37 protein-coding genes and 7 pseudogenes are annotated in these 54,977 nt (G+C 39.9%); 19 read left to right on the top strand and 25 right to left on the bottom strand.

The genetic code is table 11. The features are described 5' to 3' along the window. Positions 1 to 671: 671 nt before the first annotated feature. Positions 672 to 1,841, bottom strand: coding sequence for a lipoprotein LipL36 (locus CLV95_RS14710; protein WP_002737117.1), 1,170 nt, complete (start codon positions 1,839 to 1,841; stop codon positions 672 to 674). Between the two features lie 1,563 nt (positions 1,842 to 3,404). Continuing rightward, positions 3,405 to 4,418, bottom strand: coding sequence for a DUF2804 domain-containing protein (locus CLV95_RS14705; RefSeq protein WP_002734066.1), 1,014 nt, complete (start codon positions 4,416 to 4,418; stop codon positions 3,405 to 3,407). 177 nt (positions 4,419 to 4,595) lie between these two features. Here CLV95_RS14705 and CLV95_RS14700 point away from each other — a divergent pair, with 177 nt between their 5' ends. Continuing rightward, on the top strand, positions 4,596 to 6,023 hold the full coding sequence (locus tag CLV95_RS14700) for an SBBP repeat beta-propeller lipoprotein, LipL53 family (RefSeq protein WP_002734222.1): 1,428 nt from the start codon (positions 4,596 to 4,598) through the stop codon (positions 6,021 to 6,023). Between the two features lie 244 nt (positions 6,024 to 6,267). On the opposite strand, the pseudogene CLV95_RS14695 reads toward CLV95_RS14700, so the two are convergent. Together CLV95_RS14695 and CLV95_RS14690 are read right to left on the bottom strand one after the other, a co-directional pair. Further along, a pseudogene (locus CLV95_RS14695) lies at positions 6,268 to 7,607 on the bottom strand (PQQ-binding-like beta-propeller repeat protein). 492 nt (positions 7,608 to 8,099) lie between these two features. Further along, positions 8,100 to 8,834 carry a motility protein A gene (locus CLV95_RS14690; protein WP_002722336.1) on the bottom strand — a complete coding sequence of 245 codons (735 nt, stop codon included), beginning with the start codon at positions 8,832 to 8,834 and terminating at the stop codon, positions 8,100 to 8,102. Positions 8,835 to 9,203: 369 nt separating this feature from the next. Here CLV95_RS14690 and CLV95_RS14685 point away from each other — a divergent pair, with 369 nt between their 5' ends. From CLV95_RS14685 to CLV95_RS19905, 3 genes are all read left to right on the top strand, one after another. Continuing rightward, positions 9,204 to 10,163 carry an MBL fold metallo-hydrolase gene (locus tag CLV95_RS14685; protein WP_002722346.1) on the top strand — a complete coding sequence of 320 codons (960 nt, stop codon included), beginning with the start codon at positions 9,204 to 9,206 and terminating at the stop codon, positions 10,161 to 10,163. Between the two features lie 80 nt (positions 10,164 to 10,243). Then, on the top strand, positions 10,244 to 11,260 hold the full coding sequence (locus tag CLV95_RS14680; RefSeq protein ID WP_032850738.1) for a cytochrome-c peroxidase: 1,017 nt from the start codon (positions 10,244 to 10,246) through the stop codon (positions 11,258 to 11,260). Positions 11,261 to 11,665: 405 nt separating this feature from the next. Continuing rightward, the gene (locus CLV95_RS19905) at positions 11,666 to 12,052 is read left to right on the top strand and encodes a hypothetical protein (RefSeq protein ID WP_002734220.1); all 387 of its coding nucleotides are present in this window, start codon (positions 11,666 to 11,668) and stop codon (positions 12,050 to 12,052) included. Positions 12,053 to 12,089: 37 nt separating this feature from the next. On the opposite strand, the pseudogene CLV95_RS14670 reads toward CLV95_RS19905, so the two are convergent. From CLV95_RS14670 to CLV95_RS14645, 6 genes and pseudogenes are all read right to left on the bottom strand, one after another. Beyond that, positions 12,090 to 12,443 (bottom strand): annotated as a pseudogene (locus tag CLV95_RS14670) (hypothetical protein); the annotation flags it as partial. A gap of 328 nt (positions 12,444 to 12,771) precedes the next feature. Further along, positions 12,772 to 13,119, bottom strand: coding sequence for a nucleotidyltransferase domain-containing protein (locus CLV95_RS14665; protein WP_002734011.1), 348 nt, complete (start codon positions 13,117 to 13,119; stop codon positions 12,772 to 12,774). Further along, a complete protein-coding gene (locus tag CLV95_RS14660; protein WP_002733966.1) occupies positions 13,116 to 13,499 on the bottom strand; it encodes a HEPN domain-containing protein in 384 nt (127 codons plus the stop codon). Before CLV95_RS14660 ends, CLV95_RS14665 begins: the two co-directional genes overlap by 4 nt. Before the next feature lie 5 nt (positions 13,500 to 13,504). Further along, positions 13,505 to 14,785 (bottom strand): citrate/2-methylcitrate synthase, encoded by a 1,281-nt coding sequence (locus CLV95_RS14655; RefSeq protein WP_002722348.1) that lies wholly within the window; start codon positions 14,783 to 14,785, stop codon positions 13,505 to 13,507. A gap of 393 nt (positions 14,786 to 15,178) precedes the next feature. Then, complete coding sequence (locus CLV95_RS14650) at positions 15,179 to 17,716, bottom strand: ABC transporter permease (protein WP_002737037.1); 2,538 nt, start codon at positions 17,714 to 17,716, stop codon at positions 15,179 to 15,181. Then, positions 17,713 to 18,495, bottom strand: a complete 783-nt coding sequence (locus CLV95_RS14645) for an ABC transporter ATP-binding protein (RefSeq protein WP_002734207.1) — start codon at positions 18,493 to 18,495, stop codon at positions 17,713 to 17,715. Before CLV95_RS14645 ends, CLV95_RS14650 begins: the two co-directional genes overlap by 4 nt. Positions 18,496 to 18,971: 476 nt before the next feature. On the opposite strand from CLV95_RS14645, the gene leuS reads away from it, so the two are divergent. Next, a complete protein-coding gene (leuS, locus tag CLV95_RS14640) occupies positions 18,972 to 21,563 on the top strand; it encodes a leucine--tRNA ligase (protein WP_002722366.1) in 2,592 nt (863 codons plus the stop codon). Between the two features lie 692 nt (positions 21,564 to 22,255). Continuing rightward, complete coding sequence (locus tag CLV95_RS14635) at positions 22,256 to 23,251, top strand: WG repeat-containing protein (RefSeq protein WP_002722370.1); 996 nt, start codon at positions 22,256 to 22,258, stop codon at positions 23,249 to 23,251. A 228-nt stretch (positions 23,252 to 23,479) separates the two neighbouring features. Here the strand turns inward: CLV95_RS14635 and CLV95_RS14630 are convergent, their stop codons facing one another. The 5 genes from CLV95_RS14630 to CLV95_RS14610 form a co-directional block, all read right to left on the bottom strand. Continuing rightward, positions 23,480 to 24,553 carry an LIC10486 family protein gene (locus CLV95_RS14630; protein ID WP_002737233.1) on the bottom strand — a complete coding sequence of 358 codons (1,074 nt, stop codon included), beginning with the start codon at positions 24,551 to 24,553 and terminating at the stop codon, positions 23,480 to 23,482. 11 nt (positions 24,554 to 24,564) lie between these two features. Further along, the gene (locus CLV95_RS14625; protein ID WP_002722361.1) at positions 24,565 to 25,290 is read right to left on the bottom strand and encodes a hypothetical protein; all 726 of its coding nucleotides are present in this window, start codon (positions 25,288 to 25,290) and stop codon (positions 24,565 to 24,567) included. A gap of 96 nt (positions 25,291 to 25,386) precedes the next feature. Next, positions 25,387 to 26,730 carry a threonine synthase gene (gene thrC, locus CLV95_RS14620; RefSeq protein WP_002733957.1) on the bottom strand — a complete coding sequence of 448 codons (1,344 nt, stop codon included), beginning with the start codon at positions 26,728 to 26,730 and terminating at the stop codon, positions 25,387 to 25,389. Positions 26,731 to 26,733: 3 nt separating this feature from the next. After that, positions 26,734 to 27,729 carry an SPFH domain-containing protein gene (locus CLV95_RS14615; protein ID WP_002734290.1) on the bottom strand — a complete coding sequence of 332 codons (996 nt, stop codon included), beginning with the start codon at positions 27,727 to 27,729 and terminating at the stop codon, positions 26,734 to 26,736. Positions 27,730 to 27,818: 89 nt separating this feature from the next. Next, positions 27,819 to 28,400 (bottom strand): LIMLP_15305 family protein, encoded by a 582-nt coding sequence (locus CLV95_RS14610; RefSeq protein ID WP_002722359.1) that lies wholly within the window; start codon positions 28,398 to 28,400, stop codon positions 27,819 to 27,821. A gap of 270 nt (positions 28,401 to 28,670) precedes the next feature. Between CLV95_RS14610 and CLV95_RS14605 the strand changes: the two genes are divergently transcribed. The 3 genes and pseudogenes from CLV95_RS14605 to lepB all read left to right on the top strand — a co-directional run bounded on the left by CLV95_RS14605 (position 28,671) and on the right by lepB (position 32,845). After that, a complete protein-coding gene (locus CLV95_RS14605) occupies positions 28,671 to 30,260 on the top strand; it encodes an LA_3751/LA_3752 family putative glycosyltransferase (RefSeq protein ID WP_002734304.1) in 1,590 nt (529 codons plus the stop codon). A gap of 111 nt (positions 30,261 to 30,371) precedes the next feature. Continuing rightward, a pseudogene (locus tag CLV95_RS14600) lies at positions 30,372 to 31,906 on the top strand (LA_3751/LA_3752 family putative glycosyltransferase). A gap of 285 nt (positions 31,907 to 32,191) precedes the next feature. Continuing rightward, a complete protein-coding gene (gene lepB / locus CLV95_RS14595; RefSeq protein WP_107695001.1) occupies positions 32,192 to 32,845 on the top strand; it encodes a signal peptidase I in 654 nt (217 codons plus the stop codon). A 749-nt stretch (positions 32,846 to 33,594) separates the two neighbouring features. On the opposite strand, the gene CLV95_RS14585 is transcribed toward lepB, so the two are convergent. Together CLV95_RS14585 and CLV95_RS14580 are read right to left on the bottom strand one after the other, a co-directional pair. Then, complete coding sequence (locus CLV95_RS14585; protein WP_011669504.1) at positions 33,595 to 34,188, bottom strand: TetR/AcrR family transcriptional regulator; 594 nt, start codon at positions 34,186 to 34,188, stop codon at positions 33,595 to 33,597. Between the two features lie 90 nt (positions 34,189 to 34,278). Beyond that, on the bottom strand, positions 34,279 to 34,956 hold the full coding sequence (locus tag CLV95_RS14580) for a hypothetical protein (protein ID WP_002734293.1): 678 nt from the start codon (positions 34,954 to 34,956) through the stop codon (positions 34,279 to 34,281). Between the two features lie 130 nt (positions 34,957 to 35,086). Here CLV95_RS14580 and CLV95_RS14575 point away from each other — a divergent pair, with 130 nt between their 5' ends. After that, complete coding sequence (locus CLV95_RS14575) at positions 35,087 to 35,761, top strand: OmpA/MotB family protein (RefSeq protein WP_002734041.1); 675 nt, start codon at positions 35,087 to 35,089, stop codon at positions 35,759 to 35,761. A 31-nt stretch (positions 35,762 to 35,792) separates the two neighbouring features. Here CLV95_RS14575 and CLV95_RS14570 read toward each other — a convergent pair whose 3' ends face one another. The 5 genes and pseudogenes from CLV95_RS14570 to CLV95_RS14550 all read right to left on the bottom strand — a co-directional run bounded on the left by CLV95_RS14570 (position 35,793) and on the right by CLV95_RS14550 (position 41,921). Then, a complete protein-coding gene (locus CLV95_RS14570; RefSeq protein WP_002737196.1) occupies positions 35,793 to 36,149 on the bottom strand; it encodes a DoxX family protein in 357 nt (118 codons plus the stop codon). A 377-nt stretch (positions 36,150 to 36,526) separates the two neighbouring features. Next, positions 36,527 to 36,919 (bottom strand): YfeK family protein, encoded by a 393-nt coding sequence (locus CLV95_RS14565; RefSeq protein WP_002730107.1) that lies wholly within the window; start codon positions 36,917 to 36,919, stop codon positions 36,527 to 36,529. A 184-nt stretch (positions 36,920 to 37,103) separates the two neighbouring features. Further along, positions 37,104 to 39,563, bottom strand: a complete 2,460-nt coding sequence (locus CLV95_RS14560) for a hypothetical protein (RefSeq protein WP_002737192.1) — start codon at positions 39,561 to 39,563, stop codon at positions 37,104 to 37,106. After that, positions 39,556 to 40,976: pseudogene (locus CLV95_RS14555) on the bottom strand (MDR/zinc-dependent alcohol dehydrogenase-like family protein). The gene CLV95_RS14560 and the pseudogene CLV95_RS14555 overlap by 8 nt, the downstream one beginning before the upstream one ends. Before the next feature lie 162 nt (positions 40,977 to 41,138). Beyond that, entirely contained in the window at positions 41,139 to 41,921 is a 783-nt protein-coding gene (locus CLV95_RS14550) for a class II glutamine amidotransferase (RefSeq protein ID WP_002730074.1), read from the bottom strand. 121 nt (positions 41,922 to 42,042) lie between these two features. On the opposite strand from CLV95_RS14550, the gene CLV95_RS14545 reads away from it, so the two are divergent. From CLV95_RS14545 to CLV95_RS14520, 6 genes and pseudogenes are all read left to right on the top strand, one after another. Next, positions 42,043 to 43,149: a glycosyltransferase gene (locus CLV95_RS14545; RefSeq protein WP_002734022.1), complete on the top strand. Its 1,107-nt coding sequence runs from the start codon at positions 42,043 to 42,045 to the stop codon at positions 43,147 to 43,149. Further along, on the top strand, positions 43,146 to 45,911 hold the full coding sequence (gene polA, locus CLV95_RS14540) for a DNA polymerase I (RefSeq protein WP_002733943.1): 2,766 nt from the start codon (positions 43,146 to 43,148) through the stop codon (positions 45,909 to 45,911). The genes CLV95_RS14545 and polA overlap by 4 nt, the downstream gene beginning before the upstream one ends. 629 nt (positions 45,912 to 46,540) lie before the next feature. After that, positions 46,541 to 47,338 (top strand): hypothetical protein, encoded by a 798-nt coding sequence (locus CLV95_RS14535; protein ID WP_002730096.1) that lies wholly within the window; start codon positions 46,541 to 46,543, stop codon positions 47,336 to 47,338. A 163-nt stretch (positions 47,339 to 47,501) separates the two neighbouring features. Further along, positions 47,502 to 47,685, top strand: a pseudogene (locus tag CLV95_RS19475) (hypothetical protein); the annotation flags it as partial. Between the two features lie 491 nt (positions 47,686 to 48,176). Then, a complete protein-coding gene (locus CLV95_RS14525) occupies positions 48,177 to 48,956 on the top strand; it encodes a GNAT family N-acetyltransferase (protein WP_002734036.1) in 780 nt (259 codons plus the stop codon). Positions 48,957 to 49,047: 91 nt separating this feature from the next. Continuing rightward, positions 49,048 to 50,133, top strand: a complete 1,086-nt coding sequence (locus tag CLV95_RS14520; RefSeq protein ID WP_017853470.1) for a hypothetical protein — start codon at positions 49,048 to 49,050, stop codon at positions 50,131 to 50,133. A 569-nt stretch (positions 50,134 to 50,702) separates the two neighbouring features. Here the strand turns inward: CLV95_RS14520 and CLV95_RS14515 are convergent. Beyond that, the gene (locus tag CLV95_RS14515) at positions 50,703 to 51,038 is read right to left on the bottom strand and encodes an LIC10421/LIC12816 family protein (RefSeq protein WP_002725979.1); all 336 of its coding nucleotides are present in this window, start codon (positions 51,036 to 51,038) and stop codon (positions 50,703 to 50,705) included. 1,144 nt (positions 51,039 to 52,182) lie between these two features. On the opposite strand from CLV95_RS14515, the gene CLV95_RS14505 reads away from it, so the two are divergent. Beyond that, positions 52,183 to 52,605: a VOC family protein gene (locus CLV95_RS14505; protein ID WP_016561309.1), complete on the top strand. Its 423-nt coding sequence runs from the start codon at positions 52,183 to 52,185 to the stop codon at positions 52,603 to 52,605. A gap of 370 nt (positions 52,606 to 52,975) precedes the next feature. On the opposite strand, the gene CLV95_RS14495 is transcribed toward CLV95_RS14505, so the two are convergent. Continuing rightward, entirely contained in the window at positions 52,976 to 54,010 is a 1,035-nt protein-coding gene (locus CLV95_RS14495; protein ID WP_107694999.1) for a helix-turn-helix transcriptional regulator, read from the bottom strand. A 110-nt stretch (positions 54,011 to 54,120) separates the two neighbouring features. Here CLV95_RS14495 and CLV95_RS14490 point away from each other — a divergent pair, with 110 nt between their 5' ends. Continuing rightward, entirely contained in the window at positions 54,121 to 54,336 is a 216-nt protein-coding gene (locus CLV95_RS14490; RefSeq protein ID WP_002730120.1) for a hypothetical protein, read from the top strand. Between the two features lie 251 nt (positions 54,337 to 54,587). Beyond that, a pseudogene (locus tag CLV95_RS14485) lies at positions 54,588 to 54,869 on the top strand (hypothetical protein); the annotation flags it as partial. A 19-nt stretch (positions 54,870 to 54,888) separates the two neighbouring features. Here CLV95_RS14485 and CLV95_RS19470 read toward each other — a convergent pair. After that, positions 54,889 to 54,977 (bottom strand): annotated as a pseudogene (locus CLV95_RS19470) (DUF1564 domain-containing protein); the annotation flags it as partial.

Genomic DNA, 54,977 nt, shown 5'->3' with positions numbered 1-54,977 from the left:
CTCTCCCCTCCACCCAAAATCAGGGTGGGGCGTAAGTTTCACAGAGGATTTGTAGTAATTCCGACAGATTTATCTTCAGATCCAAGTATTTGTGGGTAAGGTTATGGTAGAGAGCGATGCACCTGAGTTCTTCAGAGCGACCATAGAAACGATGTACCTGAGTTCAGGATTTGCGACATCGTGTTTCCCTATATTCAAAATGCGTAAAAAGCGAAGTCGCTAGAGTAATCTACATCAGAGAATTACAATATAATTGATTTAAATTTTTTAAAAAATATCACCTTGTAATTCCGTTCACTAAAATCTACCTCAAAAATACCTTACAGCACGTCCCAAAACTGCCTTTTGGAGAACCACGACAACTGTCATCGGTTCTCTGAATGTAGGAACTCCTACGTTTTATTATAGGTTTACTGAAGGATTATAACTGATTTCTTTTCAGGCTTTGGAACACACTCTAAGGCACCTTTGAAATAGGTTTTATCTAGAAATGAGTGAAACAAAATCCCTCTACCGAAATCGCTGAAGACGATTTCATATAAAATATGATAAAAATTTAAAATGATTGAAATTCGAAGAGAAAAATTTTCAAAAATCTATTTTTCAAAAAAAAGACCGCACAAAAAAAGTGCGGTCTTTTTCATTATCCCAAAGAAACTCCTAAAAAAGAATTAGATTTTAGGATAAATCGCAGGGCAAGTTCCGATATTCTTTACGTTTGTTTCAGTTCCGACAGTGGTTTTGTTACCTGCGGCTTCTTCATCAAAATCACCGTATTTACACTGTAAGGAGCTAAAAAGAACCTCTTTTACAGATTCTGCTTGAGCCGTAGTGATAATGTCACCCGTAGTAAAATTTCCTGTTGCTGCTCCAGCAAAGAATGTGAGAGCAGCTGGGTCATTATTATGGAGAGCCGCAGCAATACCTTGTGCTTCTGCACTTTCATTTGCTAAAATTGCCTTTGCACAAGCACGAGCAGCAACTGCAGCTGCAGTTGCACCTCCACCTCCATTCACAAGTTGATTATTAATCGCAGCAGCTGTTGTAAATGCAATCAAAGCCGCTCCCGATTTACCTGCAGTTGTCAATTCAGTAACATTGATCAAGCGACCTTTAGCAGCAGCATCGGCAGTCCATTTGAAGTTGGATGCAGTGACAGCAGCCGTTTTCTGTTTGAAAGCAAGATCAGTTGCCATATCGGTTGCCACCGATCCGGCAAGAGTGGTAGTATTGAGTTTAAATGAAGCAAGCAATAGAGTTTTTGCTTCTTCAGAGGAGCATGCGTAAACCGTTTTTCCGAAATAAGCCGGATTTGGGTCAACACTGATACTGGCACCACCAAAATTTAAAGGACTCAAATTCCAGCCAGTGCCTAAAGCCAGACAACTGTTTCCCGTTGAAGCTGCTATAGATTGTTGCACTTTAAGTGCTGTTACGGCATCAATTGTAGTTTGAAGGGAAGAACTAGTTTGATTCGCGCCTTTACAATTATCTCCAGCCGCATCCGCCTTATCCTTGGCAGCTTGGTATCCTGCTTTGACCGAAGTTACAACCGCCTCTACGTCGTTTATAATTGCAACAACGTTGTAAGCCCCACCACAAGCCGCTTTCGGTCTCGTAGTTCCAGTTGCAGTATAGGTAGGTTTTCCATCCCCTGCTCCTGCAGCACCAGAATGTGCGGCATCATTTTTAGTTATAGTCACACAATTTCCACTGGTTTGATCCACTAAATACAACAATGCTAACGTGATTGTGTCGTCATCGCTTTCACTTTTTTTACAAGCCGAAAGTGCAACCGTTAAAGCAGCCACTGCGGCAAATTTCATTACATTTTTCTTCATAAAGAAAAAACCTATTGTGATTTTTAAGTGATTATTTAATCACTATCTAAGTCATAATATTCTTTTTATAAGGGAATTTCGGTCAAATACTATACAGAAAAACAAAATTTTTGAGATCCTCTTTTTATAAAAAATTAAGGATAGTTTGATACTCTAATTTTTATAATTTTTAATTCAAAATATAACATGAGATCATTTTCATTCAGTATAAAATTATTATGGCTTTAATATTCTCATTTTTCGTTTCAGAGAATTGAAACTTTTTATTCTACATAAACCTACATTTATATCCAGGAAAGTTTCTATAAGTTATCTCAAAAATATATAAGAACTTGTCCCAAAACCTGAAAAAAGAAATCGGCTTCAAAAATTCGTAATAAAGCGAAAACGTAGGAGTTCCCACGAATCATGGCTCTTTGATAATTTACGGGCTTTCGAACAGATTTTATTGTTCGTGCACTCTTGTCGGAATTCTTACGATTCCAAGGTTTTGGGACAAGTTCTTAGAATGATTGGAATCGGCGTTTTAAGCAAAGATAAAGTATTTTTGAGATAGTTTCTAGAGAGTTAGGTGACCTTGCCTAGAAGACGTTCTCTACGTTACGACCCATACTGGGAGAACATAAAAGGTTTTAAAGAATAATTCCAGGCAACTCACTCCCCATGAATCGCGTCCCGGGAGCATTCTCATAGCAGTCACCTTTCAGACTCATACTTCGAATGAACTCATTTGTATTGAATACTTTTCTAAAATCGTCACTTGTATCTTGAACTCCTCTATCGGAATGGGATATCTTCTGTGAGAAATAGCTTTCTCAAAAGCCTTCCATAGATGTTTCGTTTCCAACGTAGAACCCAACTCCCAATCCAACCGATGATTTCTTGATTATAAGGTTTTTGATCACAAATGAATATACCCATTTCCCAGCAATCGGGCATATAGATGATGTTTGAAAGCCGAATTTGTTTCAATCAATCGTAATAACCACTTTTAAACACATTCAGAATATTGCATACTTTCTCTACTGAGAAAGGAATGTGTAATACGGGATTCTTTCTTCAAAAACCTTTTACTTTTCGCAATTCTTTTGCACAAGAGTATAAAAAACGTTCCGAAAACGGAACAGAACCCGACGTACGAAAAGAGTATCATGAAGATATGCTTATTTTTTGATAGATTAAATTTACACTTTGAAAAATACCGCAAATATACTACTCGAACGCATGAAAATAGCACCAAAACTTAACAGGCGATTTTGTAATGATTTAGAAGTCCTCACAAAATTACGCCGAATCCAGAGTTGTCGGCTTTTTTGAAGAAGATCAATATTCCAACTTTTGAAACAAACTTAGAACCCGTCTCAAAACCTTAGGAATGTAAGAGCTACTACAATTTTACACGACGGGAGAAAACCGCCAATGCGACGGTTTCTGTGGGAACTTTCACGTTTTTTAAAAACTTGCCGGATCGTTTAAAGATATTTTTCTTTAGGTTTTGAGACGGGTTCTTATTATGGTATTCTTTTCATGCGTCCAAGCAGGATTTGGATTTTTTTACGTTAGTTACCATCTTGCGATGTGATCTTCCGCCCAACCTTGGCCGTCCATAATTTTATATTCGTTTTTCCCGAGCCGTATGATTCCCTCGAACTTTCCTATCATCTGATGTACAGAAGACGCGAAAATTCCCACATTTGTCACGGCCTTCCTATGAAACCCCGGAATAAACCGCAAATCGATCGCTTGGGAATCTTTCGTATAAAGACGCCAAGGTTTCATCCAATTCTCACGATCCACTTCAAAAACAGCATCGGAAGGAATTTTATAAATTCTCCCATTGATTAAAATAGCGTTTTCGGTCGCACCGGTTTCGTCCGTCCACCCGGCTCCCAAATTCATTCCAATTCTATTTGCTGCGTTATTTGTCATCATAGAAGCCCAATTCCATTTTGTGGAATAAGGCCATATGCCTCTCCCGTAATCCATACAGGCAAAGGAAGATCCGAGTTCAAATTTGTATTCCATCGCTCCGTAACGAACACTTCCCTGCGCCCCGACTCCAAATAATTTTTCCGTGAATTGAAATCTTCTTTTGGACCAAGGAACGACCACATTTAGGGTTTCCCAGTTCTCCGGAACCGGAACCAAAATCTCCGCCTGAACCGGAATTTTATTTTTGAGCGAGACGTTCACCGAAAGACGATACCCTTCTTCTTCTCTAAAAAATTGTAAACGCGCGTTATTTCCTATATACGTCGCGTTGCTTATCACGAGTTGACCGAGACTGATTCCCGACCCGAAAGGAGTGAGGATCGTATCTTCCTCGAAATCTCCCGTTTTTCGATTCAGCCAATAAACAAAAACAACTCCCGCATAATCCACATCCGAAATCGTAAACGACACCAAGAAATTTTCGTCGTAAATGCACCAATAATTCCATTTTTTCTTTCTCAAATAATGCCCGCTTAAATTACATCTGTGCAGGGGCTTTTTAGACCAACCTACCGAGTTTAAATTGAGATTTCCGGATTTATCGCAAAGATTCGTTTCTTGTCTAATTTCAGTCTCTAAGTTCATTTTAAGAACACTCGTTTTAAGTTATCAGCACGGATATCACTCGAAAAGTCGACTTCTTTCTTCCATATTTGTTCTCATTCCTCGGATAGGATGAAACACCCTATTTTTCCAAGAATTTCTTTTCGTGGAATCTCCGATCTTTTTAGTCGAAAAATACGTTAGGAGGCACACCTTATCGTGATTCATTTTTATCTTTTTCTTTTTATATTCATTCAAGCTTGTTCCCCCATCGGAGGATTGCTCAACTTAAACGAATCCGATTCAAAAACGAACAATTACTGGTGGTTAGGACTTCTCCAAGGGAATAATCATCCTGCTCCCATTGAAAATTTAGCATCTTCGCATGAGGATGTCGCCGAAGAAAACGGCTTAAATGAAAACGACGACGCCTTATGGACTCTATTAGTCGGAGCGCCTAACGGGAATACTTCAGGTTCAGGACTCGCTATCGATACAAACGGATTTATCTACGTTGCCGGACACACGGACGTCGGTATTTACAATGAGAATCCTATCGGAACTAGAGATCTGATTCTCGCAAAATACAATTCTCGGAAACAAATCATTTGGTCCAAACAAGTAGGAGTTCAGGGTACAGATTTTCATGTCGTTGATGTCGGAGTGGATGCAAGAGGAAACGTTTATGTAATCACTACTAGACGTATCAATTTTGGAAATAACAATTTATCCGCATTTAAATTCGATACGAACGGAAACCAAATCTGGGGACGACAAACAAATCCCGGCGGACGAAACAATCACATCGTTAGACCCAAAAAAATTTTCGTAGATTCATCCGGAACGTCTTACATAGTCGGAACGTTAGACCCAACGAGAGATTTTGACGGTCTTAAAGCCGACGGGTTCCTGATTAAGATCGATGCCCAAGGAAACTGGGGCAATACTTCGCTTATATCCATTCCCGGCGCTAGGATATATTTTGAAGGAGTCACAGTCGCAGACAACACAGGAGATGTATTTGTAACCGGCACCGCAAATGCAAACTTAGAAACCAATACGACCCCGGGTACAGGAAACTTTGACCTTTTTGTTCTTAAATACGATAGAAACGGAAGAAGACAACTTTTCGCACAACTTGGTCAAGCATTGAGTAGAACCGAAGGTAACTCCATAACTTTGGATTCGTTTGGAAACGTTTTTGTCGGCGGAATGAGCAATGCAAATTTTGAACCAGGAGGCGAAGTTGTAGAAAGTGATCGCGGAATCCTAGTAAAGTATGATCCTTTTGGCGTTCGACAATGGGTCCGATACTTGGGCCCGGCTAACGGTCGTAGAACCACTTCCTTGAACTCAATTATAACGGATTCGGAGGGAAATATTTTTACAACTGGAACAAGCAATCATATGGTGGATGGAAGACAGAACGGAATCGGAATGGATTTACTCCTCACCAAACACGATTCTTTGGGACAGGAGGAATGGATCCGACAAATTGGTGGAATCGACGGAGCAAGCATAATAGGCAATGAAATCGAACAAGACCCCGAAGGAAACCTTTATTGTACGGGATTGACGGACTCTCCTTCAATCAACGAAGCCGTCCTCCAAGGGAATGGCGATCTGTTTCTTCTGAAGTTCAGATAACTTAGGGTAAGCGGTCTCAAAACGTAAGAACTCCGCGAACGTTTTAAGCATACAAACGTGTCGACACGATGTAATCCTTGAAAACTCCCCATTTTCTTAGAGAGTTTTGCCCGGGCCGTTTAAGAAAGATTCGAAGCGAGCTCTAGAACCCAGCGAAGGAAATCAGCACAATCATTCAATGAATTCGTAATCAAACGTCTTAGATGAAAGTGCAAAAATTTCATTCGCAAGATTCGAAATCGGCCTATGGAAAATTCTTTCTTAACGCTTCCTTCGAAACATTTCCGTCCCAATCCATTTGAATTAGAAGAGCGTCCACGTACTGAGCCGGTTTTTTCTTTGTATAAGAAAGAATGACATAACCTTTATCGTTTCTTAAAATCTTATTCGCCATATAAAGTCTCTGAGAATGTTTTTTTTCCCAGACTTTTTTTCCGTTAGAATCGAACTTAACGACAATCATCGGCCCTTCTCCATCGGAAAGTACACCGAAAAAGCCCTGATCCGGAGACTCTATGATCGGACCCATAAAATTATGACCGCCTAATCTTTGCTTGGTTTCCCAGATCGTCTCCCCTTTTGGAGAAAACTTCAAGAGCCAAACCGCTTGATTACTAGGCCCGGAAATTCCTCCGGACAAAAGTAAATTTCCGTCGGAGAGTCTGAGGATAGATACGGCCATATCTTCCACGTTAGGACTTCCAAACTTTTTTTCCAGAGTTGTGTTCCATCCGAATCGTATCGATGAACGACCAAGTCTCTTTGAAATTCTTTTCCGGACACGTTATCCGTGCTTACCGCAAAAACGATCCCTTCCTCGTATGCCACCGTAGCGCTCGGAGCAAATTCCAAATCCGGAATATACTTGGAATTTTTTACGGAACCGTCCTTACCGAAAAGTGTATATAAGAAACCTGTTTTATTCCCGGCGACAATGACAGTAGTATCACCTTGTTTTTCCGTAGTTTCCGCTTTGTAAGAAACCGAAACGAGTCCTCGGAACTTTTCATTGGAAAGTTCTTGAAGATGAAATATATGAGGGTCCTCAAATCCGCAAAAACCATCGCAAAATTCTTTCGCTTCGAGGATTTGATCGTTTATCAAACCTCCACGGTCGTCGTACTTCGAAAAAACAATTTTTCGATTATAAGTTCCGCTTCCAATCGATCCAGCGGTGACAAAACCTCCGTCCCGAGTTGCGAGAAGATTCTCTCCCCGGATGCTGTCATGGTTGTGAACGTTGACCGTATAACCTTCCATATCCACCGGTTTACTCGTAAAAAGATATCTCCACCAAACCGGATTTCCGGAAGAATCGATCTTTGCGGACCAAGCGGCACTGTACTTTTTTTGTTCGATTTTAGAGTTCGTATCTAGTCTCGAACAATCGTTTGAAGAACCTACAACGACGTAACTCCCATCCTTTAAAGAAACAACTCCCGAGGGAAGTTTTTCCGGACACTCGTTCGGTTTTAATCCGTTATATTGTTCCCCTCCGAAAAGGGTTTGCCAAAGAAAATTATTTTGTGCGAAAGCGGAAGTGACGCACATTAGAAAAGTTAAAAAAACGAACATTCGTCTCATCGTATGTTTTCCCTGTGAAAGAGGAGTGTCCGAGAGATTTTAAAATTGTAAAGGATTATTCACAGTGGGACGGAACTTCGTATTAAATTTTGAACTTGTCCTAAACCCCGAACGACCTGAAACGCGATCCATAGAGAGCGTTTCATTCCTCGAATAGCGGAGCGTAATGAGAGGCTCACAACGTAGTTGTGAAATCAACGCGATCCATAGTTGAGTTCAGAAAACGAGACATTTTAGTTTCTTTGAAACACCAATAGTGGTTAGGACTATGACCTTACTCTTTTTTCCCACACACGTAGAATTGATGTATATAAAGTCCACATTCCGATTCCACTAATATCTAAAAAATTCCTACATTCTGAAGTTTTGAGACAAGTTTTTTGTACAATAAAACGAGTTTGTATATTCTGGCACATCGGTAACACTATAGATCGGCGACATGGGTTTTTGAGATCAATTTTCGGAGAAGAATATAAGTAAATTCTAAAATTCTTAATCGATAAACGGAGTCATCCTTTCCATAAGAATTCTGCGATTGTCTCCGCTTTGAAGAGCGATAACTCCCCGAATAACCGCTTGCCTACGATCCGATTGTTCCTTAGACCAAGACCTGATTCGGTTGGCAAGAGGAAAAAAGAGAAGATTTGCAAATGTAATTCCATAAAAAGTGGCAATGAACGCGGTAGCAATTCCTTCTCCGAGCGCCCGCGTGCCTGCGCCCAAATTTTCCAATACTCCCACGAGGCCCATAACGGTTCCTATGATTCCCACCGTAGGAGAAAATCCTCCCGCAGTTTCTAAGATCTTGGCAGAGTTCGCTTCTTTGTCTTCCATAGCGAGAGCGGACTCAAAAAGAATTTCTTCCACTGCACGAGGATCGGTTCCATCCACAATCAGTTGGATTCCTCTTTGAAGAAACGGATCTTGGATCGATTTAAGATTATCTTCCAGGGAAAGTAGACCGTTTTTACGAGCTTGTTCCGCAAAATCCAAAAAGAGTTCGCCGAGAGGAGGTTTACGTCTTGGAAAAACCGCGGTCTGAAGATTCAAGACAAGATCTTTGATTTGTTCTAGGGAAAAACTTGCAAAGGTTGCGCCCGCCGTTCCCCCGATGATTAGTAGAAGAGCGGAGATTTTGAAGAAGGAAAGAAAATGCGCGCCTTCCAAAGAGATCGCAATCAAAACGGATAAAAAAGCGACAGAAAGACCAATGAAAGTGGGATTCATTTCCGCAAGAGTCCCTACGATCATCGGTTTTTACAAGAAAATTCTGTCTTATCAAAAAGAGCAACGAATCGTCACATCCGTCCTGGTAGGAAACCGCCAAACCGATACGTTTTCGAGCGTAAGCGAATTGTGAAATATGAACTTCTTGACTGAACGGAATCGATAATATCAATAAAGAAATCCTACGACCTATTTGGAAAAATATGTATCTCGAGTTTCTTACCGTCGCGCGAGACCCCTCAAAGGATGTGTGTATTCAATGATTCAGATCGAACGATCCTATCAAAGACAACTCGCTATAAAATGGGTCCCACATACAAATGAAAATCGGAACGTCTTCATTACAAATCCCTACCTAGGAGAATTCTGATGCCAACTTATGAGAAGGAAGTTTTTCCCGGTTTATATACGATTGACTGCGATTACATCTCGCCGGGAGTCGCGTGTGCTTATCTGGTAGTCGAGGGTAAAGAGGCGGCTTTTGTGGAAAACAACACGAACCACGCAGTCCCTATTTTGCTCGAAGAATTACGTAAAGTCGGGCGCAAACCCGAAGACGTAAAATACATCATCATCACTCATGTTCATCTGGATCACGCGGGAGGCACGGGATTATTGGCAAAATACTGCACGAACGCAACGATCCTAGCACATCCAAAAGCGGCGCCTCACCTCATTAACCCCGAAAGATTGATTCAAAGTTCGATTCAAGTTTACGGAGAAGAGAACTTTAAAAAGTTATACGGAGAAATTCTTCCCGTTCCCAAAGAAAGGGTGAAAAGCCCCGAAGACGGAGAAGAAATCAGATGGGGAAATAGAATATTCAAATTCTATTATACAAGAGGACATGCAAATCATCATTTTTGCATTCATGACTCTTTAAGCAATGGAATATTTACGGGTGATTCTTTCGGACTCGGATATAAGGACTTCGCCGTCGGAAAAGCTCCTATTCTATATCCTTCCACGACTCCCACCGATTTCAATTCGGAAGAGGCAATGGATACTGTGGATAAAATTCTTTCCACAGGGGCGGACAAAGCCTATCTTACTCACTTCGGAGTTTGGAAGGATTTGGAGTCCGGTGCACGCCAGATGAAACAGGGTTTACACGCAATGCAGAATATCCTTTCCTCCGGAGAGAGGTCCGGACTGGAAGGAAACGCTTTACTTGAATTTTGTACGGGGCGGGTAAGAGCTTATTTGGAAAGGGAGCTTTCGACTCAAGGGATTCTCTTAGGGAAAAAGGAGAAAATGCTTCTCGAATTCGATTCTAAGATCAACGCACAAGGTTTAGCCTTCCAAATCGAAAGGAAAAAACGAAGATAAAATTTGAAAAAGAATTGTAACCGAGTATATTTTTAAATAGAATCTTATTTTAGAATAATTCTAAAATAAGAGAGTCTGGTATGAAACAACTTACAGAGAAAATGTTCTGTTTAACGTTTCTAGGAGCTGTGTTAGTATATTGCGGGCCATCTGAAAAAACGAAAAAATTAATGGATGATTCCAACAAAATCTTTGGAACCATTCCGGATACAATGCCGGGTGGGGAAGCCGATACACCGGAATTGATTCAGCTGGGTGAAAAATTATATTTCGAAAAAAGGCTTTCCGCAAACAACACGCAGTCTTGCAATTCCTGTCATAATATCATCGGGAATGCAAGCGGAGTAGATAATCTTCCTACATCTCCGGGAGCGTTTGGAAAAAACGGAGTTAGAAATTCTCCGACTGTTTTTAATGCGGGTTTTCACTTGGCCCAATTTTGGGACGGTAGAGCAAAAGATCTGAAAGAACAAGCCAAGGGCCCGATTTTAAATCCTTTGGAAATGGCCATGCCTTCCGCTATAGAAGTGGAAAAGAAAATCGGTGAAATTCCGGAATACCAAGAACTTTTCGCAAAAGCTTATTCGGATTCCTCGACGAAAGAAAATCCTAAAACCGCTTCCGTTGAAATGAAAAAAATCACTTACGACAATATTGCAGGCGCGATCGCGGCTTTTGAAAGATCTTTGAAAACCCAAGACCGTTTTGACGATTTCCAAAGAGGAGATTATAAAGCCCTTTCCACGGAAGAGCAGGAAGGTCTGGAAAAATTTTTGACTACGGGTTGTACCACTTGTCACGTTGGTCCTCTTTTGGGTGGGAATTCTTTCCGTAAGTTAGGCCAGGTAAATCCATACGAAAATACTAACGACAAAGGTCGTCAAGATTTGACCAAAAACCCCACGGACGCTTTTGTCTTTAAGGTTCCTTCCCTTCGTAATGTGGCGATGACAGGACCCTACTTCCACGATGGAAAAACGACAACTCTGGAAGAAGCAGTCAAAAAGATGGCTTATCTTCAATTGGGTAAAGAACTTTCCGAATCCGATACAAAGTCAATCGCAACTTTCCTGAAGACGTTGACCAATAAGAACTAGTCTAATTAATTGGACTTACAGAATTGAAACCTATTCAGCCGGCAATTGTTTATGCGATTAGCCGGTCTTTTTTTATCCGAAAAAATTAAATCGTTTTCGAAAAATGCGGGGCTCCTTCACTTTCTCTAAGAATTTTTAGAATCGTTATAGAGTTCCTAAATTTACATCTTGTCCCAAAAGCTTAAAAGAAAATAGCTATGATTATTTGACAAGCTCGTAGCAGTTTCCGCATTGGACACTTTGGGAACACACTCCGAACGTTACTTTATCAAAAATGATAAGCCGCAAGAACATGGCCCGATAGCGGATAAGTTCTGATAAATCATGAATAGAAAAATTCGTGAATCGATTCTGAACGATCTACAATTGCAATTTTGTTCGTTTTATACCAGTAACGATTTTTAGTTGTTCTTTTTTATTGAATTTGATAGAAACAAATGTCGGATTAAAAAGCCGAAATCATTTCTTTTTTACAATTTTTTTATGAAACATGATATAACTTCGCTTTCTGAAAAAACATTTCAGAGTCTACAATTTCTTTGTGAATCTTCAGAATGCGAAATTTTTCTGAAAGAATGGATGTCTCGAATTTTCGATTTTGTTACTACTGAAAAATATGATTCCATAAAATTACCGTGGAAATTCGATCCAAGTCAGACCATAGAAATAAGAATCTACCATAATAAATCAGAAACTCCGATCGAATTATTTCAAAGATCGCAAGTCGGAAACGGATTCATCTACATAAGATCTATAGTCTTGAACGAGGAGATTACCGTTCAAGCGGAATGATTCAATATGATTCATTAGTTCAAACCACAACTCTTTGTTTGTTTTCTTGAAGCTGGATATAGTGATAAAGTTTCTTGAAATTAGGAACCGTGATTTTGTATAAATTTTCGTCGATCCAGATTATTAAGGAAGGAGTTGCCTTCGCGTAAAAGAATTCTTCCGTGTCTCGTTTCGAGCCGGCTACAGAGGGAGTCGATACCTTGAGAACTGCTTTCTCATTTTCAACTCCGAGATATTTGATGGAACGGAATTCGTTGGAGCCGTATGAATCCGACGCTTCACGAATCAAATTCTTGAATTCCGTTTCGCTAATTTCTTTAGGCGGGTCGCATCGGAAGAAAAACATTGAAAGAGAAAATAAGGCGAAATTCAAAAAGAGGTTTTTAAACATACCGGATTTCTGTCATACTCCTATAGCGTTTTTCTGGTTTTCGAAACCATCATTTTTCCAATAAAAAGAGGAGGTCTTGTTTTAACCTGACGAATCTGAAAATTTTATCCGTAAACATTCGAACAACGCACAGTGAAATATAAACGAATATAGAACTTGTCCCAAAACTTGAAAAGAAATCAGCACAATCATTTCATAAGCTCGTAATAGAGCGTGAGAATTCCCGCAGATCATGTTCCTTGGACAGTTTATCGGTTTTCAAATGGACCTATTGTTGGAACACTTTTGTAGGAGTTCCTACATCCGAAGTTTTGAGACAAGTTCATAATTAAAAAATCCGAATCATATCCTCAAAGACTGATTTCCAAAAACCGGGATATTTGCTTTGATCCCTGGCTTTTTCCCATTCTTGGGGTGTATATACGAATAGATTGAGTTCGACGGGAAGAGCGAGAAGTTCGGGAAACAATTCCGGTCTATTGAGAAAAGGGACTTTGGTATCCAGAATTAAAATTAAATCCACATCGCTGTAAGCGTGTTCTTCGTTTCTAGAAATGCTGCCGAAAAGAAATCCGTGAATCGCTCTCCCCTGAACTGAAGAACGGATCGTTTCGATCAACTCTTCCCGGCTCATGCCGCCGAACGGATCCCGTTTTGGGAAAACGATAACGCTCATGGGATTTTTTCGCGAACGATACGGATCAACGTTTCTGCAAATTCGATAGCTTCTTTTGCCTGGGATTCTTCGAAATATTCAAAAGGAGCGCCTTCCATAAAGGCGTCAGGGTAACGAGTAGGTATATAATATAAATCTAATTTTTGACCGATCGATTCAATCTCCCCGTTTTCGTTCAATTCTTTCGCAATCGTTTTTACCGAATGGGATTTTACGAGATCGGCTCCACGAAAGAATGCCAACGCTTTGAGAGATTTTTCCCCCACTTGCTGACAGACAAAACAGGTTTGAGCGAAAAAACCCGAATGCAAAGATGCCTTGGCCCATTCCAAATCTCTTTCGGCCTGAGCGAGCCAATCTTTCCATCTCGGATTTTGCATCGTAGCTATCTTTCTGAAAGAGGAACGTATTTCCTACCCATTTCTCCGGTATAAATCTGCTTTGGACGAGCCTTGCTATAGTTTCCGGAAACTCTTTGCTCTCTCCAATGCGCCAGCCAACCCGGAAGTTTTCCAATCACCTGCATCGCGGTGAATAATTCTTTCGGAATTCCAAGAGAATGGAAAATTACAGCGCTGTAAAATTCGAGATTCGGATATAATTTTTGATTGATGTAATATTCATCATTTTGCATATACTCTTCGATTTTGAGAGCCACTTCTGCAATCGGACCTACCGGGTTTTTTTTGTAGAAATCATGGAATAATTGACTCGCGATGATGGCTCTTTTACTTTTCGCCTCGTAAGCTTTGTGCCCAAATCCGTTCGAAAACAATCTTTCCGAGTCCCCTTTGAATTTTTCAAAGTATTCCGGAACCGACTTTCTGGATCGAAGAATATCTTCAATTAAACCCACAGCCGCAACCTGACGACCACCTTCCCTCGAACCCCAAAGAGCGTTGATCGCAGAAGAAATGGAAGCGAATAAGTTAGCTTGTGTAGAACCGATCACCTGCACCGTCGTATTGGAAACGTTTTGCTCATGATCCGCATAAAGAATCCAAAGTTGGTTCAAAATCCGATCGATGTCCTCCGTAGGAACATAATCTTTGGACGGAATCGAAAACAACATGTAAAGAAAGTTCGTACAATAAGGATGTTTATCCAAAGGATACACGAAAGGTTGGCCGACGATCTTCTTGTAAGAAAAGGCGGCAATCGTTCTGATCTTAGCAAGAAGTCTCGCGGAATGATCGATCCCTTTATCCAAAGATTCCTCGTATTCTTCCGGATAATAACTAGAAAGAGAAGTCACCATCACGGAAAGAACCGCAAGAGGATGTCCCTTGCCCGGAAATCCGTCGAAAAGATTAATCATATCTTCGTGAATCAAAGAATGTTTGGAAAGTTTTAAAGAAAAGTCTTTAAGCTGTTGTTCGGTGGGAAGTTTACCATAGATCAAAAGATAACTGGTTTCCACAAATGTAGAACGTTGAACGAGGTCGGCGACGTCGTAACCGCGGTATTGAAGTTCCCCCGAATCCGGATCTCTTCTGGAAATTCGACTAACCGCGTATGCGGTGTTAAAAAAACCGGGATCGTACGAAATGAGTCCGGTTTTTTGATGAAGTCCGCGCATATCGATCCCTTTTTTACCGTCGGTTCCGGAAATCAACGGAAATTGGTAGGACTTTTCCCCAACTTTGATTTCAATGAATTCACTCATACCGATAGAGAACTTTAAAGAATCCTATGCGTCAATTCTTCTAATTTTGCTAAAACCAATTTTATTCCATTCCATCCGGATAAACTTCCGCTTGAATTTCCCGATTGCAATTTCCAAAAACGTTCTTTACCTAAAGTGAGTTCGGCATAACAAATGCGAAAGCGATTATTACGCTGCGATTCTTAGAAAGCAGCGCTTTAGTTCGAAAAATTCAGTTGAAACGTTTTTTACGAAAGCGTTTCAACTATAAAATTTGCGAGCGATTCGCCCAAACTTTCTTACAGCGCGTCCCAAAACCCCAGTTTACTTTGTCAGAAAGATCAAGTTGTAAGATTCTGTCCCAGTTTTGGGACAGAATCTTATATCGAATTCACGTTAGTTATAGGTTGAATTTCAAACCGTCTTCATAAAAGTAATGGGGGGTTTTTTCCATTCCCCTCTTAGATTTATATAATAAACCGAAGTAGTTGCGAAAATTGTAAACATATAGGCAATTACGTATTCAAAAAAAGGATATGAAGGTTGTATCTCTAAAATCTGTCGACTGATCAATGTATTTGCAATCCAAGCCAACAGCAAGGCCAATAAAAATGAAAACGTTCCCAGGAGAAGCCCTTCCCACAAAAAAACCTTTTTCAAAAAACCGGAAGTCCCGCCGATGATCCGTAACAAAGTCGTCTCTTCAATTCTCTCTTTACGGCTTGAATTCAGAGCGGTTAAAACAAGCAACAAAGAGGCGCCTAAAATCAACCAGGTCATCAATCGAATCGTAAAAGATATTTTTTCCAGAATTCCTAAAAAAGCTCGTATCGCTTTATCCGTATCAATGATCGTTAAATTCGGATATTTCGAAATCAGGCTCTTTTGAAGGTTATATCTTTTTTCCTCGGATTCGATTCTCAAAGAACTCAAATAGTAACTCGGGGCTTTTTCCAAAATTCCTTTCGAGAACAACACCACAAAATTCGGCCGCATATCCGCCCAATTCACAGTTCTGAAATTCCGGATCACACCCGTAACTTCAACTCCACCGATTAGAAAGGTCAAACTGTCTCCCAAGTTTACTCTCAGATGTTCGGAGAATTCCTTTTCGATCGAAATTTGATCCTCTTCTCCTTTTCTCCAAAAATCTCCGTCTATAATTTTTTCCGTGGGATACGGATCGTTTCGATAGGAGAGAAAATATTCCCTGGTCCTTGCGGTGGATCTCCAATCCCTCTTAAAAGCGGATATTTCGGTTTCGTCTTTTTTAATGACTTCCCCGTTGATCTTGGACAACCTCGCCCCGATCACGGGCGCCACGATTACTTTTTCAGCATCGAATTCTTTTACGACTTCTTCAAAATGTTCCTTTTGTTCTGCCCGAATATCCAACACAAAAAGATTCGGTCTTCTTTCCTTGTCTTTGGCTCCGCTGTATTCCAAAAGGCTTTCACTTATGATCAAAGACAAAATAAGAATAAAAAGAGAACTCGTCAAACCGATGACAGAAAGCGAAAGAGAGGTGCCCGGCCTGTCGAACCTTCCGACAACAAACACCACGAACGGAGAAAAACTCCCTCGGTTCCTAAATCTCGAAATAAATATTATAATTATGGAATATACTAAAAATACGATTAACGGCAAGGCGAATAAGACGGAACAGAGAATCAAACCTTTTAAGGGGCTTTCGGTTTCCCACCATGCCAATACAAAAAACGAAAAAAACAAAATCAGATAACCTGCGATCCGAGTGACTCTAAACCGAGGGATTCGATTTGTTTCTTCCTGGAATTCCTGCTTGATAGCGAGAATCGGTTTTAGGGTTCGAATTTCGACTAACGATTCAATGGAAGAGAAAAACGGGATTAAGATTCCGATAAAAAGCCCCCACAGTAAGGAGGAAAATCCTATAGTCGGATGAAAACTCAACATATCCTCTCCCGCAAGATCGGGAATCCATTCCAACAATACGTTTCCAAACAGGATTCCCAAAACAGAACCGATCAACGAAAAGAAGAATAATTCCCCTAAGACGATCCAACTTACGGTTCCCGGACTCGCTCCCAAACATTTTAAGACCGCAAGCGCTCCCGACTTTTCCCGAATTCCCGCGCGACTAACGAGTAAAATAGAGATCCCTCCCAGAAAGAACGCGGATAAACCGAGAAGACTGAAGAAATCCAACGTATTCGCCAAAAATTTCCTGGAACCCGAATTCGTTTCCGTTGAATCGTAAAGAGTTAAGTCTTTTTGAATATACTTCTTAAAATTCGTTTCCTTATATTTTCCAGCGATCAAAGGATCCCGGAGTTTAATCGGAATCAAATAACTGATTCTCGAACCTCTTTGTTCCAATCCGGTCGATGCAAGCGAAGCCCCGGATATGATCGAAGTGGGAGCCATGGAAAGAAAATTTCCTGCGAGTCCCGGTTCCTTGAGGATTTTTCCTTTTAAAATAAATTCCCTTTCTCCAAGTAAAACGTGGGATCCCGTTTTCAGCTTTAAATTCCGAATTAAACTTTCTTCTAGGAGAATTTCTCCTTCTTTAAGTTTGTGATATGCATCCGTGGGCTCCGTGACGATCTCACCGTAATAAGGGAAACCTCCCGACTTTGTTTTAATCAAAGACAAAGAAGTTTCGTCATTTTCCTGATTCCGAAGCATAGAAGCAAACTGCACAAGTTCCGCTGTTTCGGAGCCTTTTGGCAAAGTAAGAGACATAAATTCTTTTTGCTCCCGAGTCAAAGGGGAAGAAGATTGAACAAGTAAATCGGAGCCCATCAAATTACGCGCTTCCTTTAAAATGGAGCGACTTAACTCTTCCCGATAAGCGTGTATTGCGGTAACGGAGCCTGTTCCGATCGCAATCGCAAATACGATCTGCAACGCGGAACTTTTTCTGGATTGAAAGTCTCGCAATACGGATTGGATCAATAATTTGAATTTCATCGTTTTTTCCGGGAAATTTTTCTTTTTGTAGAGGAGGATTTTGATGCGATTTTTTTCTCCGCAGAGGAAATTTTCGAACCCCTTAAGGAATGGGCTTTCTTTCCAAAAATTTCTTTGACGATTCGACCATCACTCATTTCTAATATACGATCCGCGAGTTCTGCAACGGAACGATCGTGGGTAACGACGATTAACGTGGAAGACGTCTTCTGATTCAGCTCCACAAGAAGATTCATCACTTTTTCGCCGTTTTTTTTATCCAGATTCGCGGTCGGCTCGTCCGCAAATAAAAGCTTGGGATTATGTATAAAAGATCTTGCAATCGCGATCCTTTGTTCTTCTCCTCCGGAAAGTTGTCCTGGAAAATTGAAAGCTCTTTCTCTCATAGAAACTTTTTCCAGCCAAGCCAAAGCCCGGTCTTTGATTTGAATTGAACTCAATTTTGAATTTAACACGAGAGGTAATGATACGTTTTCCAACGCATTGAGAGATTTTATCAACTGAAAATTTTGAAAGATGAATCCTATTTTTTCTCCTCTTAACTTTGCAAGCTCGTCTTCATCTTTTTTGAGGAGAGGCACACCGTCCAAAATGATCTCTCCATCGTCAGGACGATCCAAACCGGCCGAAATTGCAAGCAACGTGGATTTTCCGGAACCGGAAGGTCCGATAATCGCGATGAATTCCCCCTCTTCGATACAAAAGGAGACATCTTTTAATACTTCGAGTTTTTTTCCGGAAATCAAATAAGACTTATTGACATTTTTTACCTGTAACAAACGAATCCCCTTTAAATCGGATTGAAAAAAAGAAATAAATTTCCAACCAATTTACTATCATAGATTGGAACTCTACTTTTAAAAAAGTATTCCATGTAAAACAAAAGATCCAAATTTTTTTAAAAAAAATTCCATCTATTTCCGATCGACGTCGGCTAATTTTTTTTGACTCTAAACTACCTAGTTTTTATAACGTAATCTCCAATCCACCGGAAGGAATGTTGTTGGGTCGCGTTTCTTTACGGATTTATTGGCACTCTGTAAATAAAATAGATCAGTATGGACATATCTGGGAGCAAAATGTATTTACTCGAAGAAAAACAAACACAACTGAAAGGGGATCAAACCTTGACTTGCGCAGGATGCAGATCAAAAGTCACGCAACTCTACCAATATGATCTTTGTAAATCCTGTTTGAGCAAAACTTTTCAAAGATTGATCAAGGTAATCGACTCAGTAAGAAAGTAAAAACCGAAATGCAATATCCGTTTCAAGAAGTAGAATCTTTTTGGCAAAAATTCTGGGAAGAAAATAAAAGCTTTCAAACAAACATTCGGTCTTCTAAACCCAAATTCTACTGCCTGGACATGTTTCCTTACCCTTCCGGAGCAGGACTTCATGTGGGTCATCCGGAAGGCTACACGGCAACCGACATTCTTTCCCGATTCAAAAGAATGAAAGGTTTCGAAGTTCTACATCCTATGGGTTGGGATGCTTTCGGACTTCCTGCAGAACGTTATGCAATGCAAACTGGGATCCATCCGGCAATTACCACAAAAAACAATATCGATAATTTTCGTCGTCAGATACAGATGATCGGTCTTTCTTACGACTGGTCCCGGGAATTATCCACGACGGATCCGGATTATTATAAATTCACTCAGTGGATTTTTATCCAACTCTACCAATCCTGGTTCAATCCCGAACTTAAAAAAGCGGAATCCATCGAGACTCTCATTCAAAGATTTTCAAATAAGGGTTCTGCAGAATTAGATTACAAACCGTTTAGTGCACAAGAATGGAAACAATTCTCCCTTGTTGAAAAAGAGAAAATCCTTTCCGATTTCAGATTGGTGTATCAAGCCGAAATTCCCGTAAATTGGTGCGAGGCTTTGGGAACCGTTCTCGCAAACGAAGAAGTGGAAGAATGGATCGACAAGGGTTACGAAGTCGTCCGTAAACCGATGCGTCAGTATATGATGAGGATCACCGCCTACGCGGATCGGCTTTTGGAAGACCTCGAACTCGTTCAATGGCCTTCTTCCACTTTAGAGATGCAGAAGAACTGGATCGGCAAAAGTGAAGGCCTTGAAATCACATTTCCATTTAAAAAACCGCTGAAAAGCGGTTCAGATGGAATCCGAATTTTTACCACAAGGCCCGATACGATCTTCGGAGTGACTTATATGGTCGTAGCTCCCGAACATCCGATCGTTTCCGAAATCACAACTCCCGAGCAAAAGCAAAAAGTGGAAGAATATCAAAAGGTTTCTTCCCTAAAAAGCGATCTGGATCGTATGGAACTCACCAAGGAAAAAACCGGGGTCTTTACGGGATCGTATGTTCTCAATCCCGCCAATCCTTCGAAAGAAATTCCGATTTGGATCAGCGACTACGTATTGTACGGATACGGAACAGGGGCGATCATGGCAGTTCCTGCGCATGATCAACGCGATTACGAGTTCGCTAAAACGTTCGGATTAGAAATTCTTCCCGTCATCGAAGGTGAGATCACAGATGTAGCCTTTGATTCTAAAACTTCGATTTGTATCCACTCGTCTTCTTCCGAAGTTTCCATCGACGGACTCGATTACTCTTCCGCTTCATCCAAAATCATCTCTTGGGCGGAATCCAAAAGAATCGGAAAGAAAAAAACCCAGTTTAAACTTAGAGACTGGCTCTTTGCAAGACAAAGATATTGGGGAGAACCTATTCCCCTAGTTCATTATCCGTCCGGAATCACAAAACCGATTCCCGAATCGGAACTCCCGTTAGAACTTCCTAATTTAGAAGAGTTTAAACCTTCCGGCACGGGAGAATCCCCTCTTGCTCTAGCCAAAGAATGGTTGCAGTACAAAGATCCGGAAACGGGGGAAATCGGAACAAGAGAAACGAACACGATGCCCCAATGGGCGGGTTCGTGTTGGTATTACCTACGTTATATCGATCCGAAAAACGGAAAACTTTTTTGCGATCCGGATTTGGAAAAGAAATGGATGCCCGTCGATCTTTACGTAGGTGGCTCCGAACACGCGGTATTACATCTTCTTTATTCAAGATTCTGGCATAAATTTTTATACGATATCGGAGTGGTCTCGACTCAGGAACCGTTTGCCAAACTGATTCACCAAGGTTTGATTCTCGGAGAGGACAAACGCAAGATGTCCAAGTCTCTCGGCAACGTAATCAACCCGGACGACGTCATCCGAAAATACGGAGCGGATAGTCTCAGACTTTTTGAAATGTTTATGGGTCCGCTCGAAATGGTAAAACCCTGGAGTACGAGAGGTGTGGAAGGTGTATTCCGTTTTTTGAATAGAGTTTGGAGGCTTTTTCATACGGGAGAAGGAGAATCATTTCGTTTGGACGAAATCGAACCGACTACCGAAGAACTCAAAATTCTTCACAAGACGATTCAAAAAGTCGGGGAAGACATTCCGAACTTTTCCTTCAACACCGCGATTTCGCAATTGATGATTTTCGTGAACGAGTTCACTCCTTCGGATAGAAGGCCGAAAGAAGTTTTAAAAACTTTCATCCTTCTTTTGGCTCCGTTTGCCCCACATATAGCGGAAGAACTCTGGAAACGTTCCGGCAACAACAAATCCCTTTCGACCGAAAAATTTCCGGAAGCCGATCCGCAATATCTCGTCGAATCGGAGATTTTAATCGTAGTTCAAGTCAACGGCAAATTAAGAGACGAATTCAAAGCTCCGAAAGACGTTTCCGAAGCGGATGCGATTTCCATTGCTAAAAACCTGGATAAAATCAAAGGGATTTTAGACGGTAAAACGATCCGGAAAGAAATCTACGTCCCGGGGAAGTTAATCAACTTAGTGATCGGTTAAAGTAATAACGATAAATCCATGAATGTTAAGATTGCTGAATTTTCATTAGAAACTATCTCAAAAATACTTTATCTTTGCTTAAAACTCTGATTCCAATCATTCTAAGATATTTTTGAGATAACTTCTAGAGTTATTGAAAAATTCCATAGTTCCGATTAACAAAACTGCTTCAATCGACCGTTTTCATGAAACAGAAGCGGATGGGAATTAATTTTTTAACAACTCTATTATAATAAGTTTTGCTTTTACTCACAACGCTTCCCAAAACTTAATTCTGTTTTATCAGAAAGATCAAACTGGTAACTCAAGCCGTCTCGTTCCCTATCATAACGTTACCTACAAATACTTGGATCTGAAGATAAATCTGTCGGAATTCCGACAAATCCACCGTAAAACTTACACCCCACCCGCGTTTTGGGTGGAGGGGAGAGGCGGTGGGAAGACTCGGGAGGTTTTCTTTACCACAAAATCATACTTCTTGCAAGTAAAAAGCCTCATTCTTGTCGGAACACTTGAAAAATGTGCGTTTTGGATCCTTACGATTCCAAAAGCCTTCTTAATTTGTGGGTAACGTTATGGCTCCCTATGGTCGCTTGACGGGATTTATATAGTCGCCAGAGTGGGCAAAATCTGAGTTCCGGCACAACAAATTCAAAGACCCCAATTTTGAGCTCAATATAAAAAGAGACGTCATGAATTCGAAAAAATTATACATTTTAAGTTTTGTTAAAGAAGGTCGGCCTTACAAAGGTGCCGTTAATTCCAAAGGTGAAGTCATAATCCCGCCAAATTTTAAACAAATCGATTATGAAAACGATCAAACGGAACTGATCCCTGCGGGAATTCCAAAGCCTAATGCCGAACATGCTATGGACTTAGATTGGGGTTATATCAACCAAATCGGAGAATGGAAAATCAAACCACAGTTCGACAAACTCACAAATTTTTATAATGAATGGGCCTTTGCCAAATCAAAGAAAGGGCAAAAATGGGGAAAAATCGATAAAACCGGAGCATGGATAGAAAATCCGACGTATCAGGAAATCGGCTTGTTTTCCGACGGCTTGGTTTGGGCAAAAAAAGATACCGGTCAGTACGTTTTTCTGGATGAGACTGGAAAAATTAAATTTACATTGGACGGTTTTGATCAACTAAGTCTTTCCTTTTCGGAAAAATTTCTCGGTTTCGAAAAACAAGGTAAATGGGGATTTATCGATACAAACGGCGCGGTAGTTTTAGAACCAAAATGGGAATATGTCGGGCGTTTTAGTAAAGGTCTTGCGCCGGTCTATAAAACCTCTGCATGGCAATATATCGATACGACAGGTCAGGCAAAACTTCCCGAACCTTTAGAAGAAGCAATGGAGTTTGACATCTCAGGTTATGCCGCGGCAAAGAAAGGCCGATGGGGGGTTATTGATATGTTGGGCAATTGGACAATCAAACCGCAGTCCCAGGTTTTGTTGGCGCCAGAGAACAATGTCATCACTACAAAGCTCAAGGGAGAATGGTGTACATTGAATATGCAGGGTGAAGTGATTGAGAAAATTCCTGTAACTAAAAAAATGGAAGGGATAACTCCATTTGACGAAAACGACGTTGCCGTGACCTTTTATGGAGATTATGCTCAACTTCTAAATCGGCAATACGACGTAATTTTTGATAGTAAAAAATATAAAGCGAAATAAATATCAGACTTCAAACAAACAGTATCCAATATTTATTTAATATTAGAATATAATATTTGTAGAACTTCCAAGAACTCAATCCCGCACCTCAAAGCTGGAATATCCGTTGTTCCGATTGACTAAAACGAATAAGTGCGCCTACAATTCAACTTTGTCGCATATCTAAATTGCTGAACGCGACAATTTAGGTTTCGCAGAGAAGTTGCATCCCTAAATTAATTCAAAAAATTATTTCATAATTAAAAAAACAAGTAATCCGACAGCGATCACCACACCTGCGACAATGATGATTCCCAAAGGACCGGCTCCGGAAGAAGATTCCACTCTAGTCGAGGAAGTCGAACTTGCAGTTTTGCTTTTTACTTTTGCAAGTCGAACGGGACGCTCTTCGAACGCCTGTAACAGAACACCGGAAGGTCCTTTTGCAAAAATATGATATTCTCCTTTTCCGGTAGCAATCCCGATAAATTCTCCGACTACGTTTTTTACATTTCCATCTTCATCAATACCACCCAAGGTTCTTGCCATGGCTTTTTCATCCATTGTTCCGGTCGGTAATTGAAAGAAAAGTTTGTCTCCTTCCGTTAATTCATCGAAATCCACTCCACCAACCGGAGCAAGGACCGTTTTGGAAAGGATAACTCTCCCGAAAGGTTTACGAAACTGTTCGATCTGTCTTTGTACCGGAGTTTTTTCCTGACTTTCAGGGACTTGGCCGATGGAAGGTTCCTCCACAGGGCGACCGACCGAAGGAAGAATTCCGGAGAATACGTTCTTTACTCTGAATTTCAAGCTGGACAAATCTTCCACATCGGCCTGAATCCGAACAATATTCACTTTTAATGATGTTTTAATCTGATTCTCTAAGATGTTCACTAAACTGGAAGCATCGTTTTTTTCCCAATTCGCATAAGAAGATTCTAATACCGCTTTCGTCAGTTTGGAATATACGATCCTTCCGATACTGTCGGAAAGTCCGGGATCAAAAGGTTCCGACTTTGCGGCTTCGACCATATCCAACGCAAACGCCGTAGAATCTTCGAAACTTCGGATCTTACGGATCAACGAAGAGTTGGAAAACAGGGAAAAAATTTCGATAACTTCGCTCCTATATTTGCTGACTAACGCGACCACCGCACCGCTTCTGTTCTCTATATCGATCCTAATTTTCAAAAGGAAAGCGTCCCTGATTTTTCCCTGAATCAATTCCACTGCTTGTTCTTCCGTCAGTACAGACTCGAGCGCGAGATTCATAAGATTCGCTTGTTCCTGCAATTTATTGACTTGATTACTCGGTTCCATTCATCCTCATTCTATGCGTCGGAAGTGACATTTTTTTCTCTGGCGAACTTCAGCCTTCCAGGAATATAATCCTCTTTGAGCGGAATTTCGACTCTTGCAACAGTTTGTGAAACCCCTTTCTTACTGTAAATCGTAAACAAATGCCTGTCAAACCCACTCTGTGCAACCAGAATTTCCACCATCGTGATCCCAAGCCCCGCCCCTTCCGTGGAATCTCCAAACTTCATAAAAAACTCGAAAAGATTGTCAAAGTCTCTCGAAATTCGGAATTTCTCTCGTACTCTTTTCTCCTCTTGATCCGTGAGTCGAAAATTATTTAAAACCTTCAAAATGACCCTATGCTCGTTGAAATGAAAGGTAACTTTAATCTTAAGACCCTGTTCCTTCATTTTTTCCCTATAAAACGGAAATCTTTTGTCGCTTAAACTGCTATGAAAGGACTCCATTCCTCGAGCATAATCCTCCGGAGATTCTATATCCAATTTTGATTCTTTAAATAAGATTCGTTTGATTGCCGCTTTCGTTGCATTGACAATCAATTCCTTGGAAGAAGTATAAAGAAGTTCGGTAAGATCGAGACGATTATATCGAGCAAGTATTCTCTGGATTATATATTTCAACTTTTTCTCACCATTTAGAGTGAGAACATGCGTAATTAGGGAAATAGGGATTTCTTTTGAAATTGCAGAATCGACTTTCATTTGAAAATCGGTTGAAACATCGTCAAGATCCTCCATGAATTAAAAATTTGACGAAAAACTTCCTATTTTTGGCAAAAAAAAGAATTTTAAAATAGTTTTAAAAAATATCCGGATTTATGCAAAAACTTACTCCTAGAACAACAATTTCCGGATTAAGTCGATGACTTTTGTCGCATTCGGTTCGATTCGATGAATGGAATTCACGACCGTAGAATCTACTTGCGGAATTTTTCCGCCGTGGAACTGAAGTTTGAATTCGGTGAACTTCAATCCGTGAGCGGTCGAAATAACGACCACACTCTCCCCTTTAGCGATCGTTCCTTTTTGGATCAGCTTTTCCAAAGTCGCCAGAGCCACTCCCGTATGAGGATCATTGTATAAACCGAATAAGTCCGCCTTTGCCGCCGCATTCGCCAATTCCGACTCATTAGCCTGTTCCACGACTCCATTGAACTTCTTGAGAGTTTTAATCGCCTTTTGGATGGAAACCGGATTTCCGATTTGAATCGCGGACGCAAGCGTAGTCTTAGCGACAACCGGTTCGAAACTTTCAAAATTCTTTAAGTAAGAAAGATATAACGGATTCGCATGTTCCGCTTGGGCTAAAGCGATCCTAGGAAGTTTATCGACAAGCCCCAAAGAAAACATCATCTCAAATCCAGCTCCAAGCGCGGATACGTTTCCAAGATTGCCTCCCGGAATCACGATCCAATCCGGAACCTTCCATTCCAACTGTTGCACAATTTCAACGGAAATCGTTTTTTGTCCTTCGATCCGTAAAGAATTCATCGAGTTTGCAAGATAAATTCCCGCTTCCCTCGTCACTTCTTTGACGATTTGCATACATCCGTCAAAATCTGTGTCGAGTACGATTACCTTGGCTCCGTTCGATACCGGTTGGACCAACTGCGCTTGCGATACCTTTCCCGCAGGCAAAAATATAATCGCTGGTATTCCCGCCTTTGCCGCGTAAGACGCAAGCGCGGCGGAAGTATCTCCGGAACTTGCACAAGCCACAGCATGAATCGGAACGCCGGACGTGATCATATGTTTTACTTGGGATAATAAAACGGTCATTCCGAGATCTTTGAACGAACCCGTGTGCGAAATCCCGCATTGTTTTACGTAAAAATTTCCGAGCCCGAGACTTTCAGTCAATCGATCGGAAGTAAAAAGATGAGTGAGCCCTTCCCCGGAGGTTACGATATTCTTATCTTCGATATGAGGAAGAACCCATTCTCTTTTATTCCAAATTCCAGAAGAATTCGGAAACTTTACGGAACGAAATCTGGAATCGAATCGATCTTTCCACTCTTTTCCCGATACGGTTCTCAACGCCTCCAAGTCATGTGATACTTGGAGAAGACTTCCGCATTTTTTACATTCGTAGACGATCTCGTTCAGATCGTACCGAGTTTTGCAAGAGTCGTTAATACATTCAAATTCCGCTTTGTACCGGGTAAGAGTGGAGATCATATTTTAGATAGAATTCAAAATGTCCTTTTTTTTGGTATCAAATTCTTCTTGTGTGATCAGTCCCCCGTCGAGAAGTGATTTCAACTTCGCAATCCTTGCCGCCGCATCATCTCCCGCAGGCTTTGCACCACCACCTTGATTTTGGCCCATCATATTGGCCATCATTCCCGCCATGTTCATTCCCATTCCGAGCCCCATCCCCGCGCTCATCCCTTCTCCGGCAGAACCGCCCGGATTACTCGCTGCAGCCTCGCCGATATCCAACATTCTTTTTTGCTGATACATATTCCCCATCGTATCGATTTCGAACTTATCAGTGAGAACTTTTTGGATTTTTTGAAAGTTAGGATCGTTCTGATCGAAATTGATCGACTGAATGAAAAAGTCCACGACCTCTAACCCGTATTTTTGAAAATCAGGTTGAGTTTTGGTTTTACCTGCGGCGGAAGTTTCTTCCAAATGCTGGGAAATTTGAGTAATAGGAACCCCGTTTTTTAATACGACTTCAGATATAAAATCGCTGAGCCTTGTCACGACCATCGGCTTGAGAAGTTTATCAACCCCGTCATGATCGAATCTGTGCTGGGTTCCGACTACCGTGTTTACGAAAGATTTGGAGTCGATCACTTTTATATTATAATTTCCGAATGCTCTAAGTCCCAAAGTGATATGATACTTCGGATCTTCGATTTGAATCGGAGCCGGAGTTCCCCAAGTCATATTGATCACGGACTTGTTTACATAGACGATTTCGGCCGTAAACGGAGTTTGTCCACCAAACGGTAAGTTTACGAGTTTTTCCAAAATCGGAATGTTTCCGGTTTTCAAAGTATGCGTCCCGGGACCAAATACATCCAAGGCCTTTCCTTCCTTAAAAAAAACCGCTTCCTGACTTTCGTTTACTACCAGTTGACCGAAATGACTGATATCATTTCTTGGAAATTTCCAGACGATTTCTCCGGGTTGTCCTTCGTATTTGATTACATCAATCAATGCCATGATTTATTCCTTTATCGTTATTAAGAATGCCGTGTGTTAGAACACGATCCTCTCAACTCTTTCAACGAGATACGACCCATCCGTAAATCTCAGAGTTTCAAAAACAATTCTTTTCTAGATCGAAATGCATTTTCCAATCCGTCCAAAGCGGAACGGACGTCACCGATCACATTTCGAACTTCCTGCACGGAAGAATCCGCGGTTATCTTGAGATTCCGGATTTTGGATTCGATTTCTTCCACTTCTTTAAATAAGGAAAAGTCAAATTCTGCGAGTTTTTCCAATTCTTCCACAGTCGCTTTAAAACCCGTTCCGAGCCCGGTCAGCCCGTATCCTGCAGAATGAATCGTATTGGTAAGTTTATCGATCAATAAAACCGCAATTTCACCGCTCCCGATCAACTCCAATTTTCTTGCAGTTACAAAAGTTTCTTCCAATCTTCTAATCGGTTCCTTAAGAAGGGAAACCTTAGAAGCAAGCTCTTTTCTCAACATAGAATCCGCATTCTGAAATTCGTGATCTTTGAGCGCGCTCGAATAAAGAGGAAGTTTTTCCATAAAACTCCGAATCTTTCCTCTTTCGGTTCGATAACGAGCGATCAAAGATTTTACCGGTGTTTGTGAAAGAAATTGACCCAGTATATTTTGGCCTGTGGCCGTTTCCTGCTGCATAACTTTCAGTTTTGCACGATTCTAAGATTGGATCAATGAAAAAACGGATCTTCGAAGAATTCCTCAAAACCTCACTTTATATCCGAAGTTTTTCGTACCGTTTCATAAAAACGCATTTCTTATCCCAACCGAAAGCGGATTGACCTAGAAAACAATTTCAAGAAACTGACTTCGGGCCCAAATAGGATCATTTCTTTTTGTGACGAACTATGGGAAACGACCGATTTAAAGTTCCGTTTTGATTTTTAGAATTTTGGATTTCACAAATCAATGATTTCGAAACTGAAAGCGCTTCGGTTTTTCCAAAACAAATATTTTGCCGTCGCAGCCGCGTTTTTATTTTCGAATTTTCTATATTTAACGATTCCTCCGAAATATCTTCTTTCCGCGGATCATTACGAAAAGTTTATCCTAGGAAAATCCATCTATCTAAGTGACTTTCGATCATTAGACGTCTTTTATCCGGGATTCGACTTCGATCCGGAACTTAAATTCAGTCTGCTCCAGATGTCGATCGTAAACGGTCACAAGATCATCGCCTTTCCAATTTCATTAGGAATCCTTTATGCGTTTGTTTTTCCTTTCGGAGGAGTCTACGGAATCTATTTCCTATCCGCGTTCTTGATCGGGCTCGTTTTATTTCTGATCGGAAAAGAATTCGAAATTCCGGCCTGGCAAATCTTTTTATTTTCTTTTTTGTCGCCTGTGGTGATAAACGGTTATCTGTTTATGGATGTCGGAGTCGGATTGTTTCTTTTTGTATCCGGAATCGTCCTATATCAAAGATCCAAAAAGAATCGATCTTTTCTTTCCGCCGCCCTCGGAGGGATGGTATTGTCCCTCAGTTATTGGTTTCGTCTTGAATATCTGATCTTTATAGGGCTTTATTGGATATGCGAAAGTTTTCTTCGTCTTCCATTTTCGAAGGAGAACGAATATCATAAACGATTCTTTTTAACCTCGACTGTTCTTATAATTTTATTCTTCGGGTATTGCGGATTCAACCAATCGTTTTTTCATTCTCCTTTGGGACCAAGATACAATGCGAACTATAGCCATTCGGGATTTTCGAATCTATTTAAGAATTTTATAAATCTCCTATTTTACGGAAATATTAAGTTAGGCGTCTTCGGGTATTCTCCGTTTTTATTCGTAGGACTTTTATTTTTTCTATCCACTCAGGCAAGGAACTGGGAAAATATCCCGGAAAAGGAAAAACCACTTCTGATCTCCTCCATCCTAGGGATCCTCACGGCCGCAATTGTGGCGCCCAACGACGGCGGAGCGGAATCCGGATCCCGTTATTTAACTCCGGGCCTCCCCGGACTATTCGTTCTTACATCAGGATTTTTTTCGTTTTTACGAACCAAAAAAATCCTTTGGAGAATTTCATTCTACATTCTTCTTGCGACCTCAATTCTTCCGACTTGGATATACTACAAAACGACAAAGGGCTTTGCAAAAAACACAAAAAAAGTTCAAGAGTTCATTCTCAAAGAACCCGAAGAAAATCTTTTAATTTTTCAGAACGGACTTATAGGAGGAATGGCAAGCGAAGGTTTATATTTTCAAGGAAGAGTTTTTCAAGCGACGGGAGTTCCGGAATTAGTCGCACTACTCGAAAAATTTTCCGCGTCCAAAAACCTAAGTTCGGTTTCTTTTGAATACTTCGCGTATTCGAAAGAATATACGAAAGGAATGGAAAATTTACAATACGATCAAAATACGAAAGAAGGAATGATCGGGCATTTAAACCGATTCGATTCCGAGGCGATTTCCGGAATTAAATCCATTAAAATCGTAGACAAAAAAACGTTCGGGAATATGGAAATTTTCTACGGAATGTATAGAGAAAAATAATCTACTTTAAAATGTTATAATTTTCTTGAATACAATTTCCATCACCTTTTCAAGGATGTCGCAAAAGTCGGTTTCGAATCGACATTATTCATCAAGGATCGAATCAAAACAATGACACAAAAAATCAAAGAACAATGGGCCGTATTGATTCTACTCTTTATCGTGCCAGTTTTTCATGTTTGGATCGGAACGGAAAACAGTTATATAGCGGATTCCGCGTTAAAAGCCATGCAAACCGACTCTTTGATCCAAAGCGGTTTTCGAACGGAAGAACTAAGATATCCCGCTCAAGAATTGGATCCTCATCATGAGGCGTTTTTTCTTCCAGGATTTGCAAAAGAAATTCGCGGAAAATTTATCGGCCAATATCCGATCGCATTTTCCTTTTTCTCTTCGTTATTTCGATTGGGGGGATAACTTGGAAATGGATGCCGATGTTATTGTCTTTTTTTACGATCCTTTCCCTTTATCTTCTTTCAAAAAGAAAACTCATAAGTCAAAGGACGGTTTTACTCGGTTACGGAGCCACGATTCTTTTCGCTTTAAGCTTGGATTTCAGCGAATACTCGATTTATTTTCTTTTCAACTCTCTCGGTTTTTCTTGGTGGCTCCTCTATCGGGAATCAAAAAAGTCCCGATATCTTTACTTCGCTTTAATCGCATGTTCGATTTCGATTTGGTTGCGACTGGAGTCGTTGCTTTTTTTAGGAAGTTTAGTACTTTCTGAAATTTTAATACTTGGAAGAAACGTAAGAAATTCAATAAAGAAATTGAATCCTTTTGCGGTTTTATTCGCGCTTTCTCCCATGTTTCTATTTTTTCTTTGGAACTTTCGGAATTATGGAAACATACTGGGGGTAAGATTTATTTTTAATTACGGGAACGACAATGTCGCATTTTTAGATAGAATTCTTCGTTTTTTTTCGATCACGTTCGTAAACTACGTAGACGGAATCCCGAAGTTCGGATTATTCTTTTGCTCTTCTTTCTTATTACTTCCGGTTTTATATTATGTTTTTTTTAAAAATAAAAGAAGCGAAAAAATCAACTTCCTACTCATAGTCATCGGTCTAAATACGGTTTTGGTCGGAATTCTATCGCCGAACGACGGCATCACGATCACAGGTAGATATCTGATACTCACCATCATTCCTCTGCTGATTCTTTGGGAGAACTGGAAACCACATGCTTCTAAAATATGGAAAGTTCTTTCTGTCACTCTAATCGTTTTTTCCCTTCTAATCTCGGGATTAATTTTAAAAATCCTACAACATTCGACGAAACAAGAAAGAATCTATAGGGATTTTTACGCTCGAAACGAAACTTCGCTTTGGATTTTTATGGATCCAATTCTTTGCGGCCAAGCAGGATCAGATCATCTTTCCAAGAGGATTCTATGTTTTAACTCCGAAACGAATCTTGATCGAATCTTAAAGAAACTCGAATCAGAACCTTCGGTTTCTTCATTGACAGTCTTTGAAATGAACGAAAAAGAATTCAGAAATTTTGAAAACAAAATACCGATGATTTTATCATCCGAATCGAGAACGATTCTAAAAGAAAAACTGAATCTAAAATTTCAGAAAGAAAAAAATCCTTCGACTTATAAGGGAGTCGTTGCGACTCGTTACGATAAACGCCCTTAATCCGGCGTTTAGAGCCCGCATGGCGGCCATAGAAAATCGTGACATTGGCTCAATTTTAAAATATATAATATAAGTATAATGTCCCATTAACTTGATATTATAATCGTATGTTAAATCGGGCGAACCCGAACTACGGGAAAAACTAAAATCGGACAAGTCTTCGTACAGATTCTCTAAAAATAACTTTACCGAATTTGTAGACCCTTAGGATCTTTTACGTTTGACGTAGATACAATTTTTCTAAGCGTATTTTTCGATTTGCCGTCCTAAAGAAGATTGTGGACAATGTCTTACGTTCTTATGAAAAGTTTTGGAACGAAGGAAAAAATGAGAAAATATTTACGCATTCTTTTTCCTGTATTTCTTTCTTTGTTCACGATTCTTTTGATACGGATCTTTTTATTTCAAATTTATTTCATTTCAGGTTATTCCATGGCCCCTTCTTATAAGGAAGGAGATTTAATCTTAGTCACAAAGTTAGGTTTTCCTGCCCGCATCGGGAATTGGGAAATTTCTTTCGTTGAGAGCGATGTGAATCGTTTCGACGTTCTCGTCTTAGACGGACTCGGGGAAGAATTGAGTCTAAAAAGAGTCGTAGGACTTCCGGGAGATTATTTTAGTTTTGAAAACGATAGAATCCTAATCAACGACGGACCTCTCCAAGAAACCTTTTTAAAGCCGGGCTTTAAAACCATCGCCCCTTCTCTTTCCATGATTCCGATGACCGCAGTCAAAGGAAACGTTCCAATCGGAGACACGGGTAGAATTCCTCCCGGCTATTTTTTAGTGTTAGGCGATAATCGAGAGAACTCGACAGATTCAAGGAATTACGGTCTGGTTCCGTTTCACAAACTGAGAGGGAAAGTTTGGTTTTTTTATAAACTCTCCAAATTTCGTTTTTTACTTTTGAACGGAGTTGCTGTTGAAAAGAAAAACTAATGTTGTTGAAAAATTATCATATTCATTTTTACGAATATATCTAAATAGAATGCTGTCAAAAGGAAAAGACTTACAGCGCGTCTCTAAATCCCGTCGAGCAAGACGGCTTGAGTTTTTTCGAGCGGCCCTTAAAGAGGGCACTTTAGTTTCTGCTTTATTAGAAAGATCAAGCTGGTAACTAAAGCGTCTCGCTTCTCCTATGTTTCTTGTGTCAAGCCCTTCCGCAATTTTATTACATAAGACCATATTGAGCTAATTTTCGATTCAATACTTCTTCAGGCATAGAATCGAAAAGCTCTCCAGTTCGAATCATTGTGTAATAACCCGTCGAGCGCCAATAGAAGCGAGACGCTGAGTTACCCGAGCGCCAATACAAGTGAGACGGCTTGAGTTACTTCCAGCCCCAGCTTTTTCCGCACTATCTCCCGCCCGGCACCCAGAAATATTGTCCGAATAACAAAACTACAAACACGGAACTTTTGTAAAACGAAAGAGAAGTTTCGTTTACGCAAAACCGACTTCGAATCGTAAAACGGCCCTTGAAATTTCCACAGGTGTTCTTTCTAACGAAATGAATCCCGGGAGCTTCTCGATTATCTTCGATTTCGGTTCAGAGTCCTTGGGTATGTACGAAAGCGGTAAATTCTTTAAGAAAACGTAATTTGCGGAATTGCCACATCCGATTACAAATCTACCCAGCGATTAAAACTGATTTCTCTTCAGGTTTTGGGACGTACCTTTACTAAACTCTAAAACTCTAAAATCAATCGAACTCTATCTTCCAAACCGGAGACTCGATCCAAATATAAGACCTCCACAGAACAAGCGAGAATTAAACTGTACAAAAGATCCACACAAAGGGAGAGTTTTTCTTCCTTTCTCCCAATTCTGTCGTTTCTTTCAAAAGCGGCTTCGAGTAGTTTTCTATATTGGTTACCATATCTTTCCGTGTATTCGTTCTGCAAATTGACGGGAGCTGAATAGATTAAGCTGAAAGGCAATCTTGTCTTATCGGGATAAATCTTTGCGGTCTCAGCGACTGCTTTAAAAATAGAAACCACTTCCACGTGAAGACCTTGATCCCGAATAACTCTTCTTCTGATCTCATTGAGAACGAGTAAATGTGTAGCAATTAAGGTCTTTCTAAATAGATTTTCTTTGGAATGAAAATGATGATAAATACTGGGTTGTTCTAATCCACATTCTTTACTGATTTCTCTCAGGGAAGTTCCATGAAAACCTGATCTAGAAAACGCGATCGCTGCTCCCTCTAAAATCCTTTCACGCGAGTTCTTGTAGTCTCTATTCAAGGGATATAGAGGACTTCCGTCTTTCCTGAACACTTTTCTAGGCAACCCCGGTTTTATGGATCCCTATCTATGGAACGATCCTAAAACTTCTTTCAAATATTTTAATATCCCATCACCCAAGTATCAAAATTCTTTTTTGAAAACCTCGAAGTAATTTCTGGTCTCGTTCGGAATGATAGAAGGATAGGGCCCAAATCCGGGATGATTCTGGTTCGGATTATATTGACCCTTGTTATCTTTTCTATTTTTATCGGATTGATAACTGATCAGAGTGCTAAATAAAAGTTCAAACTTTGCAACAGCTAAAGTAGAGTCTTCTAATGTGATTTCCACTAAGAAATGATTTCCGGAACTTGTGTAATCAAATTCGTAAAAAAAGACAGGGTCGGCATACGCGGAAAAAATCGGCGCAATTTTCTTATCTTTTTTATCACTTCTGTAAATTTGAATCAGGAAAGAATGAGCGGAATCATCATGCGCCAAACCGATTCCTAATTTATATTTTCGAATTCCTTCCTCTTGGATAAAAGGAAGATGAATTTTATAAATAACTGAGTTCCCTTTGAAAACGGCTCCGTTGAATTGATGTTTGTTTTCCAAGTTATATCCGGAGTCTCGCAGAGTTCTATTCACTTCCTCCAAATAAGCTTTGAGTTCTCTTTTCTCCTCAACGGGTTTTCCGGAGACAGAAGTTCCTGCGGGTGTTTTATTTTGAGGAGCAACGGACTTAGGAAGGTAAAAAATCGCTAAAAGAAGTATTAAGCAGAAAGATTTGAGTAATTTGGAATTTAGCCCGTTCATTTAATTCTCTTCTTACGTATTGTAGTCGAGCATATACTTGATGAAAAGATTTTTTTATTCATTCATCTATCCCTTTTGTTTTTTTACGTTTTGCCGACAAATAAAACAGATATCACTTCGGTAAAATCTCATGAAATTTAAAACTCTTTCTATTTTTGTTCTTTTGAATCTGGTCTACTGCGTTTCCAATTCGAAGTACGAGTCTCTTCTAAAATCTTATGAAGAATCAAAACTGGAAAACCAAAGAATTCTTGAGGAAAAAGTGAATCTTTCTCGTTCTTTGAACGAATTAAAACGGATCCAAGAAGAATCCGAATTGAGAATTCAGGAATACAGAGGACTGATCGCTACTTTTCGTTCTCTAATCGATGCGGGTAAACTCAAAATTAAGATCATAGACGGAAGAATGGTTGTGGTTCTTTCCTCGGATATTCTCTTCCCAGTAGGCTCTGCATTCCTGTCTTCCGCCGGAATCGCATCCATTCGGGAAGTAACCACCTTGCTTGCCTCTTTGGGAGGAAAACGTTTTCAAATAGAAGGGCATACGGACGATACTCCGACCGGCATCAAAGGTTATACGAATTGGGAATTGGCGTCCTCAAGAGCTCTTAATGTTCTTCATACGATGATTAAGGCCGGGATGCCCGAGGAGAGAATCAGCGCCGCAAGCATGGGAGCATCTAGACCGGCTCTCCCGAATACTTCCCCCGAAAATCGCTCCGCAAATCGAAGGATAGAAATCGTAATCGTTCCCGACCTAACCAATCTTCCCGGAATGGATGAATTGACAAAGTATTCGAATTGATTTTTTCGAATAATATTATAAAAATTGAATCTTAAACGAAAGTATAGGCCCAGTAAATCAATAAAAGCTGAAGTGGAAGTCTTAAAAGTAAAACCCACTTGGGAGGATCGGTTTTTCTACTGGATTGATAGTGGTATAAGTTTGCAGGAAATACTGCGATCAGAAGAAGAATCACTCCCCAAGCACCGAGTCGTTTTGTATCCGGAAAAAATAGCATGATTCCGAATCCAATTTCAATCACACCGCTAAAATAAACGACTAATTTAGGATAAGGAATATAAGGAGGCATGATTCTCAGATAAAATCTCGGTAATACAAAATGAAGTATTCCCGCAATAATATAAAGGGTCGCCATCGTATAAAGGCTGACGGTTTTCAGATCTGGCATAAACTTTTCCTTTTCAAAAATAAATCCAAGTCAAAATAGAATCTCGTTTAATAAATCAAAATATTCTCTTTTCTCTTTTTCGAAAGAGATTCCTTTGTTTTTGAACTTTAATCTGAAATCCCGATATCCGAAGAGAACTAATATGTTTCCGACGTAATTCTTCCTTTCTGAAAGCGTCCCTCTTATTTAGGGAACGATTCAAAATTAAATTCATAGGCACCCTCTTCCTTGGAATTTACCGGCCATCTTAGGAAAACTCGATAAAGTACAAGAAAAAAAATCTTTTCAGAAATTTTCTTTCGTTTTATGAATCTGCATCTTTGGATTTTATAGAAGCGCCCTTCTACGATTAGGAACTCTATAAGTGAAATAGATTCTTAATTCTTCTTTTTCCTGATCGACTTTGTGGAGGAATTTCTTTCTTTTAAGATCTCATTCCATTTTTCTTTCAACCAAACACCGGATTCCTTAGTCTTACCATCCGCAAATTTTACGAGATACGGTTTTCCGGATACACTGGATTTGGAACCAATATAATCTATAAATTCCTGGATAGTTTGAATTCTTCCCTCCACCGCTTTTAGCTTTTTTTCCATGTGTGCTCTGGCTTCCTTCGGATCATGTTCGACACCGTTTCGGACGAATTTACATTCACAGGTCTGGAATACGGCCATAAGAGAGTTTAAATCATTCCTAAAATCGGAACTTTCTTCCGCAGAGGTTGAAATAAAAAAGAGAAAAGCGAATACACACGTTAGTTTCCTTATCATTGTTAACATTCCTTTAAATGATTCGAATAGAGTCTTCGCTTTTCTAAGAAAAAGATTAGAAGGCATCTTAAAAATACTTTATCTTTACTTAAAACGCCGATTCCGATCACTCTCAGATATTTTTGAGATAGATTATAGCGGCTTCGAAATGGGAGCAAACATCGAATAAAAACAAATTAAAAAGTTAAATCGGATTTCCCCAAGTATCGATTTCATGATCCACTGCATAAAGCCCCGGCGGTAAAATCCTCCCGTTTTTGGATTGATCCGCCATTCCCAAAGCCACGGACGCAAGTTGCCCGATGATCGCATCCATCCCTTCCGTCGGAACTCCGTAAAACAAAAAATTGATCGGACTCAAGTCACTTAACAGAAAAAAGGTTTTTTCGATCTCTACACCATCTTTGGAAACAAAAAAACTCACCTTTCCACCCTGATCGATCCCGGATTGAGGATCCAAAATTCGATCGAATTCCAATCGAACCGGATGACCTCCGATCTTTTTGTCCTCGGAAAACGAAAGTTCGTCGAGCCAGTGGATCAAGTCCGTGTATTCCGCGGTTTTTGTGGAACCGGAAGCTATTAAAATTTTCGATTTGGTTCCGTTGAGAATGAGATCTTCGAAATGTTCCCGTCTTAAGATCGAACATCCGATAACTCCAAGAATCAAATCCCTGGAAAGAAATTCTTCTCTTTCAATTTCACCAATCGTTCTACAATTGAATCTTTCCGATTTGGAGAATTTAATATCAACTTGTATCAAATCCTGATTGGTCCCATGCAATCTAGACTCCAAATACTTGCATAAGTAGGAACCGATATTCCCTTTTGCTCCGAGAATCAAAACCTTCCTCGAAGAAAGAATCATTCCTTGTCCGTTTAAAATCGCCTCGATCGCGTTTAATATCGAATAGGCGACTTCTTTGGATTCTTCTCTTACTTTCTGATCGGAAATTGCAATGGAAAATGATGGCAAAAACAATTTTTGATTTTTATCTTGTACACTTTTGAGTCTGTCATAACCGTTTCGAGTATGTTCTACACTGCCAACTAACGTTTGCATTAGAAAATCGGCAACCTTCATTTCAGGGACCTCTCTTATTACGGAATATTCCTTACAAAGAAACCCCATATCCTTTCCGGAAAGAGCAAACTCGTTGAAGAAAGGAGCCACATATCCCCCGTCTTCTACTAAGATCGTTTTTTCTTTTTTTTGATACGAATCCAAAAGAAGATTCAAAAAAAGATGTCCTGAAAGAAGTTTCATTGCGTCAAAAAAACCGAGTTTTTCTTTTTCCAACCGATCATACAAGTTTTTCAGTTTTGAAGAATCGCTATAAAGAGGAGAAACGGAATAATAAATCTTGTTTTTAGGTCCCATTCTAAGTTGAAGACCAGACATATAAAAATGATCCGTAGGAACGTCCAAAAGAACATCCAAATAATTCGCAGGAACAACTCCCCCGTATTTTACAAAAGCCACTGTAAGTCGTTTAGAACCGAGCCTTCGAAAAGTTTCGATCAAAGCTATAATTTCCGAAGTGATATGATGTATTAGAAAAATGTTAAATTCAATCAAATCGAAACTATGATTTTCCCGATTTGCTATTTTTTCCAAAATCGGCATTCGTTTGAGATAATGATTCAGATCCAGAGTTGTTCTTTTTACGTTGAAGCTGAAATTCAAAACACGATCCAGCCTGGAAAGATCGATGTAAACCCCTATTTCGTCCGCAAGCTGAGCCCTAACCGTAAAGCCCTCTTTTAAATGTTTCGTAATTTCTTGATCTTCTAATATAAGAAAAATCTTTTTAAATAAAGGAAGAGCCTCGACCGGATTAGTTTTTATGATTTCATCCGAAAACGTTTTATCCCAAAAAACGCTGATTTGATCCAGTTTGCCGAGAGGCGTTTTTTCAATTTGTTCAAAAACCTTAGAAAAAGAACGATTTTCCTCCACATAGAATTTTTCACCACGTTGCGCGGCGCTTAAAATTCCGTTGTTGATCGCTTCCGCGATTTTCGTGCTTCCGGCGATAAAAATCCGGGAACCGATATCATCCACGATCACGTGTGGAAGAGCCGTAAGGTCAATATTGGCTCGATCGTAATTCTCAACCGTCAATCGGAAGAAAAATTCCCCCGGCTCTTTTTGATTCGGAACTCTTTCGAGGATAAATTGATAGTCTATGTTTTCATTCGGACTTGTGTGATGAAACGGAAAAACTAACGCGCAAGCAGGGCAGGTTTCGGGATTTTCTCCGTAAAATTCCGGATGGATCTTTTTCGCCCAAACCTGCCTCTGAAAAGTTCCAAATACAGTTCGTAAATGATCCTGAAATTCTTCTTTAAAAAGGAGAATATCCTTTAGCACTCCAGCTCTTGCATAAATTTGAATATAACCAATATGCAGATTCAAAAGTTCTTGATTAATATTCGGATTGATCTTGTAAAAGATCGTAACGTCCCCGATTCCGTTCCGGATCTGTTCGAAAACTTCTTCTCCTAAGGTTCTAGAAAGAATGGAAAGTCCCGTGAAAATCCGAAGATTCTTTAAATCGAGGTTCAAAATTCCTTCCCCACCTCCTTTCAAAGTCGGTCCAAGAGAAGTTTCTAATTCCCTAAATGCGGAGGAATCAGACATGTTCAATCACTACTTTGATCGCTTCCGGTGTACGAGCGGTTGTAAACGCCTGAGAAAGATTTTCCGGAGGATACGTATGAGTCACCATTGCTTCTCCAGAGCCTCCGAAACTTTTCCGTTTTCCTGCAGGAGTTTGATGGCGAGATGAAAATCTCCACATCGGGAAGAACGAATCGATTTACCGGCATTCAAAAACTCTAATAGATCATTTCCCTTAGATTCCCCTTTGAAAAGGATTGCACTTCTCGGACGAACAAGAGAATTTTCGTGACGACGATTCGGACGAATCAAAAGATCGATTTCCTCGGAAGTTCCTGCGATTCCTAAATCGAAACGGGGCACGCGACCTTTAAAATCCTTGGAAAGAAGAATCTTTTCAGCTTCCTCAACGCTTCCATAATATACCCTGAAACGGGACGGTAGAGAAACATTTCCCGCGTTAGGCGCAACGTAAACGGTTCGATTGGAACGAGTTTCTTTTTCCCAATGAAAATCCAAATTCTCATCCGTAAATTTCAAAAGGGATAATTCGTCGACGACCAGCTCCGTGAGCCTTTCTACACCGAAAACTTTTTGTCCGTTCGTGGTTTTAAGATGTAACTCCCTATTTGAAAGTTGGATTGCACTTTCAAAGCCGGATGTAGTACTCGTCGTGTCGTAGACGATCGCAAAACGATCTTTGAGAGACTTAATACTTTCCTTTCGGAGGTCGATGGCTTCATCCGCCCCTAGATCGAGAGAAAGTTTTAAAAGATGATCGTGTCTCGCTAAAGCGGAAACCTTAAACCGGATTCCGGAAGACTCCCTAAAAGCGACTAACGCAGATACAACAAGGCTTCCCAATCTCCTCGGACCTAGGACCGCAACGTTGTCTCCGTTTTTAGGAGGAGAAGCAATCACAGCTTGTAAAGAAGCGGCGAACGGTTCGATCAAAACCGCTGTTTTATCGGGAAGATTTCGAAAAGAAATCGCTGCACTTTGAGGAGCCAATATATAAGGACCAAATCCGCCGGGCAATCGATCGATGCCTAAAACTTTTCTTTCGGGACTGTGAGACGGAATTCCTTCCTTACAAAATTCATCGAAAGGAATTTCTCCCCTTGCTTCAAACGTATCATTGATCTCCACAACGTATTTTTGTTTGATTCCGTCACGGAATTCTACGTCCTCGGCGATAACCTCGTGTCCGATTACTTGCGGAAGTGGAAATGGAAGAAACCGTCGGGAAAGATCCGTGGAACAAACTCCACAAAGTTTAGATTTTAAAAGTTTATAACCCGGGCCTAGATGCAGATATTCTTTTCCGTTTCTGAAAATGTCCCAACCTTTTTCCAAACTTCCTTCGAATTGATAATCGGCCTTTTCAAAAGTATCATCCGAACGATAGTCCATAGCTGAGAATTGAATTTTCATTACATCACCCTTGGTTAGACAAAAAATCCGGGCAAACTTAACGAGTCCAGCATAACAAATGCGAAAGGGATTATTATGCTGCGATGTATAAGAACAACATCTTAGTTTGAAAAATTCAGCTGAACCACTTTCGTAAAAAGCGTTTCAGTGCAGAACTTGTTCTTACCGATTGGAAAATACGATTCGACCTTTTCTCCAAACGGAAAACTCACCCGGCTGACAGATCGTCCATTCTTCATTAGAAGTAAGAGGCCGAGTTGCGATCACGGTGACCCTATCTCCCGGAGTTGTGACTTTTCGAAAATCCACGCTGAGATCCGCGTCGACAAGTCGGGCCTTTCCAAAGGGAGATTTTCGGGTGATCCAGGAAAGTTTTGTGGAACAGTACATATAGAGATTTTTAGAATCGCTGAAGAGAATGTTGGAAACCCCTTTTTGATGTAGTTCCCGCATCAAAGACTCAACGGTTTTGAAAAGTTCGGCTTCTTTCTTAGGAGGATTTTTGAACTTCTTCTTCAACTTTCCCAAAAGCCAACAAAACGCATATTCCGAATCCGTACTTCCAACCGGTTGAAAATCACCGAGGCTGAGGGACTTCTCCTTGATTTTTTTGAACTGTCCATTATGAGCAAAAGTCCAGTGAGAGCCCCAAAATTCCCGAACAAATGGATGCGTATTTTTCAAGTCCACTTTTCCGCGGTTTGCCTTACGGATATGGCTGATCACAATTTCACTTTTAATAGGAAGGTTTTGAACGAAGGCGGCAATTTTAGATTCTACACCCGGCGATGGATCGTGAAAAATGCGAAGTCCCTTCCCTTCATAGAACGCAATCCCCCATCCATCCTTATGAGGCCCCGTTTTTCCTCCTCTTTGTACAAGACCGGTCAGACTGAAACAAATATCTGTCGGGACATTCGCGCTCATACCAAGAAGTTCACACATTCCACTTTTCCTTGAGTGCCGTTTAATATATTAGAACAATTTTCGTAAAAACAGAGTTTTTCTGTCCAGTGATTTTTTAAGGATTCCTTGCAGAAATGACAGGCAGCTGGAAACTGAGCCGGTGATTTTACATATAGACACGGAAACAGGCTGGAGAGGAGGAGAAAGACAACTCCTACTTTTGGCAGAAGGTTTAAAAAAGCGAAAAATCCCCCAACTCATCGTAGGCAAACCCGGATCCGCTTTGGAAGGGCGGTGTTCCGACCATGGGCTTTCGTTCCAAGCGCTCAACATGCGGGGAGAATGGGATCTTGCATCCGTCAAAGCAATTCGCGCAGTAGTTGAGGAAAAAAAAATCAAACTCATCCACACACATACTGCAAAAGCGCATACACTTGCCTTGTTCGCAAAATCAAAACTTCCTAATATAAAACTCGTAGTCTCTCGGCGAGTCGATTTCAGCATTAGAAAAAACTTATTTTCAATGTGGAAATATAAATCGAAACGAAACGATCTTTTCCTAACCGTATCCGATAGAATTCGTGAAATCCTACTTCGAGACGGAGTCGATCCCGCAAAGGCCGTCACCGTTCACAGCGGAATCGATTTCTCTTTTACGAAAAAACTGCCCGATCCGACTCGCTACAAAAAGGAATTCTCGATCAAAAAAGATACAATCGTGATCGGGAACGTGGCCGCACTCGTAGACCACAAAGATCAGAAAACTCTTTTGAACTCAATTTCAAACATCGATCCTTCCAAGAACTTTAAGGTTTTTATTGTAGGTGAAGGCGAACTGAGGACGGAATTGGAAAACCTTGCTGATACATTAGGGATTTCTGATAAAATAATTTTCACCGGTTATAGAACTGACGTTCCGGATATCTTTTCTCTTTTCGACATTTTTACACTCACTTCCAAGGAAGAAGGACTCGGAACGTCGATTTTGGACGCCATGGCTGTCGGTCTTCCGATCGTCGCGACCAAAGGTGGAGGAATCGGAGAAATGCTGACCCACGAAAAAGGAGCCTTTCTTGCAGAAGTCGGAGACTCAGATTCTTTAGCAAAATATTATGAAACCCTTATGGATGACATAAAACTTCGCAAAATGTTCGGAAACTTCAACAAAGAATCCGTCAAAAGATTCTCCATCAAAAACACGATTCGAAAAACGGAGCTCGCCTATTATTCCTTTTTAGGCGAAGAGCTCTTCGGAGAAAAAGAATGAAACGTCTGCTTATCATCGACGGGCACGCATTCGTATTTAGGGCGTATTACGCATTCGGGGCTTCCAATCTCACAAATTCCAAAACGGGGAAGCCCAGCGGAGCTACATTCGGTTTTTTTAAAATGCTTTTTAAACTTCTACAGGATTATACTCCGACTCACGTAGCGATGACCTTTGACCCGGGAGGACCCTTGGAAAGAGGGAAAACCTTCGAAGACTACAAGGCCAATCGAAAACCCATGCCGGAAGATCTCCGTCCTCAGATAAAGGAAGTGATGGAAACCCTCGAAAAGATCGGCTTTAAAGTCCTGAAAATGGAAGGCCACGAAGCCGACGACATCATCGGGACTCTGTGTGAAACTTACCGGACCACCGCGAAAGAAATCCTGATCTTCTCCGGCGATAAGGACTTATATCAATTATTAGAAAAAAAGAATATAAAAATGCTTCGTGGAAAAAAAGGAGTCACCGAATTTGTGGAAATCGATTCCGCGTGGGTAAAGGAAGAATTGGGCATAGACGTAAAACAAATTCCGGATTATATGGGAATCGTCGGCGATACTTCAGACAATATTCCGGGTGTGAAAGGGATCGGCGACAAAGGAGCATCCAAACTTCTTCAGGAATACAAAACTTTAGATGGGATTTATAAGAATTTAAATAAGATCAAAAACCCCTCGATACAAACGAAACTTTCGGAACAAAAAGAAAACGCCTATCTTTCCAAACAACTCGCAACGATTCGAAGAGATCTGAAATTAGGAATCACCGAAAAAGATATAGAAACTCCCGATTACAAATCGGATCATGCGATCGTTTATTTCAAATCACAGGGTTACAACGTTCTTTCGAAAGATCTCGCGAAGTCGGCGGGAAAAGAAGTTCCCAAAGACGCTGAAGTTACCGATGCGGCCGCGGACGGAAGCGCTGAAACCAAAACGATTCCCGCAGGAGAAAAAGGAACTTATAAACTCATAACAACCGTGGAAGAACTTTCAAAAATTTGCAGAGGACTTCCGAAGTCCAGAGTTCTTTCGGTAGATACGGAAACCACTTCGCCGAATCCCGCTATGGCAGAACTTTTGGGAATCTCTTTTTCCAATCAGGAAAAAACAGGCTTCTACGTTTCCGTAAAAAATAGCGCTTCCTTATTTCAAGACAAGTCCTTCAGCTTGGAGGAAATTCGAGAACATTTGGGCCCGGTATTGTCCAGTCAAGTTCCGAAAGTCGGGCAAAACATCAAATACGATCTCATCGTATTAGAAAATCATGGTTTTATATTGAACAATATACAATTCGATACAATGCTCGCCTCCTACGTAATCCAACCCGAAGGAAGACGTCATAACATGGATGTCCTTGCAAAAGATCTTCTAAATTACGATACGATCACTTACGACGATCTTGTCGGTACGGGAAAGAAAAAGAAAGAACTGACCGACATCGATCCAGAGCAGGTTGCAGAATATGCGGCAGAAGACGCGGACATCACTTTCAGGCTCTATCAAATTTTTCGGAAGAAAATCAAGGAATCAGGAGTGGAGCCGATTCTACGGAATATAGAGATGCCTTTGATTTCCGTTCTAGCAAAGATGGAAAAGACCGGCATCGCTCTCGACGTTCCTTATTTCGAGGAATTGGCGCGCGACTTCGATCGTGAAATCCGTCACTTGGAATCCGAAATCCATAGACAAGCAGGTAGATCGTTTAACATCGCTTCTACGAAAGAACTACAGAAAATTCTTTTCGACGATTTGAAATTAAAAACCGTCAAAAAAACTCAGACCGGTTATTCAACCGATCATGAAGTTTTGGAAGAACTCTTAGGAGAACATCCGATCGTAGAAAAACTTTTGGACTATAGGAAGTACACCAAACTCAAGTCCACGTACGTCGATGCTCTTCCCAAAATGGTAAATCCTCGAACCGGAAGAATTCACACAAGTTATAATCAAACAATCGCGGCCACAGGAAGATTATCCTCCACGGATCCCAATTTACAAAACATTCCGATTCGGGATCGAGAGGGTAGGTTACTTCGAAAAGGATTTACCGTTGATTCTGATGAGTACGAAATTCTAAGTTTGGATTATTCTCAGATCGAACTTAGAATCATGGCTCATATCTCCAAGGATCCTGCGATGTTGGAAGCGTACAATCACGGCTTGGATATTCATATAAGAACTGCAGCCGCTCTGTACGGAGTTCCCGAAAAAGAAGTCACACCCGAAATGAGGGATAAAGCCAAGGTCGTCAATTTTTCCGTAATCTACGGAGTGACCCCCTACGGACTCAGCCGTAATCTTAGAATTCCAAGAGACGAGGCAAAATCATTTATCGAACGTTATATGATACAGTATCCGGGAGTGAAGAGTTATATGGATTCAATGGTCGAGTTTGCCGAGAAAAACGGTTACGTTCAAACGTTAACCGGTCGTCGTCGTCCGATAATTGACATTAATAGTACTCACAAATCCGCGAAAGAGGCAGCAAAACGAGTCGCGATCAATAGTCCGGTACAAGGAACAAGCGCGGATATGATAAAAATTGCGATGATTAATATCCACGAGGACATCGAAAAAAAACATTACAGATCCAGAATGTTATTGCAAGTTCACGACGAACTTGTCTTCGAAGTTCACAAAAAGGAAAAGGAAGAATTCAAAATCTCCATGAAAAAACATATGGAAAATGCGATGCCTTTGGATCTTCCAATCCTTGTGGAAGGAAAATTCGGAGTCAATTGGGACGAAGCTCATTAGAATCGACAACAAAACTAGAAACACGAATTATTCCCTATCTCATCCTAATTTTTAAAACAAATTAGGTATTCGTATGTGCCGCAAATCCGGCGAAATCTATAACCGATAATTCATTCTCTGAAGAAGAAACTAAACGGGAAAAAACGATAATGATGTAAGTTTTTTCGGAAATTTTTTCCTCAGCTTTTGTAACGAACACAAAGTAAAGTCCCGAAGAATAGATTAGAATTGTTGAAAAATCAATTCTAATCTATGTTTTATGAAAACGGTCGATTGAAGCAGTTTTGTTAATCTGAACTTTTTCAACAATTCTATTGCACTGAGGCCTAGTCTTTGCGGATGGGAAAGCAAAAATCGTTTACAAGAAGGTTAGATACGTTTAAAAAAATAAGTCGAAACGTTGAAAGACATGATATTGGGTCATTTCGATTCGAACGACAAACGGTATGGGCGGACCTAGTTTTGAAATTCAGCTTCGTAAGATTGCATACTTGTAGCCGATTACCACATTTCGACTTTGAATCACACTTTTTTCATCGAGGATTCTCCTTGAAAAAAAGAAATACTAAAAGATCCTGATAGAATCAGAAAACAAGAAGATTTCGTTTTGAAAACCTTCTATACTTTATATGGCTAAATCGAGTTATAATAACCCTAGATTTTTTGACTTCGTATACGACGAATTCCTAACCGCCGGCATAGATGATTCGATTTTTTCATTTCAAGAGGGTAATCTTTTTAACTCTTTAACAAGAGAGAACATTTTAGAATTGTTAGAAATCACCGGAGTTCTTCCGGAAATTCGAAAGAAAGGTTATCAAAAAGTTCAACTTGAAATCTCGGGTATGGGACAGGACTTTCAAAGGCTCGTATTAATTTTCGATAAGGAGATTTTATTACATCTTCGTTTGAGCATACAAGAATATAGGTTAGAAATCAACGATTACTACTTTAAGGAAAAGTATCTCATCATAAATTGGTTACAAACACGTCATCCGAAACGTCAATCTATGAATAAAAATCAGCTGTATCCTGGGCAAGACGTTCCAGGACTTGGAATCTTTCACCAAATTTCCGATTTTATAGGATTTTTAATCTTGTCTCTTCGATTAAACGGTGCGATAATTCGTCCCGAGTATTTTCATGATGCCGTTTTATTTTCGAAAAAATTCCGCTTCTTAACCCCGGAAGCACAAGCTCTGTTTTTTGCCCTAAGAAGGGATTTTAAAAACGAATCCATTCGTGAAATTTCCACTTATATCCACTCCGGTAAAGTTCGTAATCACAAGAACATTCTTGAATGGAAAGCGATTGAAATGATTCTGTTTTTGGAAAAAACTTTAAACTATTTCGTCTTTAATAAGAAGTTCGATAAAAAAGTAAGCAAAATCTTAGACACGATCAAATTGAGCGTTGCGGAATCATAGTTGCGAAAATTTCGGATATTGTTTTTAATGAATAAAAAGACAAACTGATGCTCAAAAATGAATATTATATTTTTTGAATATAAATATCTACAAACGATTTTTTCTATTCGTCTTAACGAAGAAAATTAATTTTTCAATAATCCCATTCAGGATATTAATGTTAATGTTATCACAATTTGATTTTACGATTCTTAACAGAAAAGGATTTACATCAAGTTCAAGTTACAAAACCGAACGTTCATCTTTTGATTTTTTTAATCAATAAAAAATCTTTGTTAAATAAACTCGACAAAGATAGTAATTTCATGGGCTGTTTCGTAAAAGGGTTTGATAACTTAGATATCTACAGCACATCCCAAAACCCGTAGAGCGCCAATAGAAGCGAGACGCTTTAGTTTTTTCGAGCGGGACCATAGGGAGCGGTGGCTTGAGTTTCTCTTGCATTTTTGGGTGGCGGAACGGTTCGGAAAAGTTCTCTCTATCAGAAAATCATACTTTTTGCAAGCAAAAAGCTCATTCTTGTCGGAATACTTGAAAAATGTGTGTTTTTGATCCTTCCTATTCCAAAACCCTTCTCAACTTGTGGGGTTGGTTATGGCTCTCTATGGGCCGCAGTATTATGGATCAAGTGGAGTCAAGTCACTAGAATTAGGAAAATTGAATGTAATAAAATCGAACGCAATAACCGGAGCGGAGAGCCGCCTATTCAAGCAATTCTTAAAGAGAACATTCAACACTCATTTTTTCCGAATCAAGTCACAGAAATTTATTTCCCATGTAATCTGAACGTAAAAAGAACGAATAAGATAATGCACAATTCAAAACCGAAGGAGTTGTTATGAGAACGAATTTCGTCGACAACCGGGTAAAAGCAGAACGAAAACTGGAGGTTCGGATCGCCGAAAATCAGTTGGAAATAGAGCGGACTCTTGCACTTCGTTACGAAGTTTTCAATCTAGAATTGGGCGAAGGGCTGCCTCAATCAGCGGCAACGCGCAAAGACAGAGACGAGTATGATCTTTTTTGCGACCATTTAATCGTGATCGATAAGAATCGAGAAAACAAAATCGTTGGGACATATCGAATTCTCCGAAGATCCGTTGCAAAACAAAACCTAGGCTTTTATTCCGACAATGAGTTCGATATCACTAAAATTTACGAATTGGACGCGGAAACCGCAGAGATAGGAAGAAGTTGTGTTCACCCCGAATATAGGGACGGATCCGTGATTTCAATGCTCTGGGCTGGGTTAGGAACCTATATGCAGAAACATAACATTAGATATTTTTTCGGGTGTGGTTCGATTCATCATACCGACACGAGATCCGCTAATGAAGTTTACGCTTATTTAAAAGATAAGAACGCTCTTGTAAGTAAAGAATTCGACGTAACTCCCCTTCCAGGTTTTGAAATTCCAGGCTTTGATCCGAACTATCAAGTGGATGATATAAAAGCCGTTTATAAAAGAATTCCGGCCTTGATTAAGGGATATATCAGAGCGGGTTCTCAAATTTGCGGAATCCCCGCTTGGGACAAAGTTTTTAAAACCATCGACTTTTTCATTCTTTTCGATGTTCATGACATACAGTCCAAATACGGAAAACGTTTCCTAGATTAAAGTCCCTTTACGTCACACCGGAACCCCCTTGACGGGAGTTCCGACATTTTATTAATATCTTTTTAAGCGTTTGCCTAGAGATATTCCTCTGATGAAACAAAATGAAACAGATTTTCAACACCCTAGTACCCGAGATCAAATCCGATTTTACTCGTTGGTTGCGATAGCCGGAATTCTGATGGTTGTCGCTTATCAATTCGGATCCTCCTCTTATTACTTAGGCTGGTTTGCATTTTTTATCAGCGCGTTTTCCGTAGCCGGAAACGACGCGGTACAAACAATCGGAACTTTTATAGAAAGTAAAAAAGTAGTCCACTGGATCTCAAAGTTAATTGTTTTAGGGGGGACCATCGTCGTCATTTTTTTAGGTACTTGGATTTGGAACGATTTCCAGATTCATTTCGGGCGTTTGGAAAATTTTCCAGAAGTTCGAAAATTCAATCTCATACAACTTTTAGCTCCATTGATTCTAGTCGTAATCACCCGACTGAAATCTCCTATTTCCACCACCTTTTTAATCTTGGGACTTTTCAGCGGAAGTAATATCGAAAAGATGCTGACTAAATCTTTTTTCGGTTACGGAATTGCATTCGGCATTGCAATTTTTGTTTGGGGAGTTTTGGTAAAAATCGATCCGAAAGAATATACTGAAGATCACATTCCAGATCCGAGAAGTGAAAAACGTTGGGCTATTTTTCAATGGTTATCCACAATTTATCTTTGGATCGCTTGGTTACGTCAAGACGCGGCAAACATCGTAATTTATCTCCCTAGACAACTTTCTATTTTAGAATTCATCCTCGCAGTCGGAATACTTGTCGTTGCTTTAGGAATTATTCTTTATACAAACGGCGGAACTATTCAAGAAATTGTAACGGAAAAATCGGATATTCAATGGTCCAAAGCCGCAACAATTGTGGATTTGGTTTACGGCACCATTCTGATTGTCTTTCATGAATGGAGTCAAATGCCAATGTCGACCACTTGGGTATTTTTAGGAATGCTCGCAGGTAGGGAAATCATTCTCAATTTCATGACTTTCAGGGATCTTCCTTATTTAGAAACGTTTCGAAAGGTAGGAAAAGACGTATTACTTGCATCAATGGGAATTGCCGTCAGCATTTTTATTTTCATCTTAGCTTCTCAAATTTACCCGGACACTGCTTCGGGCTCTTAAAGCAAAATATTATAATTATATAATGCACGGTCAAAATCTTAGACAAAATGGTACCCCTTCCGAGCTTGAAAACCGTGGGTTAGATGCGAGCGTTTACCACAAAACAAGAAAACCAACAGAAATAACGTAATAAAATAGAGTTCCCGTATTCTAAGATTTTAGGACGCACTCTGATTTGTCTCCGTTCCGGACATTTACTTGTTCCGACACGAAAATCGTTCCATTTTTTATGTTTCAGATCGAGTTACCCGACTGAATCAAATGTTTAGTTTGCCTGAGGAGACCCTATTCCAAAATTCACTTGTATTCATAAGATGAAGAAATATATACACCTATGAAATGACAAATATCTTGATAGATGAAAAAACTATCCAGACAAAGGTCCCGACTTTTACTCGGAATTCAAGGAAGATCCGGCGACTTACATTTACAATCCTTCTAAAATTTTCGTATGGCAACTTGATCAAATACATTTTTTATTCAATGTGTCCAAACAATTCACTGCAATTAAAAAGGCGCCCAAAAGGCGCCTTTTTAATCTTGGTCTATCAAATAAGATGAATGGAAAATTAAAAATTTCCAAGAACGGATTGGTATCTTTGAGCTTCTTTTTCCAGTAATTGAGCTTGTTTCAGATATTTTCGAGACTGCATATTACTTGCGAGAAATTTTCCACCCGTAGATCTTCTTGCAAGTTCCCGAAGTTCTTCGGCTCTATTCGCCTTTTGTTGTGCAATCGCTTTCAAATAATTTCCAACCGCAGCCTTTTGTTCTTTAGTAACTGCACTTTCAAAGATCGCCTTTTCCAAAAGCTGATCCTCAACTTCTTCCGACACTGCAAATAGAGAATTTGCAGCGAACAAGCCAAGAAGGGAAATTATAGAAATCAGTTTGTTTATTTTCATTATTGAAACCTCAGATAAATATTTTCTTTGAAGAATGAATCCTCAATGCTAATTTGACCAACCACCTTAAGAAATAAACCAAAAAAAAATTTGCACCTTTTTTTAACAACCCATTCAAACACTTTATAAATTCTGCATATTCTATTTCCATTAAGCACACTTGACCAAAAATGGCCGGGAAACATACATTTTTATTCCGATAAGCTTAATATTTGCGATTTTTTTCCAAAATTGCTTATAACAAACACAGTATATAAAAATATGTGCAATTAGAACACGATTGCCGAGCTTGAATACAATAGTTTTCATTTTATAAGCATTTTTTTAAAATTACTTTTACAAATGAGGAAACTATATTCATTATAACTAAGTAAAGTTTTATTTTGAAAAAAATCTGAATAAATGCTTAACTAAGCAGCTTTTGTTCAATTTTTAGGCATTTATTTTTTAGAAACAGAGGGTAAATTGAACAATTTTCAAACAAAATGGGAAATTATATGATTCTATCTTATCCGTAGAAAAAGACATATTTTAATATTGTATCGAGGTACCTCTACTGATTCCATTGTTACCCGTAGGAGTTCCTACTTTTTGATACTTTAAGAGTGTAAACTTATTTTACAGTGCGCCCAAAACCTGCGGAAGCGATCTTTAAAGAGGAGCGCCACTTTAGTTTCCTTTTGGGACAAAGCCTTATCTTCGTTTAGAATGCCAATTTCAATCACTCTAAGATATTTTTGGATAGTTTCTAGTAAAATTCTCCCAAATCCTCAAAAATAAGATAAAAGCGGAATTCACTCTAAAAAATTTTGTAGAAACTCTCACAAAACCCGCTAAGACAAATTTAGGATCTATCCCAAATCTAGATAGAAATAGAATCGTAAATTTTTTATAGACTAAGAAATTCTCACAAATTACTCCCCTTTGATATGATAGTTTATCAGCTTTCGAATGAGCCCTATTGTTGGAACACTCCCTTTTACATCTTTGTTAAACTAAAGCGTCTCGCTTCTATTGGCGCTCGGATAACTCAACGTCTCGCTTCTATTGGCGCTCGACGGGTACTTGGGATAGCTCTTAAAAAACTTCAATTCTACAAATTACCATTCCCAAAATCGTGAAGATTGGGAAAAAAGAGAGTATTATGAAATACCTTCACACTATGATACGGGTTTTAGACCTTGAAAAAGCTCTGGATTTTTTCTGTACAACGCTAGAACTCGTCGTTGTTCGTAAAAAAGAACACCCTGAAGGCAAATACACACTCGTTTTCCTATCAACGGGAGAAGTCGACGCACCCGAAATCGAACTAACTTACAATTGGGGACAAAAAGAACCTTATACAAGCGGAAGAAACTTCGGCCATTTAGCTTTCGAAGTGGAAAATATCTACGAAACTTGTTCCAAAATCGTTTCCAGAGGAATTACGATCAATCGCCCTCCCCGAGATGGAAGAATGGCCTTTCTTCGTTCCCCTGATCTCATTTCAATCGAACTTCTCCAAAAAGGACACGCACTTCCACCGAAAGAACCTTGGGTATCCATGCCCAACATTGGAGAATGGTGAATATTACTTCCTTCCGTTTCAAAACTAAAACTGAAGCCGGGCTCCAGCCTTTGTAAACAAAGACTGGATTCGACCAAACTTTCTTACAGCTCGGCCCAAAACCGGCAGAGCGACCCTTAGGGAGTCGAACTCGTTTAGTTTTCTGCTTTGTCAGAAAGATCAAGCTGCAAGATTCTGTCCCAGCTTTGGGACAGAATCTTATATCGAATTCACGTTAAGAATAGATTTACAAAGTTCAGATTCCAACTTTCTTCAGGGTGCCTCTATAAAATCCAAAGAGCGGATTCTAAAATCAAATTTTTAGATGAATTCGATTATATTATCAAATTAAAAAGTAAGAAATCGACCATCAATCTTCCCAAGTTTATCTTTAACCTTTTAGCAAGGATCGGTAATTAATTACAATTTGTTCCATATACTTCCTGAAATCCGAAGCAACGAACACCGGAAGAATTTCCCTGATCGAATCTCTCGCTTCAATCAATAGCGGGAAAAGTCCTTCCCTATTCGTGACCTTAAGCCGAAACGAATCTCTGGAAAATTCTTCATAAGAAATTTCCGATATTGAATTTCGAACTTTGTATGAGGATTCCGGATCGCAAATTAATTCGACTTCGATCGGGTCATGTACCTGAAATAGAGCGGGGTGCAAAACCCAATCTTGTGAGTTTTCCCTTTTTTGCCCTTGAGGTTGATAAAGAGGATTTTCAGCAATCGCTTCCACTCTCGTGATTTTAGGAATAACGAATCTCCTTCTTTCTTTTTTCTTTCTGTCGTAGGCGAAAAGATAATAGTCCTCCGAATTTTTTCGAATCAATCGAATCGGATCAACTTCCACCCGATAGGTTTCTTCCGGAAAGGTTTTATAATATAAAAATTGAACAGGGGATTTCGTTTTCAAAGCCTCTAAAAGTTTTTTCAGAAGTTCCTCCGACTCGTCCACTTGACTCAACGACTTTTGAGTTTTTAGATCCATTTCCAATTCGGGATAAACGTCCAGTTTTCCTTCAAACAACTTTTGAGACAAAGAATACAGTTGCAAAGAAGGAGTTTCTTGATACGATCTAAGAATCGCTTCTGCGAGCACCCGCAATTCCTCCTTTTCCAATCGCAATTCACGATTGGATATGTTTCGATCGAGAACGTAACCCTCCTGTGTGGAACGAACCAAAAAACCGAGCTCCCCCAACTCCTCCATATCTCTGGAAAGTTTTTTCCGGTCTGAATCCGGGTTTTCCAAATTCTGATAATGGTCCGGAAGCAAAGAACGAATTTTCGTAAAATTCATAGGAGAATGACGACTTAACAAATTGAATAGTAAGGCGGAAAGCCTGGATTCGGCCTTTCCGACCTCTTTTATGGGAATCGGAAAGTCGTCCTCGTCCCAATTTTGAATTTCTGACATAGCTAGAAACTTTCCAAAACTCGAAATTCTAATCAACTCGAAAACCACTTGAACCCATTTGTTCTTCCCTCAAAATCTCCTCATTATAGATTTTATCCAAAGGAATCAATATGAACACGATTTTGAATTACATAATTCCCCATGCTGTCGGTTTTATTTTCATTGCAATCGGCTGGTACATTAGTATTTTAAATGTGGGGTTAACTCGTTTTACGGAAAATGTTTTGATTACAAAATGGACTCTCAGCGGTTTGACTCTAATCTTAATCGGAGCTTATCTTCCCGAAATCTGGATCGGCACAAGAAATTTCTTTAAAAATAAGTAAGAATTACAAACCGGAAAGATATTCCGACTTTCTCTTTTTCTCGGGCGGCTTTTTTCGTTCTAACTCGTTCTCAGCCGCCCACCTTTGTAACTAGAAAAGCTAGCGCTTTTGAGGGAATCCCTCATCCAGAGGACAGAAAACTGTAAGCGGCGATCCGTTCTCACAGAGCGCGGAATCGTAAAATAACATGAGTTCGACGGCTGAAAATGAAAAAGAATTTTCTAAAAGCAGGAGTTCCTAGAATTTTAGAATTTGTTCTTAGGGAAAGTTTTAAAAGTGAAAGCATCGTAAGGTTTTTTAAACCAGAGACCAAGGAATTTGTATCCTTTATAAAATACAGAGGAATGGGTGATTGTGGAAAATATTTTCGTTACGGTCTTTCCGAAGATGAAAAACCGATTCTTAAGGAAGTACATGTTAAGTTGGAATGTAATAGGACGTATTCTTATACATCGGATGAAATTCCGCTAGAGTGGACTGAAATTTCTGTAGATTCTTCCTTCGGCGGCGGTAGGTGGATTAGAACTTTTTGATATTTGATCTGGGTGGTTTTTATTCTTTTACATAATATGGATATTTGTTTGTCATTGGGTTTGGTTCAAATTGTAATTCTCTCGAAATGAGATTTTGTCTTCTGTCAA

The sequence above is a fragment of the Leptospira borgpetersenii serovar Javanica genome (genome assembly GCF_003046425.1).
GTDB classification, from domain to species: domain Bacteria; phylum Spirochaetota; class Leptospiria; order Leptospirales; family Leptospiraceae; genus Leptospira; species Leptospira borgpetersenii.
Note: the sequence above shows the minus strand (reverse complement) of the source record. Positions and strands in the feature narration are given on the sequence as shown.

Bases quoted from the DNA above. Each gene is read 5' to 3' on its own strand.
- leuS (WP_002722366.1), top strand. From the start codon at position 18,972: ATGCAATATCCGTTTCAAGAAGTAGAATCTTTTTGGCAAAAATTCTGG.
- CLV95_RS14565 (WP_002730107.1), bottom strand. From the start codon at position 36,919: ATGATAAGGAAACTAACGTGTGTATTCGCTTTTCTCTTTTTTATTTCA.
- CLV95_RS14705 (WP_002734066.1), bottom strand. From the start codon at position 4,418: ATGAACTTAGAGACTGAAATTAGACAAGAAACGAATCTTTGCGATAAA.
- CLV95_RS14680 (WP_032850738.1), top strand. From the start codon at position 10,244: ATGAAACAACTTACAGAGAAAATGTTCTGTTTAACGTTTCTAGGAGCT.
- CLV95_RS14635 (WP_002722370.1), top strand. From the start codon at position 22,256: ATGAATTCGAAAAAATTATACATTTTAAGTTTTGTTAAAGAAGGTCGG.
- CLV95_RS14550 (WP_002730074.1), bottom strand. From the start codon at position 41,921: ATGTGTGAACTTCTTGGTATGAGCGCGAATGTCCCGACAGATATTTGT.
- CLV95_RS14690 (WP_002722336.1), bottom strand. From the start codon at position 8,834: ATGAATCCCACTTTCATTGGTCTTTCTGTCGCTTTTTTATCCGTTTTG.
- CLV95_RS14685 (WP_002722346.1), top strand. From the start codon at position 9,204: ATGCCAACTTATGAGAAGGAAGTTTTTCCCGGTTTATATACGATTGAC.
- CLV95_RS14630 (WP_002737233.1), bottom strand. From the start codon at position 24,553: ATGGAACCGAGTAATCAAGTCAATAAATTGCAGGAACAAGCGAATCTT.
- CLV95_RS14665 (WP_002734011.1), bottom strand. From the start codon at position 13,119: ATGAGCGTTATCGTTTTCCCAAAACGGGATCCGTTCGGCGGCATGAGC.
- CLV95_RS14625 (WP_002722361.1), bottom strand. From the start codon at position 25,290: ATGGAGGATCTTGACGATGTTTCAACCGATTTTCAAATGAAAGTCGAT.
- CLV95_RS14490 (WP_002730120.1), top strand. From the start codon at position 54,121: ATGAACACGATTTTGAATTACATAATTCCCCATGCTGTCGGTTTTATT.
- CLV95_RS14650 (WP_002737037.1), bottom strand. From the start codon at position 17,716: ATGAAATTCAAATTATTGATCCAATCCGTATTGCGAGACTTTCAATCC.
- CLV95_RS14655 (WP_002722348.1), bottom strand. From the start codon at position 14,785: ATGAGTGAATTCATTGAAATCAAAGTTGGGGAAAAGTCCTACCAATTT.
- CLV95_RS14525 (WP_002734036.1), top strand. From the start codon at position 48,177: ATGAGAACGAATTTCGTCGACAACCGGGTAAAAGCAGAACGAAAACTG.
- CLV95_RS14610 (WP_002722359.1), bottom strand. From the start codon at position 28,400: ATGCAGCAGGAAACGGCCACAGGCCAAAATATACTGGGTCAATTTCTT.
- polA (WP_002733943.1), top strand. From the start codon at position 43,146: ATGAAACGTCTGCTTATCATCGACGGGCACGCATTCGTATTTAGGGCG.
- CLV95_RS14495 (WP_107694999.1), bottom strand. From the start codon at position 54,010: ATGTCAGAAATTCAAAATTGGGACGAGGACGACTTTCCGATTCCCATA.
- CLV95_RS14615 (WP_002734290.1), bottom strand. From the start codon at position 27,729: ATGGCATTGATTGATGTAATCAAATACGAAGGACAACCCGGAGAAATC.
- lepB (WP_107695001.1), top strand. From the start codon at position 32,192: ATGTCTTACGTTCTTATGAAAAGTTTTGGAACGAAGGAAAAAATGAGA.
- thrC (WP_002733957.1), bottom strand. From the start codon at position 26,730: ATGATCTCCACTCTTACCCGGTACAAAGCGGAATTTGAATGTATTAAC.
- CLV95_RS14575 (WP_002734041.1), top strand. From the start codon at position 35,087: ATGAAATTTAAAACTCTTTCTATTTTTGTTCTTTTGAATCTGGTCTAC.
- CLV95_RS14710 (WP_002737117.1), bottom strand. From the start codon at position 1,841: ATGAAGAAAAATGTAATGAAATTTGCCGCAGTGGCTGCTTTAACGGTT.
- CLV95_RS14520 (WP_017853470.1), top strand. From the start codon at position 49,048: ATGAAACAAAATGAAACAGATTTTCAACACCCTAGTACCCGAGATCAA.
- CLV95_RS14580 (WP_002734293.1), bottom strand. From the start codon at position 34,956: ATGAACGGGCTAAATTCCAAATTACTCAAATCTTTCTGCTTAATACTT.
- CLV95_RS14515 (WP_002725979.1), bottom strand. From the start codon at position 51,038: ATGAAAATAAACAAACTGATTTCTATAATTTCCCTTCTTGGCTTGTTC.
- CLV95_RS14560 (WP_002737192.1), bottom strand. From the start codon at position 39,563: ATGTCTGATTCCTCCGCATTTAGGGAATTAGAAACTTCTCTTGGACCG.
- CLV95_RS14660 (WP_002733966.1), bottom strand. From the start codon at position 13,499: ATGCAAAATCCGAGATGGAAAGATTGGCTCGCTCAGGCCGAAAGAGAT.
- CLV95_RS14505 (WP_016561309.1), top strand. From the start codon at position 52,183: ATGAAATACCTTCACACTATGATACGGGTTTTAGACCTTGAAAAAGCT.
- CLV95_RS14535 (WP_002730096.1), top strand. From the start codon at position 46,541: ATGGCTAAATCGAGTTATAATAACCCTAGATTTTTTGACTTCGTATAC.
- CLV95_RS14605 (WP_002734304.1), top strand. From the start codon at position 28,671: ATGATTTCGAAACTGAAAGCGCTTCGGTTTTTCCAAAACAAATATTTT.
- CLV95_RS14570 (WP_002737196.1), bottom strand. From the start codon at position 36,149: ATGCCAGATCTGAAAACCGTCAGCCTTTATACGATGGCGACCCTTTAT.